Here is a 56,977-nt window from a genome sequence, read left to right as displayed (position 1 = left end):
ATCATGATCTCGGCCTGCCACTGCGCCAGCCTGGCCGTGGTCTGGCCGAGCGCGCGGGCCATGCGGATGACGGTCTGCTCGTCGAGCGCGCCGCTGTCGAGCATCTCGCGTACCCGGCGCAGCGCGGCGACGTCGCCGTCGGTGAAGGCCACGGCGTCGTCGGCCCGCTGCGCGAACCCGAGCGCGCGCCAGATGCGCTCGGCCAGCTCCTGCGGCACGCCTGCCTCGTCCGTGACCTGCTTCTTCGTGAAGCGGGGCGACGCGCCGACGAGCATCCGCTCGATCTCCTCGGCGGTCGGCCTGCCGCGGTTGGGGCTGCCCACGCCTCAGCGGCCGTCGATCTCGCCGTCGGAGGCGTCCTCGACGAGCCTGAACAGGTCGGTGCGGACGTCCTGGATCTTCGGGATGTCACGCAGCACGATCTCGCCCCGGTCACCCGCCGACTCGACGGTCAGCGTGCCGCAGCCGAGCAGGCGCTCGGGGAACGTCTGGTCGGAGCTGACCGTGTTGACCTTGGCGATCGGGATCTCGTCGGTCGACTTGTTGAGCACGCCCATGCTGATCGTGAAGCGGTGGGTGGTGAGCACGTAGCCGGTGTTCACCCAGCGCAGGTACGGCACGAGCGTATAGATCGTCAGCAGGATCAGGCCGATGACGACGGCGGCGATCCTGGCGTAGAAGGCGTACTCCCACTCGCCCGGGATGAGGAACAGCGCCGCGCCGACGGCCCCGACGATGAGGATCAGCGCGAAGAAGGGGCCGATGAGCCGCTTCCAGTGGGGGTGGAAGGATCTGACGCGCTGCTCACCCTGCGTCAGATGATGGTCGGGAAGGGTCATGGCCCAAATCGTGCCATCATCGCCGCCCGGCGGCCATGCGGATTCCGCTGCTCATTCCGCTGTCCGTACATGTACGACATCTCCGGCGCTCAGCGTGTAGCGCTCGTCCTCCGACTCCACCTGCAGGTGCCCGAACCGGTCGATCCCCGTGGCCAGCCCGATCAACGCCTGCTCGTTCGGCAGCTCCACCCTGACCCTGCGCCCGACCGTGGCGCTGACCGCCAGGTACGCCGAGCGCAGCCCCGACGCCTCCGCGTCGCCCTCCGCCGCCGTCCAGTCCCTGTAGTGGCTCTCGATCTCCCTGAGCACGGCCCTGAGCAGCGGATCGCGGTCGATGCAGGCCGCCTTCTCGATGATCAGCGAGGTGGCCGTCTCGACGGGCAGCTCCTCCGGCTTGAGCGACACGTTCATCCCCATGCCGATGACGACGGCGTCATCGGCCCGCTCGGCCAGGATCCCGGCCAGCTTGCGCTCGCCGATGAGCAGGTCGTTGGGCCATTTGAGCCGCACGTCCACCTCCGCCAGGCGGCGCACCGCCGAGGCGGCGGCGACGCCGTACAAGAGAGGCAGCCAGCCCTGCGCGGCGACCGGCAGGGCCGGCCTGAGCAGGATCGAGAACGTCAGGCCCGAGCGCGGCGGCGCGGACCAGCTGCGCCCGAGCCGGCCACGGCCCGCGAGCTGCGCCTCCGCCACCAGCACCGCCCCCTCCCCGGCTCCGCCGGCGGCGGCCTTGGCAAGGTCGGCGTTGGTGGAGCCGATGCTCTCCACGACGGTGACGCCCGTCCACAGCGAGCCCGGGCGGACGAGCGCGCGGTTGAGCGCCGTCTCGGAGAGCGGCGGGCGTTCGAGGTCGGAATAGCGCGAGTCGGGCATCCCCCTATCTTGGCAGGTGGGAGGAAAATGAAGTGATGAGCAAGCGTTTGGATCCGCGTAATTGGGCGTCCTGGCGGCCGTTCGGCATCGGGTTGCGCAAGCCGAACAACTACCTGGAGCTCTGGAAGGCGTTCAAGTCGGTCAAGGGCAACCGGCGCTACGCATGGCGGATACTCAACCAGGGCACCTGCGACGGGTGCGCGCTCGGTACGCAGGGCATGCGTGACTGGACGATGGACGAGATCCATCTGTGCAACATCAGGCTGCGCCTCCTGCCGCTGAACACCATGTCCGCCCTGGACATATCCCTCTTGAGCGATGTCTCGGGGCTCGCGGGCAAGAAGAGCGCCGAGCTTCGCGAGCTGGGGCGGTTGCCGTACCCGATGCTCCGCAAGCAGGGCGAGCCCGGCTTCACCCGGATCAGCTGGGACGAGGCGCTGCGCGTCGCCGCCGACGGCCTGCGCGGCGCGCGCTTCGGCGCGTACCTGACCAGCCGCGGCATCCCGAACGAGAACTACTACGCGGCCCAGAAGGCCGTGCGCGCGCTCGGCACCAACAACATCGACAACGCCGCCAGGATCTGCCACTCACCCTCGACGGTCGCTCTGAAGCAGACCATCGGCGCCGCGGCCACCACCTGCTCGTACGCCGACTGGATCGGCTCGGACCTCATCGTGTTCATCGGCTCGAACCCGTCGAACAACCAGCCGGTCGCGATGAAGTACCTCTACCACGCCAAGAAGGCGGGCACGCGGATCGCGATGGTCAACGCCTACCGCGAGCCCGGCATGGACAAGTACTGGGTGCCGTCGAACGCCGAGTCCGCCGTGTTCGGCACGAAGATCACCGATGAGTTCTTCGGCGTGAACGTGGGCGGCGACATCGGCTTCCTCAACGGCGTGCTCAAGCACCTGATCGAGAACGACTGGGTGGACAAGGAGTTCGCCGGCCAGCGGACGACTGGCTTCGAAGAGCTCCGTGCGAAGGTCGCGAGCCAGTCGTGGGAGGAGCTCGAGGCGCTGTCCGGGGCGTCCAGGGACGACATGCACCGCCTGGCCAGGCTGCTGGGCGAGGCGAAGTCGGCGGTGCTGGTGTGGTCGATGGGCATCACGCAGCACGCGTACGGCGAGGACAATGTCCGCGCGATCGTGAACCTGGCGCTGGCCAGGGGCTTCGTGGGGCGCGACAAGTGCGGGCTGATGCCGATCAGGGGGCACAGCGGCGTGCAGGGCGGGGCGGAGATGGGCGCGTACGCGACCGGGCTGCCCGGCGGGCTGCCGATCACGCCAGAAAATGCCACGAAATTTACGGACATGTGGGGGTTCGAGGTCCCGGACGCTCCCGGTCTGACCGCGACCGACATGATCGACGCCGCCCACCGCGGCGAGCTCGACGCGCTGGTGTCGAGCGGCGGCAACTTCCTGGAGGTCCTGCCCGACCCGGCGTACTGCCGTGAGGCCCTGTCGCGGCTCAGGCTGCGGGTACACATCGACATCGTGCTGTCGTCGCAGATGCTGGTGCCGGGCGAGGGCGACGTACTGCTGCTGCCCGCCCAGACCCGCTACGAGATGGTCGGCGGCGTGACCGAGACCTCCACGGAGCGGCGGATCATCTTCTCCCCCGAGGTCGAGGGGCCGCGGATCGGCGAGGCGTGGCCGGAGTGGAAGATCTTCACGGAGCTGGCCGCCCGCACAAATCCCGAAATTTCGGCAAAAGTTCGTTTCACCGGCACGCCGCAGATCCGCGCCGAGATCGAGCAGGCGGTCCCCTTCTACGAGGGCATCGCGGACCTGAGGAAGTTCGGCGACAACGTCCAGTACGGCGGGCGCCACCTGTTCGCGGGCGGCCGCTTCCAGACCGCCGACGGGCTGGCCAGGTTCTCCGCCGTCGAGCTGCCCGCGCTGGAGCGCCCGGACGGCGCGTTCATGGTGGCCACCCGGCGCGGCAAGCAGTTCAACAGCATGGTCCACGAGCGCCTCGACGGCTTCAACGGCGCACCGCGCGAGGCCGTGCTGATGAGCGAGTACGACGCCGACCGCCTTGGCCTGCCCGACGGCGCCCCCGTCGAGCTGCGCTCCGGCGAGCGCACCTACCGGGGCAAGGTCCTGCGGGCCCCGGTGATGCCGGGCAACCTGCAGATCCACTGGCCGGAGGGCAACGTCCTGCTGGACGAGGCCCGCCGCTCACCCGACGCGCGCATCCCCGACTACAACGCCCTCGTCACAGTGCGGGCGCTGTGATGACGACGCGCCCGGGGCCGACCAGCCGCATCAGGATCATGGAGCTCTCGGGCTCCGCCGCCAGGGAGCGCCGCGACGACCTGGCCACGGAGGAGCCGCTGGAGATCCGCCTCACCGCGTCCGACGGCACGCGCAAGACCGTGGCCATCACCATGCGCACTCCCGGGCACGACTTCGAGCTGGCCGCCGGGTTCCTGCACGGCGAGGGCCTGGCCGGCCCCGGCGAGATCGCGGCCATCGCGTACTGCGTCGACGAGGACCTCCCGCCCGAGGCCCGCTACAACACGGTGACGGTACGCCTGCACGGCCCCATCCCCGACCTGCCCGCCCTCGACCGCCACTTCCTCACCTCGAGCGCCTGCGGCGTCTGCGGCTCGGCCGGCCTCGAGGTGCTGCACGACCGCTGCAAGCCGGTCCCCCGGGGCCTGCTCGAGCTCACCCCCGAGCTCCTGTACGGCCTCCCCGACCGGCTCAGGAAGGCACAGGGCGTGTTCGGCAAGACGGGCGGGCTGCACGCGGCCGGGCTGTTCTCGGCCGCCGGAGAGCTGGTGGCGCTGCGGGAGGACGTGGGGCGGCACAACGCGGTGGACAAGCTGGTCGGCTGGGCGGCGCTGACCGGACGGCTGCCGCTGGCCGAGCACGTGCTCATGGTCAGCGGGCGGGCCAGCTACGAGATCATGCAGAAGGCCCTGGCAGCGGGCATCGCGGTCGTGTGCGCGGTCTCGGCGCCGTCGTCACTGGCGGTCGACCTGGCCAGGGAGTTCGGCATGACGCTGGTGGGCTTCCTGCGCGGCGAGCGCTGCAACGTCTACGCGGGCCCTGAACGAATCGCTATGGAATAAACCATTCCGTTCTGATACTCTTGGAACAGAACAAACCGTTCCGCTTCGTCAAGAGGAGCCTCGCCGTGAGCATCCGCCCCTTCCGCATCGAGATCCCGCAGGCCGACCTCGACGACCTCCAGGCCCGCCTCGCCCTGACCCGCTTCGCGGACGAGATCCCCGGCGCCGACCAGGGCGTCAGCGTCGAGCGGGTGAAGCGCCTGGTCGGCTACTGGCGCGACGGGTTCGACTGGCGGGCGCAGGAGGCCAGGCTGAACGCGTACCCGCAGTTCACCACGGAGATCGACGGGCAGAACGTCCACTTCATCCACGTGCGCAACGACGACCCGGACGCCCTGGCGCTGATCCTCACCCACGGCTGGCCCGGCTCCATCGCCGAATACCTCAACGCCATCGAGCCCCTGTCACGCCGCTTCCACCTGGTCATCCCGTCGGTGCCCGGCTACGGCTTCTCCGGCCCCACGCACGAGCTGGGCTGGAACAACCAGCGCATCGCCAGGGCGTGGGCCGAGCTGATGTCCCGGCTGGGCTACGAGCGCTACGGCGCGGTCGGGAACGACGGCGGTTCGATGATCTCGCCCGAGGTCGGCAGAGTCGACCCGGACCACGTGGCAGGCGTGCACGTCACCCAGCTGTTCTCCTTCCCCTCCGGCGACCCGGCCGAGTTCGCCGAGCTCAGCGAGGAGGACCAGGCGGGGCTGGCCGTGCTCGACTGGTTCTGGAAGGAGAAGGGCGCCTTCAACGTGCTGCACTCCCAGCAGCCGCAGACCCTCGCCCATGCCATCGCCGACTCCCCCGCCGGGCTGCTCGGCTGGCTCGCCCAGCTCTTCGAGGAGGACCTGGACGACGACTTCGTGCTGACCAACGCCTCGATCTACTGGTTCACCGGGACCGCGGGGTCGGCGATCCGGCAGTACTGGGAGAACGCGCGCATGGAGCAGCCCAAGGAGCCGACCACCGTGCCGACGGCGCTGGCGATGGCCGAGGGCGACTTCAAGTCCATTCGCCGCTTCGCCGAGCGCGACCACGCCGGCATCGTCTCCTGGAAGACGCTGCCGGCCCCGGCGCGCGGGCACTACACGGCGCACACCGCGACAGAGGCCCTCACTTCTGACGTCATCGCCTTCTTCGAGAGCCTCGGCTAGGCCCCGCGCTCTGCGACCCACCGCACTTCGGCCGGGGTCCCTTTGGAAGGGAGGAGCGAGGGTGGCGGCGCCCCACCACCCACCGCACTCCGGTGGAGGTCCTTTGGGAAGGGGACGGTGGCGGGGCGGGTCAGCCGGTGTTCTGCAGGCCCGCCGCGACGCCGTTGACCGACAGCAGCAGGAGCGTGGACAGGCGCTCGCGCTCCTGCTCCGACGGGGCGCCGGTGCGCAGCGCGCGCAGGGCCCGCAACTGCAGGTGCGACAGCGCGTCCACGTACGGGTCGCGGAGCTGGACGGCGCGCGAGAGCACCTTGCGGTTCTCCAGCAGCCGCGTGTGGCCCGTGACCCTCAGCACGAGGTCGCGGGTCCTGTCGTACTCCTCCAGCACCTGCCGGCTGAAGTCCTCCCTGCCGCCCAGCGCCAGGTAGCGCTTGGCGATCGAGCGGTCGGTCTTGGCCAGCGACATCTCCGCGTTGTCGAGCATCGCGTTGAACAGCGGCCACTCCGCGTACGCCGCCCGCAGCTCGTCGAGGGAGCCGACCGAGGCCAGGCCGGTGCCGAGGCCGTACCAGCCGGGCAGGTTGACCCGCGTCTGCGCCCACGCGAACACCCACGGGATCGCCCGCAGGTCGTCGAGCGAGCGCGGCGCGCCGAGGCCGCGGCGGGCGGGGCGCGAGCCCAGGCGCAGCGTGCCGATCTCCTCCAGCGGGCTGACCAGCCCGAACCACTCGGGGAAGCCCGGCGCCTCGGTCAGCGCGCGGTACGCCTGCTCCGACGCCGTGGCCACCTGCTCGGCCAGGCCGCGGAAACGCTCGGCGGCGGCCGCCGTACGGTCGCTGACGGTGGGCGAGGAGGCCAGCAGCACGGCGTTGGCCACCTGTTCCATGTGGCGGCGGGCGATCGCGATGTGGCCGTAGCGGGCGAAGATGACCTCGCCCTGCTCGGTGACCTTGAACCGGCCCGCGACCGAGCCGGGCGCCTGGGCCAGCACCGCGCGGTTGGCCGGCCCGCCACCGCGCCCGAGCGCGCCGCCGCGGCCGTGGAACATGCGCAGCTGCACGTCGTGCTTGGCCGCCCAGGCGGTCAGCTCCTCCTGCGCCTCGTAGAGCCGGAGCGTGGCGGCGGCGGGGCCGAGCTCCTTGGCCGAGTCGGAGTAGCCCAGCATGATCTCCATGCGCCGGCCGGTGGTCGCCAGCCGCTCCCGCACCTCGGGGATGTCGAGCATGCCGGTCAGCACGTGCGGCGAATTGGCGAGGTCCTGGCCCGACTCGAACAGCGGCACCACGTCGAGCACGGGAGCCCGCTCGCCGAGCGCGTGCCTGGCCAGCTCGTAGACGGCCGCGAGGTCGTCGGCCGAGCGGGTGAACGAGACCACGTACCGGGAGCAGGCCGTGACGCCGAACCGCTCCTGGATCCAGGCGATCACCCGGATCGTGGCCAGCACCTCCTCGGTGCGCTCCGACAGCTCGCCGCCGGCCCTGATCTCCTCCAGGGCGGCCGCGTGCACCTGGGAGTGCTGGCGCACCTCCAGCTCGGCCAGGTGGAAGCCGAACGTCTCGACCTGCCAGATGAGGTGCTGCAGCTCCCCGTACGCCTGGCGGGGCGCCGAGGCGGCCAGCGACTCCTGCCCCAGGCGGAGATCGGCCAGCAGCTCGGCGGGCGAGCGGTAGGCGAGGTCGAGGTCGCGGCGGCGGGTGGCGGCGATGCGCGCGGCCACGAACAGCAGCCACTGCCGGTGCGGCTCGCGCGGCGAGCGGGTGGCCAGCTCGGAGACCACGTCGGGATAGGCGTCCACGGCCGCCGCCAGCGCCGACTTCAGCCCGGGCGAGGGCGGGGCGAGCAGGACGGAGGCGGTCAGCGTGCGGGCGATGCGCGTGCAGGCGGTCTCGAGTGCCGTCAGCACGTGCTCGGACTGGATCTGGATGGTCTCGCGGGTGACCCTGGACGTGACGTTGGGGTTGCCGTCGCGGTCGCCGCCGATCCAGCTGCCGTACCGGATGAAGGGCCGGGCCTGCGGCGGGCGGGTGCCGGTGCGCTCGTCGAGCGCCGCGTCGAGCGAGCGGTAGACCTGGGGCACCATGCGGAACAACGTCTCGTCGAAGGCGGCCATGGCCGTGCGTACCTCGTCGAGCGGGTCGAGCTTGGTCGAGCGCAGCTGGGCCGTACGCCACAGGAGGTCGATCTCCTCCAGCATGCGGCGCTTGCTCTCGGCGCGCTCGGAGGCGCCGCGTCCCGGAGCGTTGTACTCGGTGAGCTGGCCGCTGATGCGCTGGATGGCGGTGACGACCGCGCGCCTGCGCGCCTCGGTGGGGTGCGCGGTGAGCACCGGGTGCAGCTCCAGGCCCTCCAGCAGCTCGGCTACGCGCTCGTGGCCCAGCTGCTGCACTGCCTGGGCCAGCGACTCGCGCTGGACCCTGCCCTCGGCGTCGCGCTCGCGCAACGTGCGGATGCGGTAGTGCTCCTCGGCGAGGTTGGCCAGGTGGAAGTAACAGGTGAACGCGCGGGCGACGGCCACCGCGCGTTCGATCTCCCATCCCTCGACCATGGCGGTGATCTCATCGGCGGAGACCTCGCCCCTGCGTGCTGCGATGACAGCCTTGCGCAACCGTTCGACGTCGGCCAGCAGGTCTTCGCCCCCCTGCTCGGCGAGCACCTGGCCGAGCAGTTTGCCGAGCAGGCGCACATCGTGGCGTAGCTCGTCCGGCATCTCGGTTACGGCGGCGCTGCGACGCTCGAGCCCCTGGTCAATCATGTTTTGAAGGGTATCGACTCGTCCGGGGAAGCCGTAGACCGGTCTCGCCAATTGGACTAGACCACTACTTAACTGGCTTTTGACACGGCGCCGACCAGCTCGGGCAGCCTGGCGTACCCGATCCTGGCGGCCAGCCGCCGGCCGAGCACCTCGGCCAGCAAACCGTAGAACGGCGCCAGCGCGCACACCCAGAGCCAGCCGAGCACCAGCGGCACCACGAACGGCAGCGACAGCAGCGCGATGCCGAGCGTCGCCCCCAGGGCCGAGGCGAACGCCTGCCCGCCCTGCCCGGGCACGGCGCCGCTGAAGGCGTTCATCCGCTCGGGCACGGTGTACGGCACCACCACGCTGGTCACCGAGCCGACGCCGAGCCCCAGCCCGAGCGCGCCCCACCCGGTCAGCACCGCGGGGACGATCGTGGCGGGATGGCCGGTGAACAGGCCGGCGGCGACGGCTATCACGGCGAGCAGCGGCATGGCGATCAGCGCGCCGGCCAGATGGCGCCCGGCCAGATCGGTGGCCAGGCCGCGCTCGGAGCCGAACGCCACGGCGTTCATCCACAACGAGCGGCCGTCGATGCCGAACGCGTTGCCCGACTGCAACGCGATCATCAGGGCGCCGACGGCGGTGAGCACGATCGGCAGCGACTCCCCGCCTCCCGTGCTCCTGGTCAGCGAGAACGCCAGCACAGCGGTGACCACGACGGCGCTGAACCAGCCGACGCGGGACCTGGGCTCGCGCCTGATGTACTTCAGCTCCTTCGTCACCACCGCCGCCAGCGGCCCGTCCGGCAGGAACCTGTCCACCAGCCCGCTCTCCCTGCGTACGGAGGCAGCCTGGGTGGAGGCGTCGGGCATGACCAGGGCCCTGCTCAGCGCCTTGATCCACAACCAGCCGAGCACCACCACGAGCACGGCGACGAACGCCAGCTCGGCCAGCCCGACCAGGCCGCCGTCCGCCATCGCGTGCGCGGCCATGCCCGGCGGGGTCCACCTGAGCACGCCCGCCAGCCTGTCCAGCATCGCCGCCGGGTCGCCGAGGCCCTGGTTCATCACGAGGTTGGGCAGCTGCGCGAGCACCACCACGAGCAGCGCGGACACGGCCAGCACGTCACGGCCGCGCCGGGTGCGCAGCGCGCCGGAGAGCGAGGTCGTGATCAGCCGCGACGTCACCACGCAGAGGGCGAACTGCAGCAGCACGGCCGGCACCCCGAGGAGCACACCGCCGGCGCCCGTCGCCAGGCCGACCAGCGCGCCCGCCGTGACGACCAGCATGGCCGCCGGCCAGACGCCGGTCACGGACGCGGTGAACATGCCGATCGCCAGCTCGCGCGTGCGCAGCGGGAGCAGCGACAGCTTCGCCGGGTCGAGCGTGTCGTCGAGTCCGAACGCGAGCAGCGGCACGACCATCCAGCCGAGGAGGAACATCGCGAACGCGACGATCACCAGCTGCGCGGCGACGTCGTGGGGCGCCAGGCGGAGCAGGCTCATCAGGAGGAAGCCGAGCACGGCCAGGCCGGTGGCGGTGATCAGGGTGAAGACGAAGCCGAGCTTGCGCTGGATGTCGCCGCGCAGGTTTCCGGCCAGCAGCCGGAGCTTGAGCTGCGCGAAGAGGGCGACGGTCGTCACTGGGGGTCCCCGGGCTTGGCGCCGAGCCAGGTCAGACCGGCTTCGCCGTTGCCGCGCGGGCCGCCGACCAGCTCCAGGAACGCCTGGTTGAGGCTGCGCCCGCCGCGCACGTCCGCCAGCGGCCCCTGAGCCACGATGTGGCCCGCGCTCATCACCGACACCCAGTCGCACAGCCGCTCGACCAGGTCCATCACGTGGCTGGAGAAGATCACCGTCGAGCCCGACGCGGTGAAGCGCCGCAGCACGTCGGTGAGCGTGTTGGCGCTGACCGGGTCGACGCCCTCGAACGGCTCGTCGAGGAAGAGCACCGACGGATTGTGCAGCAGCGCGGCGGCCAGGCCGATCTTCTTGCGCATGCCGGTGGAGTAGTCGACGACCAGCTTGTCGGCGGCGCCGGCCAGGTCCATCACGGCCAGCAGCTCGTCGGCGCGCTGCTCGACGTCGGCCCTGGGGATGCCGCGCAGCCGGCCGTTGTAGCGGAGCAGCTCGCGGCCCGACAGCCGCTCGAACAGCCGCAGCCCCTCCGGCAGCACGCCGATGCGCGCCTTGACCTCCACGGGGTCGCGCCAGACGTGGAACCCGGCCACCTCGGCCGAGCCGCCGTCGGGACGGAGCAGCCCGGTGATCATGCTCAGCGTGGTGGTCTTGCCCGCGCCGTTGGGTCCGACGAGCCCGGCGAAACTCCCCGCCGGCACCGCGAGGTCGACGCCCGCCACCGCGACCTGCGGCCCGTACCGCTTGAACAGAGCGTGGGTGCGAACCGCATCCGTCATGGAACCAACTCTAGGAGGAGGACTAACCTTGCGCGCATGAGCACAGCCGCGGAATCAATACCGGAAGAGCCGGATATTCATACGACTGCTGGGAAGATCGCCGACCTGGAGCGGCGGCTCGACGAGGCCGCTCACGCAGGCTCCGCGGCGGCGGTGGACAAGCAGCACGCCAAGGGCAAGATGACCGCCAAGGAGCGGGTGCTCGCGCTGCTGGACGAGGGCTCGTTCGTGGAGTTCGACGAGTTCGCCAGGCACCGGTCCACGATGTTCGGGCTGGAGAGCCGACGGCCGTACGGCGACGGCGTCATCACCGGTCACGGCACGATCGACGGCCGGCAGGTGTGCGTGTTCTCGCAGGACGTGACCGTGTTCGGCGGCTCGCTCGGCGAGGTGTACGGCGAGAAGATCGTCAAGGTGATCGACCTCGCGATCAAGACCGGGTGCCCGATCATCGGCATCAACGAAGGCGGCGGCGCGCGCATCCAGGAGGGCGTGGTCGCACTCGGCCTCTACGCGGAGATCTTCAAGCGCAATGTGCACGCGTCAGGAGTGATCCCGCAGATCTCGCTCATCATGGGCGCCGCGGCCGGCGGGCACGTCTACTCCCCCGCTCTCACCGACTTCGTGGTGATGGTGGACCAGACGTCCCAGATGTTCATCACGGGGCCCGACGTGATCAAGACGGTGACGGGCGAGGAGGTCACCTTCGAGGAGCTCGGCGGGGCGCACACGCACAACACCAAGTCGGGCGTGGCCCACTACCAGGCCGCCGACGAGAACGACGCGCTGGAGTACGTCAAGGCGCTGCTGTCGTACCTGCCGTCCAACAACCTGGACGAGGCCCCGGTCTTCGAGGCCGCCGCCGACCTGGAGCCCGAGCCCGAGCTCGACGAGCTGATCCCCGACTCGGCCAACCAGCCGTACGACATGCACCGGGTGATCGAGCACGTGCTGGACGACGGGGAGTTCCTGGAGGTCCATGCGCTGTTCGCGCCGAACATCGTGGTCGGGTACGGCCGCGTGGACGGCCAGCCGGTCGGGGTCGTGGCCAACCAGCCCATGCATTTCGCCGGATGTCTGGATATCAACGCATCCGAGAAGGCCGCGAGATTTATACGAACATGTGATGCCTTTAATATTCCGATACTGACTTTTGTGGATGTGCCGGGATTCCTTCCCGGGACCGACCAAGAATGGAACGGAATCATCCGCCGGGGCGCCAAGCTCCTCTACGCCTACGCCGAGGCCACCGTGCCGCTCATCACGGTGATCACGCGCAAGGCGTACGGCGGCGCGTACGACGTCATGGGCTCCAAGCACCTCGGCGCGGACATCAACCTGGCCTGGCCGACCGCCCAGATCGCGGTCATGGGAGCGCAAGGCGCGGTCAACATCCTCTACCGGCGCGAGCTGGCCGCGTCCGAGGACCCCGAGGCCGAGCGCGCGCGGCTCGTCACCGAGTACGAGGACACCCTTGCCAACCCCTATATCGCGGCGGAGCGCGGTTACGTGGACGCGGTGATACGGCCGTCCGAAACCCGGGCCCAGGTCGTCAGGGCGCTGCGGGCGCTGCGGAACAAGCGGGCGACGCTCCCGCCGAAGAAGCATGGGAACATCCCGCTATGACGGCAGATCTGCGAATTGTCCGGGGCGACGCCACGCCCGAGGAGATCGCGGCGTTGGTGGCCGTACTCGCGGCGCGGCAGAGCTCTCAGGCCGAACCGGAGAAGTCTCCAGAACCGCGACGGCAAACATGGCGAAACCCTGCCAGAGGGATGCGTAAGCCTGTCGTCCCAGGGAAGTCGGCTTGGCGGATGAGCGCACTACCCTAGATAGATCCTGGGAATCGGGTGTCAAGCTCCCCGGGAGTTGGGACTATCTAGAGAAAGTAGGCGTATATAGTCGGCCGATCAACTAACACCGCGGCCTGGAGGACGACATGGCCATCCCAGACCTCATGCCGCATCCTGTGGCAGCCAAGTACGCCGTCCTAGTGGATGTCGGTTATCTGTACGCGGCGGCTGGTGAAGTGCTGCTCGGTGCGAAGGAGCGCAAGGAATATCGGGTGGCCGCCGATGAGCTCATCCAGAGTCTACAGAAACATGCAGAGGAACGTATTTCCGGCGAACTTCTGCGGATCTATTGGTATGACGCAGCCCGTGACCGCGTGCCCACCGTCGACCAGCGTGTCATCGCCCAGCTGCCCTGGGTCAAGGTACGCCTTGGCAACCTGAACGCCCGTGGCCAGCAGAAAGGCGTGGACGCGCAGATCAGGAGCGATCTGGAGGCACTGGCACGACATCATGCGGTCACCGACACGATCCTGTTGGCGGGCGATGAGGACATGGTTCCGGCGGTCGAGGCGGCGCAGGCGTACGGCGTGCGCATCCACCTGTGGGGCGTCGAGCCGCCTTACGGCACCAACCAGGCAGAGCGCCTGGTGTGGGAGTCCGACACCGTAGAAGTGATCTCCGCTGATTTCCTGAGGCCCTTTTTCAGCCGTGCTCCCCAGCCCGTTCCGGTCACCCCACCCGCCGCCGCTCCCTCGCCCGCGCAGGTCTTCGCCGGGCGCGCGCCCGTCAAGCCGCACGTCGCCAAGCCCGGTCAGGTGGCCAAGCTCGGGCCGAGCCGCCCGCGCGTGGAGGACGTGGGCGAGCACGTGGCTCAGAAGTGGATTCTCACGCGTGGCCGCGACAACATCCGCGACCTGCTGCCCGGGCCGATCCTGCCGACCGTGATCGACACCGAGCTGCTGATCGAGGCGGAGAAGGAGCTCGGCCACTCGCTGCGACCGTACCCGGAGGCTCGGGTGTGGCTGCGTGACGGCTTCTGGGCGCGGGTCTACCGGGAGTTCGACCTGGGGGTGGGCGTCTCGTCCAAGTAGGGGTTCTCGAGGAGCGCCTCGGCTGTCGCCGTACGGGCATACAAGACGTATCGCCCCGTACGGTGGGCCGAGCACAGTCCGGCCCTGCGTAGCGCCGTCAGGTGCTGGTTCGCGCCCGGCTCCGACAGTCCGGTGCGCCTGGCCAGGTCGCGCGTGGAGGCGGGCTGATCGAACTCGGCCAGCAGGCGGGCCCGCGTCCTGCCGAGCACGGCGGCCAGGTGCTCTGGCGGGTCCAGGTCGCGACGCTCCCAGAGGGTGGCGATGCCGCGCGGCGGGTAGCGGACCGTGGGCTGGTACGGAGGCGCCGTCACCGAGAAGACCCTGGGCCAGGCGAACACGCACGGCACCAGCAGCAGGCCGAGACCGCGGAGCGAACGAGCGCCCGACGCGTATCGATGCCGAAGGCGCAGCGTCCCCTCCTGCCAGGCGACGGCGTCATCGAGGTCCGCCAGCATGCGCTGGGCGCCGCCCTCGGCGAGCAGCCTGGCGCGGTGGAGGATCTCCCCCTCCAGCAGGGACCTGAGCTTCGGCCAGTACGGCGACATCGCGGCCAGCCAGTAGTCCTCGACCTCCTCCGCCAGGCGCTCCAGCCCCTTCTCCGGGTCGTCATAGAGCTCTTGCACGCGCTTCGTGCGTGGTCCGGGGATCGCGTCCAGGTCTGCGCGGACCCGAGCGGCCGCGCCCCGCATCGTGGCGAGTTCGAGCGCGAGGTCCGGCATGGACGTCGACGGCGGGGTGCAGGTGAAGCCGGCAATCGAGATCGTGGGGACCGGGACCAGGTCGGATAGGAGGCGCCAGTCGACGTCCTGGAGGCGGCGGCGCACCTGGTCCGCCCAAGGGCGCAACAGGGGGTGCGCGGGCGGGTCCTTCACCACGCGCACGCTGGCCACGACCTCGCCGAGCGGGGAGATCGCGAAGCGGATGTTGGCGACGTCACGGGCCGTGAACGTCAGATCCAGTGTCATTGGATTCGCTTCTCACTTAATCTCTGGCGCTCTCAGCTGACATTTCAGCATCGTGGCGACTATGTCAGCAACCTTGGTGGAAGAGCCGCTCCTACGACTTCGCGGCTTCCGTAACCTCTTCGTCGCCGCGGCGGTCAGCCAACTCGGGAGCCAGATCAGCTACGTCGCGCTACCCCTGCTCGCCGTCACCGCGCTGGGCGCGGGGCCTGGCGAGGTGGGGCTGCTGTCGGCCCTCGGCACGCTCACGGTGCTGCTGCTGGGACTGCCTGCCGGGGCGTGGGTGGACCGCGTCAGGCGGCGGCCGGTGATGATCGGCACGGACCTGTTGCGGGCGGGGGTGTTGCTGTCGGTGCCGGTGGCGTGGTGGGGCGGTTGGCTGTCCATGGGCCAGCTGTACGCGGTGGCGGTGCTGGTCGGGGCCGGGTCGCTGCTGTTCGACGTGGCGTCGCTGAGCCTGGTTCCCGGGCTGGTGGGGCGCGAGCGGCTGACGTCGGCGAACTCGCTGCTCGTGGGGACGGGGGCGGCGATGGACATCGCGGGGCGCAGCGGGGCAGGGGTGCTGGTGCAGGTGGCGGGGGCGCCGGTGGCGGTCCTGGCGGACGCGCTGAGCTACCTGTGGTCGGCCGCCTGGCTGCGAACCGTGAACGAGCGACCGGCCACGGAACAGCTGCCATTCCGGGACCGGGAGCCGCTGGGGCGGCAGATCGGCGCGGGGGTGCGATTCCTCTTCGGGAACCAGATCCTCGTCTCCGCCCTCGTGCAGGGGACGATGGCCAACCTGGCGTTCCCCCTCTGCTCCGTGCTCCTCCCGGTCCTCATCGTCGAGCGGCTCGGCTACCCGGAGTGGGTGCTCGGCGCCTATCTCGCCGTCGGCGGGCTCGGCGCGCTGGCGGGATCGTCGGCCGCCCATCTGATCGGCCGGCGCTTCGGCAGCGGCAGGGCGGCCTGGCTCGTCAGCCTCGCCACCGCGCCGGCCTCGCTCGTCATCCCGTTCCTGGACCGGGGGCCGTGGTTGTGGGCCGCGGCCGCGGCGTGGTTCGTGCTGACCTTCCGTACCGGCGTCAACAACGTGCTGCTCGTCAGCCTGCGGCAGCGCGTCACGCCCGACGGCATGCTGGGCCGGATGACGGCCACGATGCGGCTGCTCCTGATGGGCGCGCTCGGCCTGGGCGGGCTGCTCGCGGGGGCGCTCGGCGAGGTCTGGGGCATACGCTCCGCACTGTGGCTCGGCGCGCTGATCATGGCCTTGAGCTGGATCCCGTTCCTGTTCTCCCCACTCCGCCGCCACCCCTGAGCGGTGACGTCCGATTCCCGCCAGTCATGGTGCCCGACCTGCTGACCTGCTAGTTGACGTTGACGTCCGATTTCCGCCAGTCAGGGCGACCGGGGAGCGAATACTGTCGGAGGCATGTCACCACTAGAGCTCGACTTCGACTCCTGCTACCGGGCCGTCTCAGCCAGGGACGCCCGGTTCGACGGGCGCTTCTACACGGCGGTGACGACCACGCGCATCTACTGCCGTCCGATCTGCCCGGCCCGTACGCCATCGTCCCGCAACGTGCGCTTCTACCGGCACGCGGCGTCGGCCGAGGCAGCCGGGTTCCGGCCGTGCAAGCGCTGCCGTCCCGAGCTCTCGCCCGGCGATCCCGGGTGGGATGTGCGCGGCGACCTCGTCGGCCGGGCGCTGCGGCTGATCGACGACGGCGCGGCCGACGACGACGGCGTCGCGGGGCTGGCCAAGCGGCTGCACATCACGGAGCGGCACCTGCACCGGCTGTTCGTGGCGGAGCTCGGCGTCGGGCCGCTGGCGGTCGCGCGGACCAAGCGGCTGCTGCTGGCCAAGCAGCTGCTGACGGAGACGGGGCTGCCGGTCACGGAGGTGGCGTTCGCCTCAGGGTTCGGGAGCGTGCGGCAGTTCAACGCGACGATGCGGGAGACGTACGGCTTCACCCCCAGCGAGCTGCGGGCCACGGCGGGGCCGCGGGTGTCCGACGCGACGCTCCGGCTCCGGCTGCACCGGCGGGAGCCGTACGACGTGGACGGGGTCTTCGCGTTCCTCGCCGCTCGCGCCATTCCCGGGCTGGAGGAGGCGACGCGTACGTCGTATGCGCGAGCGGTGCCGGGTGGGACGATCACGCTCACACCCCGGCGCGACCACATAGCCCTGGACGTGGCGGTGGACGACACGCGGCAGCTCGCCCGCATCGTGGCCCGCTGCCGCCGCCTGCTCGACCTCGACGCCGAGCCCGGCGCCATCGCGGAGATCCTCGGCGAGACCTCGATCGGACCCCTGGTCGCGGCCCGTCCCGGGCTGCGGGTGCCGGGGGCGTTCGACGGCTTCGAGCTGGCCGTACGCGCGGTCGTGGGCCAGCAGATCTCGGTGGCCGGCGCCCGCACCCTCCTCGGCCGCATCGTCGCCCGGGCCGCCGGCCCGCTCTTCCCCACCCCCGCCGAGCTGCTGGACACCGACCTCACGGGCCTGGGCCTGACCAACCGCAGGATCGCCACCCTCAAGCACCTGGCCGCCCACCTGGCGGACGGCCACATCGACCTGGACGGCGGCCAGGACCCCACCGAGGCGGTGGCGGCCCTGCTCGAAGTCCCCGGCATCGGCCCGTGGACGGCCAGCTACATCGCCCTGCGGGCACTCCGCGACCCGGACGCGTGGCCCACGGGCGACCTCGTGCTCAAGAAACGCATGGCCTGCTTGGGCATTCCCGACGACCACATCGAGCGGTGGCGGCCCTGGCGGGCCTACGCCGCCCTGCACCTTTGGAGCGCATCATGATCGCTGCCCAGCTCGTCCCGACCCCCGTGGGGCCGCTGTCCCTGCTGTCCCGCGAGGGCGTGCTGGTGGCGGCCGGCTTCACCGCCGACCCCACGGAGATGTTCGCCCGCCTCACCCCCGCCCTGCAGGCGGAGGGCCTGGAGGTCGTGGACGACCTCGGGGCCGCGGCCTCGGCGGTCCGGGCGTACCTGGCCGGCGACCTGGACGCCCTGGACGCCATCCCGGTCTCCCAGCCCGGCACGCCCACCCGCAAGCGCCTCCACCAGACACTGCGCGAGGTCAAGCCCGGAACCACCGTCTCGTACGCGGAACTCGCCGAACGAGCCGGTCTTCCTCGGACTGCGGCTCGGGCCGCCGGGTCGGCCTGCGCGCAGAACCTGATCGCGCCCTTTGTGCCGTGCCATCGGGTGCTGCCCAGTGGTGGGGGCTATGGCGGGTACTACTACGGCGTACCGGTCAAGGAATGGCTGATTGCCCACGAAAGCGGAGGAATTACTAACGTAGAGTAACCTCAAGACAACATTCGGTAATGTGTTCGCCATGCCGACGCGGGAACACGAGTACCTCATAGAACTCGTACGCCAGCGCCCGTCTCTCGTCGCCACCTTGCTGACTGAGACGGGCGTCTCCGTACCTCCCTTCCAAGAGGCCCAGCTGGGCAACGCCGACTTCAACGTCTTCAGGCCGACTGAATTCCGGGCCGATTCGGTCGTCTTGCTGACGAAGGACGGCGCGCCGGTGTCAGCGGTCGTGCTGGAGGTCCAACGCGAATACGACAAGCGGAAACGCTGGTCCTGGCCCGTCTATCTCGCGACTCTCCGCGCCCGCCAGGAGTGCCCGGCGTTACTCCTGGTCTTCTGTGACAACCCGGAGACAGCCCGCAAGCACATGGAGCCCATCGACATGGGGCATCCGGGTTGGGTGCTGCACCCGATCGTCATCGGCGCAGGCGAGGTGCCCGTGATCACCGATCTGGGCTGGGCCGTTGAAGAGCCCGCACTCGCCGCGCTTTCGGCCATCGTGCACAGCCGGTCCGAGTCCGGCTTCAAGGTAGTTCAGACACTCCTCTACGCAGTCATGCGTAAGCCCAGCGAGATGAGAGACTACGCTGAGATTGCGTTGCCATGTCTGCCCGAGTCGATGAAGGTCAAGGTAAAGGAGTTCGTGATGACCATGGCACCTGAGTCCAGAAGCGAACTGCTTCTCGAGTGGGTCGCCGAAGGCGAAGCCCAGGGCAAGGCCAAGGGCGAGGCCAAGTCGATCCTCCTCTTCCTGGAGGCGCGCGGCATCCCCGTCCCCGACCAGGCACGCATACGCATCACCGAGTGCACCGACCTTGACACCCTCGAGGCCTGGATCCGCAAGGCCGCCACCGCTCAGAGCGCCGATGACCTGTTCTGATTGTGCGAAAGCCACGAAGCTGGCGCGCCGGGGGGTGGCCTGGGGCATGGCCGCACCCCGTACCAGGCCGGCTCATGGTCAGGCGGGCACGAGGCGGCGGGCCTGGATGCCCGCTGCTGCCGCCACCGCCAGCCCCACCAGGCCCAGCAGGGCGGCCGACCAGGCGGGGGCCGTGTAGCCGAGGCCGGCGTCGATGGTGAGGCCCGCCGCGAAGGAGCCGATGGCGTTGCCCAGGTTGAAGGCGCCGATGTTGGCCGCCGAAGCAAGCGTGGGCGCGCCGGCGGCGGCGTCCAGGACGCGGGTCTGCAGGGGCGAGACCGTGGCGAAGGCGGCCACGCCGAACAACGTGATGGTGATGACGAACGCCACCTGACTGCCCGACACCAGGGCGACCGCCACGGCCAGGAGGGTGAGCAGGGCGACCGAGCCGTAGATGCTGGGCATGACCGCGCGGTCGGCCAGCTTGCCGCCGATCAGGTTGCCCACCACCAGGCCGACCCCGAACAGGGCCATGACCACGGGCACGGCTCCGGGTGAGAAACCGCCCACGCCGGTCATGATGGGCGCGATGAACGTGATGACGGCGAAGACCGGGGCGAAGCCGAAGACGGTCATCGCCAGGGCCAGCCAGACGCCGGGCTTGCGGAACGTCGACAGCTCGCGCAGGACGCCGCCGGACGGGCGCGGCTGGCGGGGGACGAGCGCCAGGACGCCGGCCAGCCCGGCCACGCCGATGGCCACCACGACCCAGAACGTGGCCCGCCAGCCGAACGCCTGACCGATCCAGGTCCCCAGGGGCACGCCCAGGACGTTCGCGAGCGTGAGACCGGTGAACATCAGGGCGATGGCGCTGGCCCGCTTCTGCGGCGCCACCAGGTCGGCGGCCACCACCGAGCCGACCCCGAAGTACGCGCCGTGCGCGAAGGCGGACAGGAAGCGCCCGGCCATCAGCACCGCGTACGAGGGGGCCAGAGCCGACAGCAGGTTCCCCACGATGAACAGCACCATCAGCGACAGCAGCATGGTCTTGCGCGGCAACCGCCCGCCGAGCATGGTCAGCGGCGGCCCGCCGACCGCCACGCCCAGGGCGTATCCGGACACGAGCAGCCCGGCAGCCGGGATCGTCACGCCGAAGTCGGCCGCGACCTCGGGCAGCAGCCCGTTGATGATGAACTCCGTGGTTCCGATGCCGAAGGCGCTGATCGCGAGGGCGAACAGGGCGAGAGGCATAGACTACTCCTCAGACGACGTTAGTAAGCGTGGACATTATTTGCACACGCCGACTAACTGACCATACAAGGATGTCGAGGAGGCTGTCACATGCCCCTAGCCGATGACGCCGTCGAGGCGCGCGCCCAGGGCTGGCGCACCCTCGCGGCGCTGCACGCGAAAATCGACGACAAGCTGGAGAAATCACTCCAGAAGGAGCACGAGCTCAGTGTGAGCGAATACACAGTGCTGGACGTGCTGGCCAGGCAGGACGGCTGGCACATGCGCATGCAGCAGCTCTCCAGAGCCGTCGTGCTCAGCCAGAGCGCCACGACGCGGCTGGTCACCCGGCTGGAGAACCGCGGCCTGCTCAGGCGCTATCTGTGCGAGGACGACAGGCGCGGGATCTACTCGGAGGTCACACAGGCCGGGTTCGAGCTGCTCGGCCGGGCACGTCCCACGCATGACGCCGTGCTGAAGGAAGTGCTGGACGAGGCGGCCGAGCTGCCCGAGCTGGCCCCGCTGGTCGCGGTGATCAGGGCTTGACGTTGCTCTGGATCTCGCCGACCGGCACGTCCCGGGTGGCGCCGACCTCCACAGGGGCGAACTGGAACGGCACCACGTTGTCGGTGACCTGGACCGGCCAGACGGTGGTGACGGTGAGCGTGTACTTCTCGCGCGGCTGGTCGATCGACGAGCGCAGGTAACGCACGCCGCACGAGAACGTGCCGCCCTTGGTGTACTGCTTCCCGGACGTCCCGCAGCCGTCCTCACGCACCTCGGCCCGGTCCTTGGTCGTGCCCGGGTCGATCTTGATGTCCTGGAGAGTGGCCACCACCGTCGCGCTCATGACGCCGGGGATCGTCGCGGTCACCGACCGGCGCGGCTCCCCGATGCCCTCCAGCCACACCCAGGTGGGGAGGTTGACGTAGCTCTTGGCGTCGGGACTCAGCTTGACCGTCGGCTCGGGCACGGTCAGCGCGGCCCTGGCGATCTCGGCCAGCTCCTGGATGGTGATGCCGGCCGGCGGCGTGGTGCCTGGCGGCACGAAGACGAACGGGTCGAGACTGGAGAAGCAGGCCTCGCCCTTCGGGTCGGAGGCGTTGTACGCCGGCCCCCACCAGCGCCCTTCCTTGCCGATCTGGTCCTCGAACTGCTTGAGGAACTGCTTGAACTTCTCATCGGTCGGATTCTTGGTGAACTTGAAGAAGTAGTCCCGCAGCCCCTGCTGCGTCTTGAGCATCTCGCTCGCGTCCTGGCCCGGCTCGTACCAGCATGGGCGTTTGAGCACGTAGCCGTCGCCCTTACCGCCCCTGGCGCCGTCACCCGAGATGACGATCTTGGAGTTGAACAGGTCGACGCCGACCGTGGAGCCGTCCTTGAAGGCCCTGCCACTCGGCTGGTCGTCCAAGGAGCCTGCCAGCATCGTCAGGGCCGCGACGGCCATCGGGACGAGGCGGTTCATCCGGTGCATCCCTTCATGTCGTAGCGGAGTCCCCTGATCCGCCACACGCCATCGTCGCCGCGGTGGGCGAGCGCGGCCTGGAGGTACGGCGTACGCACCCAGTCGGGCTGGGGCACAACCGCCTTGCCGGTGCGTGTGGAGATCAGGCGCGCCTTCGACTCGTCAACACAGGCGTTGATCTGCGCGCCTTTGCCGCCGACGACCGCGGCGACGCGCAGGTTGTAGAGCCGGGCAGCGCCTTTCACCGTCTTCTCCTGTTGGGTGTATCTGTGCACCCAGTCGTACGCGTCGCGGGCCGCCATGAGTTCGAACTCCACATCCTGTAGGTATCGATCGCTTCCGGAGACGAGCACCTTCCTGGAGGCCAGGTAGTAGCCGGTGATGACCTTGAGTAGGGGGTCGCGGTCGGCGGGCCAGTCGATGTCCACCCGGAGCCGGCCGCCGATCGTGATCGTTTCCGGCCCGGACGCGGTGGGCTCGGGCCTGGTCTCGCTCTTCGGGGGTGCGCTGGACGCGGACCCCTGGGGCGCGTACGGGCGTTCGGCCTGCCCGCAGCCCGCCAGGACGATCACCAAGAGCACCAGGACTCGTCTCATGCCGATGACTCCCTCACCACATGGATGCGCCACGTGGGCAGCAGTTCCTCGATCAAGGCCTCGGTCTCCGGGGCCATGCCGCCGCCGTACGGGTGCGAGGCGGCCCTGCGGGTCAGCCCCTCGACGACGGCACGCAGCCGTACGGTGTCCTCGGTCGCGTGCGTGGCGCGCAGCAGGTCGCGCCAGAGGCCCTCGTCGTCGGCCGCCAGCAGCAGCGCCGCGCGTACGGCCGCCACCGCGGCGTCCGGCTGGCCGTGTGCGAGCCTGAGCTCGCAGAGCTGGTGTGCCGCGTCGGCCACCTCGGCGGCCACGTCGTACTCCAGGTCCTCGGCCGCCAGCCAGGCGTACCTGCCCGGCTGGCGGCCGGTCAGCAGCGGACCCCTGACCAGGCCGAGTGCCTTCTCCAGCAGGACGGCCCTGGCCGTCGGGTCGCCGTGCGAGCGGCGTACGAGCTCGCGGAACAGCACCCAGTCCGTACGCACCTCGGGCCCCAGCCTGAGCCGACCGGCCTCGTCGGCGAGCAGGTGCTCGGGCCCCAGCCATTCGGCGACCCTGGCGATCGTGGCATCCCTGACCATGGCCTGCACGCCGCGCGGCCACAGCACGCCGCCGAGCACCGAGGGATGCACGCCGCCGGGGTGGGTGGCCAGGTAGACCAGCAGCTCGGTGGCCAGCGCCATCCGGCCTTCCTCCAGCGGCCGCAGGCCGGTGACCTCGATGGGACCGAGGATCCTGATCTCGACGACGGGCGGGTGCAGCCCTTCCAGCGGCTCGGCCTCGGGGACGGGCTCGCCGTCGAGCCGGCCGGCCGTGCGGAAGAGGTCGACCAGGGCCTGGTAGTGGCGGCGCGGCAGGAGCTGGGCCTGCACGTCGAAGCCGAGCTCGGCGATCCTGGCCCGGCCGTCGTCGCCGATCTCCAGCGTCCAGGTGGCGTGCGGCACGTCGCCCGCCAGGACGTACCCGGCGGTGTCCCTCCGGGCCAGCAGCGCGAGGCGCCTGGCCTCCTCGTGCGTGGGCGCCACCGCGGAGAGCAGGTAGTGGGCGTCGCGCGGGCTGCCGGTGATGCGCCCGGTCAGCACCTCCCTGCGCGGTGCCGCGCTCGCCTCCAGCTCGGGCAGCACCTCCGCCAGGCTGCCGACGGCCCTGATCCGGTCGGGAGCGATGGCGGTCAGCTCCTCGCCGAAGCCGACGAGAGTGATGCGCATGCGGTCGGACCAGCGGTTCGTGGCCAGCTCGACGGCGAGCGCGGCCAGCGCGGCCGTGGTCTGCGGGCCGCGCACGTTGATCAGGCCCTGCGCGGCCTCCAGGTCGATCAGCACGCGCCCGCTCGCGTCCGTGCCGATGGAGACCAGCCCCGGGTACGGCGCACCCCCAGGCTGATCCTCCAGCAGACGGCCTTCGTGGGCGGGCAGCCGCCAGACCTGGCCGCCGTCCTGGGCCGTCCACGGCGCGGGGGCGTTCTCGTCCGGGGGATGGATCCACAGGTCGAGCGTGCGTGCCGACAGGTGCGCCCCGTACACGGTGGGCGGGGTGCGGTTCTGGGCGGCCAGCTCCGCGCCGAGCAGCCGCAGGCCGATGTCGAGGATGCGGGCCCCCGGCGCGTCGCCGCCCAGCCTGAGCGCGACCTCGGCCTGGGCGGCGTCGTCGCGCGGGCGTACGATCCTGCGGCCGAACACCCTGCGCCACAGCTGCTCGCGCCGCCGCCTGGCCAGCACCAGCAGCAGGCCGGCGGCGGCCAGCGAGGCCGAGGCGAGATAGTCGGTGAGGTCGGCCTGGCTCTCCTGGATGACGGTCGGCTGCTGCTGCTGTTCGGCCCGCTGCTCCGGCTGGCGGTGCTTGGCCTCGGCCTTCTTCTCGGCCTCCTTCTCGACGCGGTCGGACTGCGCGCCGCGCTCGACGTGCCGGTCCACCTGTGCCCTGCCGGGATGCTCGCGCAGCGTCTCCTCGCGGGGCTGGCCGGCGGGGACGATGTGGACATTCCTTGCATCGTCCGGCATGTCGAGCACCCAGCCGGGCCTGATCAGGTCGGCCATGCGCAGGCGGCTGCCGTCCGGCTGCTCCTTCGCCTGATTGAGCCGGTAGATCTCGGGATATCGGCGGCCGTCGCCCAGGCACTTCTCGGCGATCTCCCACAGGCTCTCGTGGTGCCGGCCGTGCGGGGGCTGCACCACGTACACCTTCTTGGTCTTGTGCGTCTCGAGCGTCTTCTCGACGATCGGCGCCGAGTACGCGACCGCCGTCACGGGCGGGGCGGCCGGGGTCGGCGCCAGCTTGACCAGCGGCGCGACCATCGCCCCCGCCGTGAACAGCAGCAGCACTGCGCCGACGAGCTTGTTGGCCAGCGCCTGCGTCCCGCCGGAGAGCGGCACGCGGGCGGGCATGCCGACCCTGCGGACGCCGGCGTACACCTCGACCAGCACGCACACGAACAGCTGGAACCAGGCCAGCCACACCAGCAGGATCAGCACGGCCACGATCGTGCTCGGGCCGACCCGGCTGGTGAGCAGGTCGAGGTCGAGCAGTTCGGGCGCGATCGGCGGGCCCACGAACGTGAGCAGCGCGTACGGCACGCCGCCCACGAGCGCGACCAGCACGATCAGCGACGCGATCCCGGCGAGCACGTCACCCGCGCTGCGCCTGGCCTTGACGCGCACGGGCGTGTGACGTCCGTGTGGACGCGCGGGCTCTCGCGTCGCCATCGTCTCTCCCTTCCGCCGTCCAGCGTCGTGCCTCGCACGTTCGCCGATCCATTGAGTGGTGCGATTCGGTCTATCTCGCTTCGGGCGCGGCGACCGCCTGGCCGGTCATCTCGAAGTCCGGGAACCCGATCGCGCTCAGGAAGAACGCCTCCCCCCGCACCGACACGGTGACCGTCACCTGCGCCTGGCCGACGGTGCACTGGCCGCGGGTCACGTCGTCGCCGCCCTGCGCCGTGACGATCTCGTCGGCCCTGGCGCACACTTGGTCCTCGCCGAGCAGCCGGGTCTGCCCGGTGGCCCGGAGGTGGTCGACGTCGATCTGGTCGGCGCCGGCCCGCGCGGACTGCTCGGCCACGTCGGCGGCGCGCAACCGGGCGTTGATCGCCGAGCCGCCGTCCACGAGCAGCCCGGCCAGCAGGAACACGGCGACGGAGAAGAGCACGGTGAAGACCGACATCGACCCCCGCTCACTCATCGACCCTCCTGAACTGCTCGATCGGCACCACCGCCGTGCCGGTCATCCGCTTGGCGCCGACCCCCAGGAAACCGAGGTCCAGCTCGCAGCTCACCTCGGCCTGGACCTGGCCGCCCTGCTCCCACGTGGAGCCGTCCAGCGAGACGGACGGGGACCCGCAGGGGCCGGTCAGCGCGCTCTCGGCGATGGCCTCGGCGGCGGCCTCGGCGTCGCCGAACGAGCGCTGCACCGACGCGGCGCGGGCCGCGTCCCTGGCCGCCCCGTTGACCCGGCCCTGCGTCTCCACCAGCACCCCGGCTCCGGCCAGGAACATGAGGAACAGCAGGAAGACCGGGGCCAGCATCACGGTCTCCACGGCCATGGAGCCGCGCTCTCCGCCGCTCATGAGCAGTCCTCGCCGCCGTTGTCGGGGCGGAAGCACTCGACGGGCCCGCCCGCGGTGGCGGTGATCGTGAACGTCAGCTCGGGCAGCAGCGGGATCACCTGTACGGCGCTGCCGGTCACGGTGACGAAGCGCTCGTCGGGCTCCTTCTCGGACGTCGTGGCCGTGGCGCCCTGGAGCAGCTTCGGGCCGACGGCCCGGATGATGTCGGTGGCCTTCGCGGTGGCCTGGCCCGGCCAGTCACCGGAGTCGAACGGCGCCGCCCTGGCCACGCGCGCGCCCTCCTGGGCGGCCGCCTCCGCGACCTGGCGGGCGTGGAACCAGAGCGCAACCTGCACGATGAGCAGCGCGACCGCCAGGACGACCGGCATGAGCACGGCCAGCTCGATCACCGTCGCGCCCCGCTCACCTCTCTTACGGGGTGCCACCGGTGTCACCGCCACCGCCGAAACTGCCTTGGATCTCGCTCTGCTTCTGCTCCACCAGCGTCTTGATCAACGTGGCCAGGCCAAGCGCGACACCGGCGATGATGGCGGTGATGATCACCCACTCGACGGCGGAGGCGCCGCGGGTGGGGGCGGTTCGGGCGCGGTGGATGCGCACGCTCAGGTACGCGGTGAGATACACGATCCAGGGATGGTTCATCAGGACCCCAACATCTTCATAGCGGCGGGAAAACTGAGGAAAATCACGAAACCGGCGCAGAGCAGGAGCTGAGCGACGAGCATCGACTGCGACCGCTCGCCGGCCTTGCCCTCGATCTCCGCCAGCTCGCGGCGGCGCAGCGTGGCCGCCCTGGCAGTCAGCGACGCGCGTACTTTGGCGCCGTCGTCGGCCACCAGGCCCAGCGCGGCGGACAGGTCGCGCAGCTCGTCGACGTTGATCTCCTCGCCGAGCTGGCCGAGCGCCTGCCACGGAGTGATGCCGACGATCCTGGCGCCGCTCAGCGCGTCGCGGATGCGGCCCATCGCCCAGTTGGGCTGCTCGCCGCTGACCGAGACGGCCATCATGAGGGCCTCGGGGACGCCGCGTCCGCCGGCCAGGTTCATGGAGACGAGGTCGAGGAACGCCCCGACCACGTGGCGGAAGTCGCGCCGCCTGGCCGCCGCGTCCTTGCGTACCTGCAGGTCGGGCAGGAAGAAGAAGAGGACCGCGACGAGCACGGCGGCCCAGAACGGGATGGCGAGCGAGGTGCCCCACTCCATGAGCACCAGCCAGCCGAGCAGCAGCGGAAAGGCCAGCAGGCCACTCGCCGCCAGCAGCACCTTGCCGGCCAGGAACGCCTCGAACGAGCGGCCGAGCAGCGCCAGGTCCGCCTTGGTCGACTTGACCTCCCAGCCGCGGGCCCCGTACAGGCGGGCCAGCCGCTCGCCCAGATCGCGGCGGAACGCGCTGACCTCCTCGTCGGGCAGCACGAGCTGGATGCGGGGGCCGCCCGCGTCCTCGCGCACGGCGTCGAGCGCCAGCAGCCGCGCCACCAGCCCGGGACGGGCCGGGAAGAGCGCCCTCAGCAGTACGAACAGGCCGAGCCCGAGTACGGCTCCGCCCAGCGCGCCCTCAACCATTGCCGCCGCCTCCTCCCATGAGCAGCCGCGTCGGCTTGTCGAACCTGGCCAGCCGCCTCATCCAGGCGAACCCGGCCCCGAACAGCCCGGCGACGACCACCAGGACGGCCTGGCCGAGCACGCCCTCGTACTCGGCCACGTACGAGGGGTTGAACAGGATGAGGAGCCCGGCGAAGACCAGCGCGGTGATCACCACGATCTGGACGCTGCGCCTGGTCGCGCGGCGCTCGGCTTCGACGCGGCGGCGCATGTCGAGCTCCTCGCGGGCCGAGACGGCCAGCGCGCCCAGCACGTCGCGCAGGCCGGGGCCGCGCAGCCGGGAGTTGAGTATGAGTGCGGCCACCACGAGGTCGGCCGAGGGGTCGTCGAGCTCGTCGGCGAACAACGCCAGGGCCTCGGGCAGCGCCATCCTGGTGTGCAGCCGGTCGATCATGGCCCGCAGGTGGGGCCTGAGCGTGGGGGCGGCGGCCCTGATGGACGACGGGATGGCCTGTTCGAGCCCGGCCGCGCCGGCGATCGTGTCACGCAGGGACTCGGTCCAGGCGGCGAGCCCTTCGAGCCGGCGCATGGCGGCGCGTTCCTCGCCTGCCCCGCCCGACAGGCCGCGCCAGGCGAACACGAGCAGCACCGTGCCCGCCGCCATGACCGGCCAGCCGGTGATGATCAGGACCAGTCCCGCGGCCACGGCCGCCACCGCAGTGCGTGTGGTCAGCATCTTGATCAGGTGGCGCTTGGGCTGGGACGGGCGGGGGCGCATGCCGTACAGGGAGATGAAGAACAGGAACAGGCCGCCGCCGCCGAGCGCTCCGGCCAGCATCGCCAACGGGTCGAGCACCATGGCTCACCACCCCCCTGGCAGGTAGCCGTGGGCGGCGAGCTCCTCCAGGCAGGAGACCGGGGCGTGCGGGACGGCGGTGCCGTCGGGGCCCGGCACGAACACCTCGCTCGACAGGACGCGGCCGTCGACGCCGTTGACCTCGCGGATGCTGGAGACGTAGCGGCGCAGGGTGCCGCCGACGTTGTAGTCGTTGCGCTTCTCGATGAAGACGACGAAGTCGATGGCGCCCGCGATGAGCATGTGGGTGGCGTCGATGGGCAGGCGCTCGCTGGCCTGCAGGGCGTAGGTGGAGATGCGGTTGAAGACCTCCATGCTGGAGTTGGCGTGGATGGTCGACAAGGAGCCGTCGTTGCCCTGGGTCATCGCGTTGAGCATGGTGACGATCTCGTCGCCGAGGACCTCGCCGACGATGACGCGGCTGGGGTTCATGCGGAGGGAGCGTCTGACCAGCTCGGCCATGGAGATCTCGCCCTGGCCCTCGGAGTTGGGCAGGCGCTGCTCGAAGGCGACCACGTTGGGGTGGAGCTCGGGGAACTGGTCGAGGCCCAGCTCCAGGGCGCGTTCGACGGTGATGAGGCGCTCGCTGGGCGGGATCTCGTTGGCCAGGGCTCTGAGCAGGGTGGTCTTGCCGGCGTTGGTGGATCCGGCGATCATGATGTTCTTGCGGGCGGCGACGGCGGCCGTCAGGAACCTCGCTATGTCCCGACTTATCGTGCCGTTGCCTGCCAAGTCGGACAGGAAGACCTTGCCGAGGCGGGCGCGGCGGATCGAGACCGCCGGCCTGACGGTGACGTCCATGACGGCGCTCAGCCTGGAGCCGTCGGGCAGGCGCAGGTCGAGCTGCGGGTTGGCGGTGTCGAACGGCCTGCTCGACAGGCCCGAGTACGCCGCCAGGATCTGGATGAGCTCGATCAGCTCGTCGTCGGAGTCGGCGACCGGGTCCTGCATGGCCTCCTGGCCGTCGGCGTAGCTGACGAACACCTTGTCGCAGCCGTTGATGTCGATGTTCTCGACCTCGGGGTCGTCGAGCAGCGGCTGCAGCCTCCCCACGCCGAACAGCGCGGCGTGGATGCCGGCGGCGAGCGCCTCTTCCTCCTCGACCGTGGGCGGCGTGCGGCCGAGGCCGATCTCGTTGCGGGCGTGCTCCTCGAGCACCTGGGAGATCAGCGCCCTGGCGAACTGGCGCTCGTCCTCCCCCGTCATCGGGGGCAGGCCGTTGGCCTGGTCGAGCCTGCGCTGGTGGGCCAGGCGGTCGCCGACCTCCTGGCGGAAGCGCTTGACGAGCGAGTGGTCGATCATCGATGGCTCACCAGTCTCCCCGCGAGGTCTCTTGCCGTACGGATGAGCAGGGAACGGTCGAGGCGGCCGCCCCACTGGCCGCGCAGCAGCTCGGCGCCCTTGGGATCGTGCGCGAGGCCGTACACGTGCTGGACGGCCGGGCCGACGATCCTGCGCACGTCGTCGATGGAGGCGCGGTAGTTACGCGGGTCGGCGATCACGGCGACGCCGTGCGCCTTGGTGACCTGGAGGCGTTCGCGCAGGTGGGCGACGTGGTCGAGGGTGGCCCTGGTGAGCAGCACGACCTGCTCGGCCTCGGCGATCAGGTCGCCGAGCTGCGGGTGCGCGCCGAGGCGGCCGCAGTCGGCGATCACGTCGGCGTTCGGGATGGCGGCGAGCGACCTGCCCAGAGGCCCCCACATCCAGGTGAGCCCGGCGGCCTGCTCGCCGTGTGTCAGCCCGATCAGCACGTCGAGCCCTCCGACGACCTTCTGGGTGTGCTGGTGGATCTGGGCGGGCTCGAGCCCGCGCCGCGCCGTGGCGCCGAGCGTGAGCAGCCCCTTCGCCGGGTTGAGCACGCCGCCGTCCACGGCAGGGAGCCGGTAGGCGAGGTCGCCGCCCGCCGGGTCGCATTCGGCCAGCAGCACGGGACGCGGCCACACCGCCGCCAGGGCCGTCGCCGCAGTCGTCACACCCGGCGCGCCTTTGTCGGCGGCCAGTACGATCAGCGCCACGTCAGCGTGCCCCCGGTAGCTCGGCGACCGCGATCTCCCCGCTGGAGGCGAAAGCCACCAATTCCGGCGATGCCGACGCGTCCACGACCACAGTGATCTGGCCGGAGTTTCCCATTCTGGACTTGTCGCCGACCGAGAAGACGAGCGCGCTTTCCGCGAGTACGCGTGTTTGTCCCTGGCTTGACCGGCTCGGCACGAATACCACCTGGACGCGGTCACCCGGTTCCACTTCCGCAGGCATTTGCCCCGGCTTGAGCGACAATCCGACGGTCGCCTTTCCCTGGCTCAGCTCGGTGCTCGCCCTGACGCCCATCTTGTTGGTCAGCAGGGTCCCGGGAAGGATGGTGACGGCCGCGAAGCTGTTGCTCACCAGGCCGCGCTGCGACCAGCTCACATAGTCGACGCCGCCGTCCGCCGCGATCTTGACCTCTTCGAGCGCCTGCTCGGGGAACTTCTGGCCTGCGCCGATCTGCTGGGTGACGCGGATGGCGGAGACGCGGTCGCCGCTGCGCAGCACGAGCAGGGTCGTGGCCAGCGCGCCGCCGAGTATGAGGAGAACGGCGAGGGCGGCCAGGGCCGGTTTGCGTTCTCGAGGGGGCACGGGGAGCTTGCGCGAGGCCGGGCCGGACAACCCCGCCGCCGCGTTGACGGCAGGCTTTTCACTGGTCCTCATGGGTGGGGGGCTCCCAATTGAATCGTGGAATTCCCCGCCATTATGTGGGGCCGGGCGTGCGCTCGTGGGCGGAATGCGAGGACCCATGCTTGTTTCGCAGGTGACCGGCGGCAACCCGAAATAATCGATGCTTGTTGTTTCTATCGAGTTGACGGATGGCAATATTTCCGGCTAGTCGTCCCTGTAACAACGATTGTCACAATATTCACATTGTTTGACGCCCAGCCATGCCATTGCCGTCAACCGGCGGGCCGGATCCCGTTTCGAGCGCTAACTTTGGGCGCCCGAGGTCCGAGCGAGGAGACGACACCATGCGGATCATGCTCACCGTGCTCGGCGAGCAGGGGGACCGTGACGTCGTGATCGACGGTGACGACGGCACCACCGTGGCGGCGGTGAGCGAGGCGCTCAGCGATCATGGGCCGCTGGCGCAGGTCGTACGTCTGCCCGGGGCGCGAGCGCCCTACGGGATGTCGGCCGCCGGTGACACGGGCGCCCGGGTGCCGCGCCCCCGCAGGTCGGAGCGGGCCGGTGTACCGGCGAAACACCGGGCCGTACCGGCGGGTCCCCGGGCAGGCGGACGGGCGAATCCCCCCGGGACGGCGCCGGTGGTGTGGCGTGACGGCCGCCCGCTCGACCCCCGCGCCCCCGCCGTCGCCGTGCTGCGCGACGGCGACAAGATCACCCTGGATCCACGGCTGGCCCGCGCCACCGTCGTCGAGGAGCCGGGCGGGGTGGCCGAGGTGCGCGTGGTGGGCGGTCCGGCTGCCGGGGCCGTACACAGGCTGGGCCTGGGCGTCCACGTCATCGGCTCCGACCCGATGTGCGCCATGTCCACCGCCGACCCGGCGCTGGCCCCGGAGGCGGTGACCGTGCGCGTCACGCCGGAGGCGATCACCATCGAGCGCGCCTGGCGCGGGCCGGACGAGGCGCCGAAACTCAAGCTCAAGGGCAGATGGGCCGAGGAGGTCGCCGAGCTCACGGCCAGGGTCGCGGAGCGGGAGGCGGCCGAGCTGGCCGCCGACTACGGCGAGGTGCCCGAGCTCGACGGCCGCCCGCTCACCGAGCGCACGGAATGGCCCGATCAGGCCGTGCTGACCTGCGGCTCGTCGGTGTTCGTGCTGACGTCGATCGAGCCCAGGGACGCGCACCTGGCACCCAGGAGCGAGGGCGGCGTCTCCTACAACCGCCCGCCCAGGCTCCGGCGCCCCGAGCCGGAGCGCAAGTTCGTCAAGCCGAAGGAGCCGTCCAGGAACGAGGGCCTGCGCCTCCAGCTGCTCGCCGCCTTCCTGCCCGCCGTGCTCGGCCTGACGCTGGCGATCGCCCTGAAGCAGTGGTACTACCTGCTCGTCGCCCTCATGACCCCGGTCATCATGATCGGCCAATGGTGGAGCGACCGCCGCCACGGCAAGAAGCAGCACAAGAAGGCGATCAAGGAGTACAACGCGCAGCTCCAGGCGTACGACGAGGCCGTCGAGCAGGCGCGAGCGGCGGACGAGGCGGCGCGCAGGTCGGACGCGCCCGACCCCGCGCAGGTGCTGCTCACGGCCACGGGGCCGCGCAGACGGCTGTGGGAGCGCAGGATCCACGACTCCGACGCGCTCAGGCTCAGAGTCGGGCTCGCCGACCTGCCCGCCGACCTGGAGCTGTCGGAGGAGCAGGGCGGGCCCATCGACCCGCCGATGTGCCACTCGGTGCCCGTGGCGCTGCCGATGCGCCGGCTGGGCGTGGCGGGCGTCACGGGCCCGCGTACGGAGGCGACCAGCCTCGCGAGCTGGCTGATCTCCCAGGCGGCGACCCTGCACAGCCCGCGCGACCTGGCCATCGTGGTCGTGTCCGCGCACGCCGACGGCGAGCGCCGCTGGGGCTGGATGCGCTGGCTGCCGCACTGCATGCCGCGCGCCGGCGAAGAGTGCGTGGTGCTGGCCGGCACCGATCCCGAGTCGGCCGCCCGCCGCGTCGCCGAGCTCGCCGCGCTCATCGACGAACGCCAGAACACCTCGATCCCCGAGCTGGGCAAGATCCCCACCGGCTGGGACGACCTGGGCGGCCCGGAGAAGCCCACGTTCTCCTCCTACGACGTACGCCCGTACGACGTCCTGGTGATCCTCGACGGCGCCCAGGTCCTTCGCGGCCTGCCGAACATGCCCCAGGTGCTGCGCCAGGGCCCGCGTTCCGGGGTGTTCACGCTCGCCATCGACGACGACCAGCGCCTGCTGCCCGAGGAGTGCCAGACCGTGGCCGCGTGCGGCGGCGACGGTCTCGTACGCCTGCGCGGCGGCGGCCTCGACGTCATCGGCCCCATCCTGGGCGACCTCGTCTCCCCCACCTGGTGCGACCGCCTCGCCCGGGCCCTGTCCCCGATCCGCGACGTGAGCAGGGACGACGCGTCGGCCAACCTCCCGGACGCCGTCCGCCTGCTCGACCTGATGGGCCTGTCCAACCCGACCGGCCGGGAGCTGGCCGCCCGGTGGCGCGACCACGGCTCCACGCAGGCGCTGATCGGGGTCGGCCCGGACGGCCCGTTCTCGGTGGACCTCAAGCTCGACGGCCCCCACGGACTGATCGCGGGCACCACGGGCGCGGGCAAGTCGGAGTTGCTGCAGACGCTGATCTGCGCGCTGGCGGTGAACAACCGGCCGGACCAGCTCACGTTCGTGCTGATCGACTACAAGGGCGGCGCCGCCTTCAAGGAGTGCGTACGCCTGCCGCACACGGTCGGCATGGTCAGCGACCTCGACGGCCACCTGACGCAGCGCGCCCTCGACTCGCTGGCCGCGGAGATCCGCAGGAGAGAGCGCCTGCTGCTGGCAGCCGGGGCCAAGGACATCGACGACTACACGGGTCCGGCGATGCCGCGCCTGGTGTTGATCATCGACGAGTTCGCCGCACTCGTGGCCGAGCTGCCCGACTTCGTCACGGGTCTCGTCGACATCGCCCGCAGAGGCCGCTCGCTGGGCATCCACCTCATCCTGGCCACCCAGCGGCCCGCCGGCGTGGTCACCGCCGACATCCAGGCCAACACGTCGTTGCGCATCGCGCTGCGCGTGACAGAACCCGCCGAGTCCGCCGACGTCATCGACCTGCCCGACGCCGCCCACATCTCCAAGTCGACGCCCGGCCGCTGCTACGTGCGTTCCGGGGTGGGGGCGGCCACCGCCGTGCAGACGGCCCGGGTCGGCGGCCGCAGCCCCGCGTCACCGGCCCGTTCGGGCGGCCCGTTCGCGGCGCCGAGCGCCGATGTCCGGGTGCTCGATGTGACCTGGCGCTCCCTGGGCAAGCCCCTGCCCCGGCCCCCCGAGCCGGAAGAGGACTCGACGGCGACAGACCTCACCCTGGTCGCCGACGCCCTCATCGAAGCCACCCGCCTGGCCGGCGTCCCCGTACAACCCAGCCCCTGGCTGGACCCCCTCCCCGCCCAGTTCGTCCTGGACCTTCCGGAAGAACGTCCACATTCAGGGGAGTTCGCCGAGGTGGCGCCGTTGCCGTTCGGCCTGACCGACCGTCCGTGGGCGCAGGACCGGCACCCCCTGGCGCTCGACCTCGCCCACGGCGGCCACCTGCTCATCGCGGGCGCCGCCCGCTCCGGCAGATCGACGGCGCTGCGTACGATCGCGGGCTCCATCGCGGCCCATGCGTCGCCGGGGGACGTACACGTCCATGCGGTCGACTGCGGCTCGGGCGCGCTCCTGCCCCTGATGGCGATGTCGCACTGCGGCGCCGTCGTGACCCGTGACCAGCTCGACCGGGTGGAGCGCCTGCTCATCCGCCTCCGTGCCGAGGTGGGCCGCCGCCAGCAGCTCCTGGCCGAAGCCGGGCACGCGTCCCTGGCCGAATACCGCCAAGCCGGGCACCGCCTGCCCTGGCTGGTGTTCATGCTGGACCGCTGGGAGGGCTTCGTCGCCGCCTTCGAGGGCTACGACTACGGCCGGCTGATCGAGGCGCTGCTCCAGCTCCTGCGCGAAGGCCCGGCGGTGGGGCTGAGGGCCGTGGTCACCAGCGACCGTTCCGGCCTGCTCGGCCAGGTCTCGACGGTCTTCGACGACCGCCTGCTGCTCCGCCTGTCGGACCCCGCCGACTTCGGCTTGGCGGGCTTCCCCCTGAAGGGGCTGCCCTCGTCGATGCCGCCCGGCCGAGCCCTGTCGATGGGCGAGCACGGCATCGTCGAGCACCACATTGCCCTGCTCTCCCCCGATCCTTCAGGCCCGGCGCAGGTGGCGGCCCTCCAGTCCCTGTCCCGCACCGCCGCCAGTGGCGGCCGGCATTGGGAAGGGGAGCCGCCGTTGCGGGTGGACGCGCTACCGCTGCGGATCACGGCATCCCAGGCGCTCGCCCTGGACCCGACGTTCACGCCCCCGTCCCCCTTGTGGGCGCTGGTCGGCGCCGGAGGCGACGCTCTCGCGCCGCTCGGGCTCGATCTGCCGGCCCACGGGCCCGGGGCGGTGATCGCCGGTCCGTCCCGCTCCGGCCGCTCCTCGGTCCTGCTGACGGCCGCTCACTCGCTGATCGCCCAAGGCACGCCCGTCATCGCCGTCACGCCCCGGCGCAGCCCGTTGCGGGAGCTGGACGGGGCACTGGCCGTGCTGGACGGCAACGCCACGAACCTGGCCGAACTGGTCGCGGATCTGCGGCACTACGTCGTGCTGGTGGACGATGCCGAGCTGGTCAACGCGGACGCCCCGCTGGGGACGGCGTTGGAGGAGGTGCTCCGGTCGGGCAGGGACGGCGATCACGGGCTGCTGATCGCCGGTGCGACGGGGGATCTGGCCGTCGCGTATCGCGGGTTCGTGGCCGAGACGCGTAAGTCCCGTACCGGGGTGCTGCTGGCGGTCCAGAGTCAGGCCGACGGCGACATCTTCTCGATCCGCCTGCCGCGCGGGACGGTGGGAGGTCCGCCTGGGCGCGGCTTCCTGGTGAGGACGGGCAACATCACCCCCATCCAGGCGGCTCTGCCCGGCAACGGCTGACGTGCGGCCACTCCTCAGGACTCGTCGGCGGGGAGGGTGAAGAGGCGGACGTACACGGGGCGGGAGTCCGGCGGGGCGTCCTCCGCTGTGCGGCTGTACTTGAGCAGCAGGGCGACGTACTCGTCGTGGAACCGGCTCAGCTCCTCCTTCGTCAGGTGTGCCAGCCCTCTGGAGCCCCTGGCCCAGTCCGGGTCGGCGCGGTAGGCGGCGGGGAAGCGCTCCATGAGGGCGCGGTCCTCCTCGAAGCCGATCCGGTGGAACTCGGCCAGGACCGCGCGGTCCTCCGGGGCCAGCTGGTCGGGGGTCGGGGCGCGCAGGTCCCTGGGGAACCTGGCGCGGCGCCACCAGCGTTCGCGGCCTGACGAGCGCTCGGGGATCTCCTCGATGAAGCCGTACTTCTCCAGCTGCCGGAGGTGGTAGCTGGTCGTGCCGGTCTTGGCGCCGAGCAACTCGCCGAGGGTGGTCGAGGTGGCGGGGCCGTGGATGTTGAGGTGGGTCAGCATGCGGCGGCGCATGGGATGGGCCAGGGCCTTCAGCCTGCCCGGGTCATTGAGGATGAACGGCTCGTCAGCTTCCGGCGTCGGGTCCTCGTCCTTCATGAGGAGGAGGGTAGTACTCCAGAACGATATCTGCAGACTTTCCTTTGCCGAGAACTCTCTGCAGAGTATGTTCGGCGTTATGCGGATGATTGTTGCGGTCCTCGCCGCCCTCCTCTTAGCGCTCGCCCCCACCGCCGCCGGCGCCGGCACTGAGACGTCGCTTGACGTGCCCGACGATCTGGTGGCGAGCGAGGTGAGTTTCCGGGGAAGCGGCGGGCTGGTGCTGCACGGAAGTGTGATCAGTCCGGTACGGGCCCGGAGCGGGCGGGCCGGGGTCGTGCTGGTGCACGGGGCGGGAACTGGGACGAAGCGGGAGAAGCTGCTGGTCGAGGCCGTGGCGTTCGCCCGGCAAGGGATGTCGGTGCTGGTCTACGACAAGCGCTCCGAGGGGTACTCGCTGTTCAAGAGGTCCTACTCGCAGCTGGCCGACGATGCGCTGGGAGCCGTGGGGACGCTGCGGAAGCAGCCCGGGGTCGATCCGGCGAAGGTCGGCATCTGGGGGCTCAGCGAGGGCGGATGGGTGGCGCCGATCGCGGCGTCGCGGTCCGCGGACATCTCCTTCGTGATCCTCGTGGGCGCCAACGCGCTGCATCCCCTGCGGCAGCAGGCCTGGGCGGTGGCCGCCGGGCTGCGGAAGGCGGGAGTCGAAGGGGCGCTCGTCGACCAGGCCGAGCCCAGGCTCTACCGGGTGATCGCGGATGGGGGGATGTTTCCTGAGCCCTACTACGACCCGGAGCCGGTCATCGCGCGCGTACGACAGCCTGTGCTGGGGATCTGGGGCGTGCACGATCTGCTGACGCCTCCCCGGGAGACGCCCCCCATCTTCGCGAAGGCTCTCGAAGAAGGCGGGAACCGGCGGTACACGTTCCGCTTCTTCGCCGACGCCGACCACGCCGCTCACCGGACGCCCGACGGCGGGGTCACCCGGTTGCCCGAGCTCGCCCCCGGCTACGCGGAGCTCGTCGGCGGCTGGGTGGAAGAGGCGACCTCGGGGCGGGCACCCGTGGCGCGGGTGTCGGGTCCTGCGCCGGTTCAGGCGGACGACTCCGTGCCGGCGCCGCCCACCGAGTGGTGGGAGTCGGCGGTCGTGCAGCTCGGGGCGCTGGTGTTGGTCCTGGTCGCGTTCGGCGGGTATCCCGTGGTGGCCCTGGCGCGCCGGGTGCGGGGGCGCCGCGGCGCGCCGCCGCTCAAGGTGGCGCGACTGGTCAGCGCGGGCGGTCTCGTGACGGTGGCCGGCGGGTTCTGCTATCTGTTCTATGCGATCATGACCGGGGGCAAGCTGGCCGCGCCGGGCCCTCTGGTGGCGGGCAGGCCGCTGGTCTGGGTGGCGTTGCAGGTGATCTCGGTCGTGACGCTCGTGGCCGCGGGCATGACGGCGGCAGGACTGCGGCGGGTGGCCGAGGGCGGCGAGCGGGCGCGGCTCGGGGTTCTCTTCGCGGGAGCCGCGGTGTTCCTGCCGTGGGCGCTGTACTGGGGACTGCTGATGCCGTAGAGGCAGGCGCTCTATGCTGATCCTGACGATACGGGAGAGGTGAGATGCAGACCGGGAAGGACCTCTACCAGGCCCACAAGCTTATGCAGCAGCGCATGGGGATGGCGCTGCTGCAGGCTGAGCCGGACGTGCCCGAGTCACCCATGCGGCGGCTCAACACCGCCATGCTGATCGGGCTCGTGCTGGCCGTCGTCGTGGCCGCCGGATTCGGGATCTGGGGGCTGATCAAGCCGGGAAACGCGACCAAGCTCACCGATCCCGGCCAACTGCTGGTGGAGGAGGAGACCGGCGCCACCTACGTTTACAGCGAGCAGGAGGGCAAGCTGCTCCCGGTGGCCAACTACGTTTCGGGGAGACTGCTGCTCGACGGCTCGGCCGACGTCAAATCCCGTAACGTCACCGCAGCGTCGTTGGCGAAGTTCACCAGGGGCAAGATGGTCGGCATCCCCGGCGCCCCCTCTTCGCTGCCCGACAAGAAGAGGCTGATCCGCGGCCCCTGGTCGGTATGCGTGGCGGCCGACGGCAGCGGTAGGCCGTACGTCTCCCTGGTGGGCGGGCAGAACGTCGGCGGCACACCGCTCTCGGGGAGCAGGGCGATGGTGGTCGGCACCGCGCAGGAGACCTTTGTGGTGTGGAACAACCAGAAGTTCGAGGTTCCGCAGCCGCTGGTCAGAGTCGTGAGCAATGGCAGCCGGCCGCGCCAGATGCCCGCGTCCTGGCTGAACGCCATCCCCACTGGTCCGCCGTTCACCACGCCTACGATCCAGGACCGCGGCAAGGTGACGACCGCGCCGGGCGGCCGCAGGGGCCGGATCGGACAGATCTACACTGTGCCCGCCGTAGCGGGCGCGGAGGCGCGCTGGTACGTCCTGCTCGCCGATGGCCTCGCCCCGGTCCTGCACACCCAGGCCGAGCTGCTGCGCCAGGACCCGGCCAGCAAGACGGCATATGGCAGGGCTCCGGTGACACCGTTCCAGATCGACGCGGCCACCGCCAACTCCACGCCCGTGTCCAAGACCGAGCTGCGCGTGGGCGGCCTGCCCACGACGATGCCACAAATGATCTCGCCCAGCGCCTCGTCGCCACTGTGCGCGGTCTACGCCAACGCCGACAAGGGCTCGACGCGAGCTTCGATCACCGTGGGCAACAGTCTGCCCCTGCCCGCGCCCAGGACCTCGGGCAACACCCAGGAGAACGTCAGCCAGGTGCTGCTGCCGCCGGGTGGCGCCGCGCTGGTCGGCTTGCTTCCTGGCGAGGGACAGCTCGGCTCGATCACGAACTATTACCTGATCACCGACCAGGGGCTCAGATTCGGCCTACCGACCGGCGACGTGCTGGGCAAGCTGGGCTACACCGCAAAGGATGCCTCCCCACTGCCCAGCCACCTCATCCATCTGGTGCCGCCGGGGCCCGACCTGGATCCGGCAGCGGCAAGAAACCCCGTGCAGGTCACCGCGCCGGAACCAATCAGGTCGCCGAGTCCCCAACAGTGATCAGACAGTGGAGACATCGCCGAGTTGTTCGTGGCGGGTTATCTACAACGCCAACCTCGACATCATCGGCGAGCCGTCGCCCTACAGGGTGTTGTTGCTTCTCACAAACACGCCGCACCGAACGCCATCAAATCCCTGACCCCGCAGATTCTTCCGCGCCCGTCCCCATATCCGAACTCTGTCGGTCATACCATCAGCCGAAGCCGAGAATGCTCCCGAGGCCCGGCTTCGGCACGTTCTGCATGGCCTCTTTGGCCTGCGCTTCCTGGTCCTCACCGAAGCCGCCCATATCCTTGTTGAACACGAACTTCGGGAACTCCTTCGCCGCTTGCTCGTATTGCTTGTCGGAAAAGTTCTTGGCGAGCGACTGGAACAACATATGAATAGGGATCATAATCGACAGCGCGACGAGGACAAACATGAGCTTCTTCTTCGTGACGCCCGTCAGCGTGTTTTTCAGCTGAGTCAGAACGGCGGTCGCCGCTGCGCCGACGGCAGCCTTGGTGGGGGGCGTGAGGGCAATCCTCTGGGCAGCCGCGAGCCCCCACAGAACCGTCGGTGCAGCCGCGCCAAGCAGAATCGCCGCGAAAAAGAGAATTGCCGTGGCGCCGTACAGGTTTCCCGCCTCCGTGCTGCTGGCCTTCAGCTTGTCGATCCCCTCACGGATCTTGGCGTACTCCTTCTTGAAGAAATCGGCGGCCTCGCCACCCCAAGTCCCCTCCTCGATCTTCTGCACAATCTCGTCGAGAGATCGGGTCAGGTTGTCGAGATTATAGTTCTCCCCGCCGGTGGCGGCGCTCTGCAACTGGGACTTCACCTTGTAGATGTCACCGGTTTGCGCCATCAAGGCGAGCAGTATCAACGGAATATAGCGAGCCATGTTTTTCTGGACTGGCTCCATCATCGCCACGGCGGCAGTAGAGGCCGCCACCGCGCCATGACTGATCGCCGCTCCGGATTCAATCACAGCCGCACCAAATCCTTACACTAAATTTCATGCGTGAGTGTTCCCCCATCAAGGGACGGAACATCATCAAGTCCGTAGTCGCCCTCATCGCCGACCAGCTGCGGGCCACCCTGTTTGTTGCGATCCTGTCCTTGCTGGCCCATCGGCGGCATCATCCCCATTGGCATGCCGCCCATCCCCGGCATGCCATTCGTGCCGCGCAGTGCCGAGGCCGAGGCCGCGTTGCCGGCCGCTCCCCCCATCCCAGCACCCGTCCCGACGGAGGGGTCCAACCCCGTCGGGATCTGGGTCGCCCCGGCTGGGCCGGTGGGGTTGAAGTTCGGCGTCGAGAAGTTCGCGGGGTTGGCGTTCGCCAGACGGGAGGCGTTCGGATCGATGTTCGGCATGTCGGTGTTCATGTCCGGCGTTCGCATATTCGACGTCGGTATATCTGGCGTGTTCATGTCCGGCGTCTTCATGTCCGGCGTGTTCATGTCCGGCGTGTTCATGTCCGGCGTGTTCATGTCCGGCGTCGGCATATCCGGCGTGTTCATGCCCGGCGAGTTCACGCCCGGTGTCGGCATGTCTGGGGTGTTCGGGGTGAGCCCGTCGAGATTGCTGCTCGGGTTGATGCCGTTGCCGATACCCCCGACCCCGTTGGCAGGGTCGATGCCCGTGTTGCCCAGGCCGTTCATGCCGTTGGCACCGAGCTTCGACGGGTCGAAGTTCGCGCTGTTCACGCCGGAACCGAAGTCCGGGACGCCCCCGCCATCGAAGTTGATCCCTTTGCCGTTCCCGTTCCCGTTCCCGTTCCCGTTGCCGTTCCCGTTGCCGCCGTTGGCCTCCGCAGCAGCCGTGTAGGCCGTGTCGCCGTCCTTCAGCGCCTTCTTCATCGAGTCGATCGCGCCGCCGAGGGCCTTCCACGCGTCGGCCGCCTGGGCGATGACATGATCGGAGACCGACCCCAGCTCCAGATGGAAGGCGGGGCCGAACCCCGGATACCCGATGTGGATGCCTCTGGTCGTCTTCTCGACATCCGTGGCGTGGTCCATTGGGGCGTTGAACAGGCCCATCAGGTCGCTGAAGTACGCCTCGTCGTGCTTGTAGCCCGCACCGGGCCCGAACGAGCCCATTCCTGGGACGTTGGTCATTCCGGCCTGGTTGGCCGCGTAGGCATTCGTGACACCGGGTGGGTAAACCCCGTTCGCACCGAAGTTCGAACTTGTCGTGTACGCGCCGTTGGCGTCGGCCTGGTCTGACGCGCCGCCGCCGGAGTTCGCCACGGCAACCTCCTCTGTCACGACCCCACTGGCCCCAGAAATCACATCACATCACACTTTACGGGCTCACAAGCCACGCCGTACAGCTCTATCAACGCAAACGCGAACGAAACGCCCAGCTGCCCGGATCGAGGCCGCGCGCCCCTCGTAAGATCACCGCAAGCTGCGGCTATGCGCTCGTCACCCGCAGTTCGCCCAGCTCACACTGGTGCTGCCGTGCGAGGTGGAACCCGAGTACTTCACGCACCTGCCCGCCGCCTTCAGCTTGACCGGACCCGCGTAGTACTCGTAGTTACCACTGTCGCTCGCGCTGCCCGGGCTACCGTCCTGGACGTAGAGCGTTGCGCTGACCGGCGTACCCTTGCCCACGTCCTTCGTCTTCATGGTCACCACGCAGTTCTGCTGCGTGGTGTTGTTCCAGAGTTGGTAGGTGACACCACCGGCGAACGCGCTCGACCGCTGTACGGAGAATCCCGCGCCGCAAACCTGGGTCGGCGAGTAAGGGTTCTTCTGCTCCTGGGTCGGAGCGGGCTTGGGCGTCGTCGGTCTCGGACTCGGCTCCTCACTCGGCTGCTCGTCCCGCTGATCCTGCGTCTGCGTGGGCGTGGGCGTGGGCGTGGGGGTGGGCGTGGGCTGTTCCTCCGTACGCGACGGGCTCGCCGTCACAGTGACCGTCCTGGTCGGCTGCGGGTCGGGCGAGGGCTCGGTGGACGGAGGCGGCGTTGGCCGCGTCGTCACCACCGGCGGACTCTGGACCGGCGGAGTCTGGACTGGAGGCGGCGTGGGACGCCCGGTCAATTCGGGATTCGTCGGCACCGCCGTCTGCCACTCGTTGGGCAGGTTCATCGGGAGCGGCGAGTCAGCGGGCGCGGCCGTGGTGGCCCATGGCGCGGTCACCTGCGGCTCGGGCTGACGCTGGGAGGGCACGCCCCCGGTGGGCGACGGTACGGGTACCGGCTGGCCGACCGCCGGGGCCGACGAGGGGGTGTCCGCGGCGCCTTTCTTGCCCAACTCGTCGGCTGCCGCCGCCTCCTGGAAGCCCTGGCTGTTGACGTACGCTCCCGCACCCCAGAGCCCAACCGCGCAAAGCAGCACTGTCGCGACTACCGCGGCCACCAGGAGCACGGGGAATTTCTTGCGCGGCTGCGGGCTCCCCATCGGCTGGAGCAGCGTGGTTCTTGGTGGCGCGCCGCCACTGCCGTGCGATGGCTGTGCACCCAGAGTTTCCTGGCCGGCCGGCTGGTCCGGCAGCGCGGGTGCCTGCCACATCTGCGCTGTCTGTGGCGGTTCGCCTGCTTCCGTGGGCAACGGCAACGGCATCGTCACGCCTTCGAGCGCCGGGCCGCTCCACGACCCCGCCTGGCCGGCGGGCACACCGTGGGCACCCGGGCCGCCGGGCGTACCCGGACCACCGGGCGCGCCGAAAGGTCCGCCGTAACCCGGCCCCCCGGCAGGTCCACCTGGCATCGGCCCCGCCGGGGGTACCGGCCCCGGCCCTCCGGCAGGTCCACCGGGCATCGGCGCCGCCGGGGGTACCGGCCCCGAGCCCGCCATTCCGCCCGGAGGCACGGGCGGTCCGGAAAGCAGCTGCTCCACGGGGATGCGCTGAACGTCCGGACCACCGGGTACACCGGAACCGGCCGCCATGCCGACGGCCGCTGATCCAGCGCCGCCAGGGACACCTATAGCCGCCGCTACCCCCGCCGCACCCGGAGTCGGGACGGCGGGGGCGCCGGCGACCAGAGTGTCAGCGGACTTGTCGCCGAGCAGCATCAACATCGCGCTGTGCGCCGTGGGACGCTGTGTGACGTCCTTGGCCAGGCAGGACACCACCACGCGGCGGAGCGGCTGGGAGATGTCGCCGAGGTCGGGCTTTTCTGTCAGGACGGCGTCGCTGTCGGCGAACGGAGCTTTGCCCGTGGCCGCGAAGACCATGGCGGCCGCCCAGGAGAAGAGGTCGGTCGACGGACCTGACGGTTCGCCGCGGATCAGCTCTGGGGCTTGGTAAGGGGTGCGCTCGATGGGTTCGCCCACGCCCAGGTCTAGAAGGCGCGGACCATCGGGCTTGAGAACGATGTTGTGCGGGGTGATTGCGCGGTGCACGATCCCAGCGAGCCGTACGACCGTCAGGGCTGTGAGCGTACCGACCGCGACCCGTTCGATGGCGTCACCGGTGAGCGGGCCGTCCGCTTCGACAACTTCGTGGAGGGTTGGCCCTTCCACATACTCGCGCACAAGGTAGGGACGGTTGTCGAGCCAGCCGGCGCCGATGGTGCGAGCGGCGTACGAACTCGCCACGCGTTTGCCGGCGGTGAGCCGGTCGAGCACGGCGTCGTTCTTCTGTTGGACGGCGGGCAGCAGCTTGATGACGACTCGTTCATCGCCACGCTTACCCAGGTAGACAGGGCCGCGTAAGCCCTCGCCGACCAACCCTGCAATCTCAAACTCTCCGACCCTCTTCGGGTCGTTTGGCCGCAAGGGGGCCGTCTCCCCCATGGTCTTCCTTCCGGGGCAGGGCTCTGCTAGCTACCACAAGTCAGACAACAGCCATATTCAACCATAACTTTCACATCAGCCTCAGGAGTTCCGGCCTGCCCTCCAGCCACGTTTACGGCCGAGCGGCACGACCACCCCGCCGACCGCGACAAGTCCGGCACCGGCGAGGGCGGCTGCGGCGACCGCAGAGGAAACCGAGATCGCCTTCTTGTCGGGTTGTGGCACCCTGCTGATCGCATTGGGGTCCAGCGGCAGTTCGGGCTGGGCGACCACGGGCGCGTTCTCCGCAGGCAGGATCGCATTCACCGCGAGCTTGGGATTGACCATTCCCGCACCGGTGCCCTTGCCGGACCGCCCGTCCGCCGTGGTCTCGATTCGCCACCGCACCTGCTCCTGCGTCAGCTTGGGATAGCGGGCGCGGATCAGCGCGGCCACACCGGCGACGTACGGCGCGGCGAAGCTCGTGCCTTGCTGGCCGTTGACGTACGCCTTGCCCGTCCAGGTGCTGGTGATGTCGGTGCCGGGCGCCAGCACGCCGACGGGGGTGGCGTTGTTGGAGGTGTCGGCACGCTTGCCGTCCGGGCCTGCGGCGCCCACGGCGAGGACTCCCGGGTACGACGCCGGGTAGATCGGCTGGGCGTTGCGCTCTTTGCTGGGATCGATGTTGCCGGCGGCCGCCACGACGACCACGTCCTTGGCGAGCGCGTAGTCGATCGCGTTCTTCAGGTAAGAGTGGTTGCCCGTCTGCATGGAAATGTTGATCACGTCAACGCCCAGGTCGGCGGCCTGGACGATGCATTCGGCCAAGACATTGGGGTCACCGGTCGGCTCGTTCGTCTGCTTGAACACCACGAGCCGCACCCCGGGTGCCACCCCGGCGAAGGGCACTCGCGGGTCAGGCCGTGCCGCGATGATTCCAGCCACCGCGGTGCCGTGCCCCACGCAGTCGCGCGTACCCGTATTGGTCTTGTCGTAGAAGCGATACGGCCTGAGCTGCGGATGCGTCGGGTCGATGCCACTGTCGATCACGGCGACCGTCACACGCTCGCCCCGAGTGATCGGCCACACGCTCTTGTAGTCGAGTCTGAGCTGTGCCCACGGCTCGCTGACCGTGTAGACCCCGCGCTCCGGGCTGCACTTCACCGGTTCTGCCAGCGCCGTGGCCGGGGCCAGCGGCACCGCGAACAGCGCCACCACGCCCGCCAGCAGCAACCGCCCGACCATCTTCCCCCCAATCAGCATCGGAGGGGACCGATGCTACTGCTTTCGGGCAACAGCGATAACGCAAACGAACTGGTGGAAAACGGCCCAGGACGGTGGCGGCGCCCATCCCCGTGGGCTTACTACCTGGGGCCGACCGCTGCGCAGGCCTATCCGCCGGTCTCCTGGCCGCCCTGATCACCCAGGTATGCCGACTGGATCAGGCGCTGGCCGGACCTGCGGTCGACGAAGATGCCTCGCCCCGGCGGCAGCTGCTGGGGACGCACGTTGCCGAAGACATAGCCCTCGTCCTTGTTACCCGACATGAGCAGCGCTGGGCTGGCCATGTCCTTCAGCCTGGTGATCGCCTGATCGAACATCGCACGGCCGATGCCGCCCATCTGGCGGGCGAGGATCAGGTGCAGGCCTATGTCGCGGGCCTGGGGCAACAGTTCGACCAGGCCCGCCAGCGGGTTGCTCGATGTGGCCACCAGATCGTAGTCGTCCACGACGATGTACAGGTCGGAGCCCTTCCACCAGCTCCGCTCACGGAGCTGGTCGGGCGTCACGTCGGCGGGCGGCAGCCGCTTGAGCAACGCGCTGCGCGCGTCGTTGATGAGCTCGGTGGCCGCCGCCGCCGACGCCGCATACCCGATCCGGTGTTCGGTGACCGCCGAGTCCAGCAGCGACCGGCGGTAGTCGATCACGATCATCATCGCCTCGCGCGGCGTGTTGCGCGCCACGATGCCTTCCGCGATGAGCCGCAGCAGGTTCGACTTGCCGCTTTCCGTGTCACCCGCCACGAAGAAGTGCGGGTCGGCCTCGAAGTCGAGCAACATGGGCGAAAGGGTGACCTCGTCGATGCCGATGGGCACGAGTTTGCCGGTACGCTCCGGCCCGGGAAGTTCCGCCGCGGGCAGCACCGCAGGCAGCAGCCGTACCCGTGGCGCTGGAGCATGTTGCCAGGCGTCCTTGACCGCGCCCACCATCGCGCGGATGCCCGCGGCCAGGTCGTCGGTCTCAGAGATTCCGTCGATCCTCGGCAGCGCGGACAGGAAGTGGAACCCGTCCTTGGTCAGGCCACGCCCGGGCACCCCTTCTGGCACGGCGAGCGACTTCTTCCTGTTGACCTCGGACTCGTAGGCGTCGCCAAGCTTGAGCTCGACCCTGGTGCCGAGGAGGTCACGGATAGCCGGCCTGAACTCCGACCACTTGTTGCTCGCCCCCACGACATGGATGCCGTAACCGAGGCCACGCGCGGCCAGATCGGTGATCACCGGCTCCAGCGCCTCGTAATCCTGGCGCAGGGTCAGCCAGCCATCCACCACGAGGAACACGTCACCGAAGCCGTCACCGGTGATCTCGCCGGCGGCGACCATTCTGCGGTAGGTGCCGATGCCGTCGATGCCCTTCTCCGCGAACATGCGCTCGCGCTGGGTCATCAGCGTGCTGATCTCGGCGACGGTCCTGCGTACCCGGTCGCCGTTCAGGCGGCTGGCGACGCCGCCGACGTGGGGCAGCCCTTCCAGCGCAGCTAGCGCGCCACCACCGAAGTCGAGGCAGTAGAACTGCACCTCTCGCGGGGTGTGCGTGAGCGCCATGCTGCTGATCAGCGTACGAAGGATCGTGCTCTTGCCGCTCTGGGTGCCACCAGCCAGACCGACGTGTCCCGCGGCGCCGGACAGGTCCAGCCAATATGGGTCGCGTCGTTGTTCGAAGGGGCGGTCAATGATGCCGATCACGGCATGCAGTCGGCCACGCCCGCCCCAGCCCGTGGTGGTCAGGCCGAACTCCGGCGTGACGGACAGCTGTGGCAGGAGCTGGTTGAGCGTGGGCGCATCGTCGAGCGGCGGCAGCCAGATCGGGTGCGCAGGCGGTCCATGACCTTGCAGCCGGCCGACCACGATGTCGAGCAGGCTCTTCTGCGTGCTGTTCTCGGAGTTGGCCACATCCCCCGCAGCGAGCTCCTTCTTCGGCTCCTCGATCACAGGGACCGGAGCGAAGGCTGGGCCGTACTCCACCACCTGGCGAACCGGCCGATCGTCGTCGTCGGACATCACGTGCTGCGGGTCTGCCTGGTAGGGACCGGAGACGTAGGCGGCCTTGAATCGGGTCATGCCGGTGGTGTCGAACTTGAGGTACCCGTTGCCCGGCGCCGACGGCAGCTCGTAGGCGTCGGCCACGCCGAGCACGACCCGGCTCTCCATTGCGGAGAACGTACGCAGGCCGATGCGGTAGGACAAGTGGGTGTCCAGGCCGCGCAGCCTGCCCTCCTCCAGCCGCTGAGAGGCGAGCAGCAGGTGCACGCCCAGGGAACGGCCAAGTCGGCCGATCATGACGAACAACTCGATGAATTCGGGCTTGGCGGTGAGCAGCTCGCTGAACTCGTCAAGCACCACGAAGAGCGTGGGCATCGGTGTCAGGTCGGCACCCTGCTCGCGGGCCTTTTCGTAGTCGCGCAACGAGGCGTAGTTGCCCGCCGCGCGCAGGAGTTCCTGCCGCCTGACCATCTCGCCGTGCAGCGCGTCGTGCATACGGTCAACCAGCGGCAGCTCGTCCTCCAGGTTCGTGATGACCGCGGAGACGTGCGAGAGACCCTCCAGGCCAAGGAAGGTCGCACCACCTTTGAAGTCGACCAGGACGAAGTTCAGGATCTCCGACGAGTGGGTGATCGCAAGGCCGAGCACCAGCGTGCGCAGCAGCTCGGACTTTCCTGAGCCGGTTGCACCGATGACGAGACCGTGCGGTCCCATACCGCCCTGCGCGGACTCCTTGATGTCCAGTTCGACCATCCGGCCGTCGCTGCCCAGTCCGATCGGCACGCGCAAGCGGTTGCGTCCGGCACGCGGCTTCCAGGTTGTGGCCGGGACCAACCTGTTCGGGTTTCCAACGCCGAGCAGCTCGGTCAGCGTGGTGTTCACCGACAGCGCGTCCTGCACGTCGCCGCCGGTCGCGGCCGACGCGCGCAGCGGGGCGAGCTGCCTGGCCAGCCCCTCAGCCCGAGCGAAGTCCAGCTTGTCCGGCGCGCCGAGCCTGGTCACCGACTCCTTCCGGGCGTGATCCAGTTTGATCATGTAAAAGGCGTCAGGCTGGACGTCGAGCATGAGTGTCGCGCGTTCCTCCACCGGCCCGGTGGAGTCGGACAGGTCGATCACTGTCACACCCTGGATGGCGTCGGTGCCGAGCTGGGAGTCGATGGACACGTGACCACCGTCGACGATCAGCAGGTGGTACGGCAACGCGTCGGCGGCCGCGCCCGGTTTGAACCTGGCCCGTTCCTTCAGCTCACCACCCACCAGCCGGTCAAGCTCGGCGAGGTTCTCAGCCATCAGCCTGACCTGGCCGGCCGCGTCGGTTTCCTCTGGATGGAGCGCGTGCGGAAGCCACTTGAGCCACTCCCAGTGCGGCATCCACTCCTTGCTCGCACAAACCATGATCCGCATGTCGTCCGGTGAGTGGAACACCGCGATCTGCGCGACCATCGCGCGAACCAGCTCACGCATGGCCACGGCGTCGCCGCGCAGGCGGATGCGCGCGAAGGAGCCGAGCGCGACGGAGACGGGCAGCTCGGAGACCGTGGCGTGGGCGCGGATGAACCGCCGCAACGCACCCGCCGACAGCGCGTCGAGCTCCTCGACGGGTTTGGAGTCTGGAGGAATGAGCTGGATCGCCAGCTTCTGCACGCCGGTGCCGAGCCGTACGGTGGCGAAGTCGTCGTCCCTTGATCTGCGTTCCCAGAGCCGCGGTCCCATGGCGATCCACCACAGCGTGTCCGGTGACGGCCCGCCCCACTCGAGCGCCTCGCGCTGCTGTCTGGCCGCACGACGGACTCGCTTACGAACCTGGGCGAGGTAGCGGAAGTAGTCGCGTCTGGCACCGTTCAGCTGGAACTTGCGCTCAGCCCCCTGGCGGCCGAACTGGCCGATCGACATGCCGAGCATGGAGACCGCGAACAACCCGCTCGACACGTACATCAGCGGGTTGGTGTTGCCGTACGAGGTGAACATGAGCGCCATCGCGGCACCACCGGCCACCATGGGCAGCCACATGAGCGCCTGCATCGCACCCTGCGGCTGGACCTCGGGGATCTCGGGCGGCGACTCCAGCAAGATCTCTCCGCGTGGCGGCTTCGGCGGAGGTCGTCGTTCTGGGCGCCGTACGACGACGATGCTCACGTATTGTGCCCTCCAGCCTCATAGCGCACATTGACCCCATTGATACTTGATAGGCCAATACTAGAAGGGGTCTTGTCCACATCGGCGGTGGCAGCTCACCAGCGATACGGTTGACCCTGACACAAACCACCAGGGAGGGCGACTGTGACGTCACTCGCTCCAGGGCAGCGAACCCCGCCCCCGGCTCTGGGCGGGCCGCATCCGGGGCCAGTCGCGCAAGGTTCGCCGCACGGTGGCCAGGCCCCGCTGCCGCCACTGTGCCGGGTCACGATCGTGGCACCACGCAAGCGCGTCGACCTCGCCCTGCCGGCGGACGTGCCGCTCCCCCATGTCCTGCCCGGCGTCCTACGTGCCGTCGGTGAGGAGGCCGGCGACCACGCCTCGGCACCCGGCTGGATACTGCAGCGGCTCGGCCAGCCGCCGTTCGACATAGGCCAGAGTCTCGGCGCGCTCGGCGTGCTGGACGGCGAGATCCTTTATCTGCGCCCTCGCCAGTTCGCGATGCCCCCAGCGACCTACGACGACGTCGCCGATGTCATCGCGCTCGGGGTCGAGGAGAACGACGGCACCTGGAAGCACAAGCACACCCGGCTGATGGGCCTCGGCGCTGCTGCCGGGCTGTTCGTGGTGGGCGCGCTCGCGCTGGTGCTCGCCGAACCACCGTGGACGATCTACGCCGTGGTCGCCGGGGTGTTCGCGCTTCTGCTGGTGAGCGGCGGCGCCATCTTGTCCCGCGCGGTGGGCGACGGGCGCGCCGGTGCGCTGATCGGATACGCCGCGCTGCCGTACGGCTTCATCGCCGGGCTGCTGACGCCGGCCGGTCCCGTCGGCCTTTTCGACCTGGGTGCGCCCCACCTGCTCGCCGCCTTCGCAGTCACCACGCTGGTGGCCACCATCGGTGGGGTGGCCATCGCAGACGGCGTCCCGGGTTTCCTCGGTACGGCCATCGCCTCGGTCGGCGGTGCGGCGTCTGCCGCGGTCATGATGCTCTTCCCCCTGCCGCCCGCCGGCGTGGTGGCGATGACGACCACTTTCATGCTCGCTCTCAGCCCGCTGGTGCCCACGCTGGCGTTCCGGCTCGGCCGCCTCCCCATGCCCACCATGCCGACCACCGCAGAGGAACTGCGCAACGACAACATCGGCGTCGACGGCGATGCCGTAAAGGAGCGCACCAAGCACGCGCTGGACTATGCCTCCGGCATGGTCGCCGGTCTCGCCCTGATGGGGCTCGTCTGCCAGGCGTACCTGATCTCCGCGGGCACTTGGATGGCGGCAGCGATGTCGGTCACGCTCTCCATCGCCCTGATCCTGCGGGCCAGGGTCTTCCAAGGGGTTGCTCAGCGGCTCTGGCTGATCATCGCGGGGCTCGGCGGTGTCGCGGCGTTCGCGGTCTCCCTGGCTCTCGGCCAGGGGCCGATCGCCACGGTCAGCGTCAAAATCGCGCTGCTGTGGGTCGCCGCGATCGCGATCGGCCTGGCGCTACGCGCCCCCGACGCCAAGTTCTCCCCGTTCTGGGGCCGGGCGGGCGACATCTTCGAAATCGTGATCACGGTTGCGCTGTTCCCTCTGGCCCTCGGCATGCTGGATGTCTACACCTGGGTACGCGGCCTGGCCGGCTGACCCGGTTCGGAGTAGGACGGCCTGCGCGCCCCCGGATCTGTCGCCCCTGACTTGGAGGCGCTCATGCGCACTCACTGGACGCGGCGTTCATTACACCCGCGTGACACGCGTCGGGGTCGAAGGCAATGGGTCTACGGAGCCGGTCTCGCCCGCCTGCTGCAGGCAGAGCACATCGACGTGATCGAGATCGAGATCGACCAGCCTGACCGCAAGTCCCGCCGCTTCCAGGGCAAGTCCGACCCGATCGACGCCATCGCCGCCGCCAAGACGGCGCCGGCCGGGGACCGGACCGATCGACGCCATCGCCGCCAAGACGGCGCCGGCCGGGATCGGACCGTCATGCCCAAACGGCGTGACGGCGGCATCGAGGCGCTGCGCAATCTGCGAGTGGCGCGCCGCTCGGCAATCGACCAGCGCGCCGATGTCCAGCGCCAGATCAAACCCTCGTCGTCACCTCGCCTGATGAACTGCGCGAGCGCCTGCGCGGCCTGCCGGTCAAGAAACTGATCGCCACCTACGCGGAGCCGCGGCCCCGACCCCGACGACGCCGCCAGGCCCGCCACCGCTGCCCAGATGGCCCTGCGGTCACCGGCCCGCCGCCACCAGCGCTTGGCCGCCGAGATCGCCGACCTTGCCAGTTGCTGGTCACCGCCACCCTTCAAGTCTCACTGTGGTGGTGTGCCGCCTGCGCTGGGACCACCGCACCCGCGCCTGCATGCAACCGATCATGAACCCGCAGCTTGACATCCATAGGAGCATCGCCTGGAACGCGAGCGCGCCCAGGTCGGCGAAGCCTCCGAGATCTGTCAGGAGTCCCCCCTTGCCCCGGAAGTCCCTATAGGGTCGTCGTCTGCACATCCGGCGCAACGAAGTCGAAACGCTCCGCACCAGCGGGCAGCTTTCCCGGGGCGGGCGGTTCCTTGAAGGTCGGGAAGTCCTTGACATCCAGTTTCGCCTGGGAGAAGTCGATCTTCGCGTCTCCGGTCGGAAAGATGAAGCCGAACTGAAGGGCCTTCTTGAGGAGGGCTGCCATGACGTCGCGGCCTGTGGTGAGTAGATAGAGCACCGACCCAGCGAGAACGACAGAGGCACTGGTCGCAGCGAGGCCCAAAATTCGCTCCAAGAGCATGGCCGTGATTGATACTTGCGGCGACGGGAGCAGTTTCAAGGCAGCGAGCCGGACGAAGCTCGCGAGCGTTGCCACGGCCGCAGTCCATTGCGATACCCAGTAGGCGCGAAATGCGGCGGCGATCTCGTCGAGCACGTTGCCCAAGTTCACCAGGTCTCCGCGTAGCACGGCGGTCTCCTGGCTGAAGATCCCCGCTACGCGCAGGCACTCACGTTTGTCCGCTGCCTTCCACTCCTCGGTGACAGTGCGGAGGTTACCCAAGTGAAACTTCGCACCGTCGTCAAGCCTTTGACCCATGCTGGTCCACATGACACCGACGCGCGCTATCTCCCCTTCGTCTGCGCCCGTGACATCCGCGATCAGACTGAGCGCGACCAGCCACTGGGAGAGCTTGCCCAGGCTGCGCAGTAGACCCATCACCTGGGGGCCGTGACTTCCCATGGGAACTGCGCCTATGTGCCCGGCGCCGCCGCCGAAGTTGATCGGCGTCGCCCCCGGGTAGGGCAGCGGCTTGGAGTTGACTGCCCGCAGATACCGGTCGCTCATCCTCGATAGCGGACCATGTTGGCGTTTTCAGCGGCTACCCAGTTGCGCTGGCAGTTGGTCAGGCCCTGGATCCAGCTTTCCAATGCATCCATCGCCTGGCCCAGGTGACCAGAGGCCTCACTCTGCACGCGACGGTAATCCCCGGCACAGATCTTGTTGCCCATCTTGCCGAAGCCGCTCCCACCGATGTCGGTGTCAGGGACCATGTTCAGAATGCGCTGAACCAGTTCATTCTTCAGCTCCCTTTCCACCAAGTCGCGGGTGTTCGCTATGCACTGTGATACGACATGGATTTCACGATAGGTTGCCACAGGGTTGGATTCTCGCAGAGTTTGGACCCATTTGAGCCGGTATGGGGCGCTCTTAATGATCACTTCAGTTCCTGGTCATCCCCCGCACCCCGTTCATTAACCCGCGAGCGGTGGCGTGCTGCCATGGACTTCAAGGACTTCGGCCCCGACGATCTCGACCGCGTCATATTGGAGGCAGAGCGCTCGATCCGGACGCTGACGGATGCGATCGACGAGCTTGGCGCGATCACTGGGGAGGGAGAGAGCCGCAGGGGCACGGTCAAAGCTCGGGTGGACGCCAACGGGCGGCTCGACGACCTGAAGCTCGCCGCGAGGGCTTCCCGCATGGAGCTCGACGAGCTGACCGAGGAGATCGTGGAGGCCGTACGCGCCGCCCAGGACGACCAGCAGCGCAAGGCCACAGCCCTCATCCCTCAATCCCTGTCGATGGGGATTTCCATGGAGGAGATCCAGAGCCAGTTCCAGGATCTCCAGGACTCCTTCTCGCGGGACATGCACGAGCGCCTGACCAACCTGGATGCCATCCGCCGGCGGGCCCAGTCAGACGACTAGCCTCGAAGGCTCGCGCCGCGGCCGTGCGTCGGCATGCTCCTTGGTGCGCCGAGGTGCGGTGGTGCGCCGCGATCGTGCCCCATGCCGAAGCGGACCGCCACAGCAGGCGCTGGATGCGCCGGACCGCCTGTGCATCCAGCGTCACGGCCTCAGGTTGAACGACCTCCAGCGGAAGTCGGCCGTGCTGCTCGGTGTCCGCGCTCCGCGCGCGAGGCTCGCCAACAGTCAGCGCCGCCTCTCCTTGCTCATTGGGTGCAGATTGCCGCAAGTGACGCAGAAGCACTAGATTGTCACAGAAACCCCACGACCGTACGGCTGGCGGCCCTCATCCTCACGAACAGGAGCGCTACTGTGACCTCGGAGTTCGGTGACTTCGCCAACATCGACATCGACAAACTCCTCGCAGGCGCCGACCAGCAGTTCGCCAAGATGGAAGAGCTCCAGAAGGTCATGGCCGACATGGTCGGCACGGCGACCGACGAGAGGGAGTTCGTCAAGGTCGACTATGCCAGCGAGGGCATCCGCGAACTCACCATCCACCCCAAGGCGATGCGGCTCAGCTCGGGCGAGTTGTCGGAAATCATCAAGCAGGTCGTCGCCGACGCGGCCGAGGACCTGCAGCGCCGGGTCAACGAGGCCACGGCGGAGGTGTTCGGCGAGGAGGACAACCCGATGAAGCTCATCAACGATCCTGACGCCGCCATGCAGCAGATCAAGAGCGCCGAGGCGGCCTACAACCGCACCTTCGACGACGTGATGGGCGAGCTCGACAGGATCCGCCGCCGCCTCGACCTCTGAACCGAAAGGTTCAACGCGTCGCAATGCCAGAGGCGGCGGCCAATGGCCGCCGCCTCTGGCATTGCGACTGTGGTGGGCAAGTGCAGCCTGTCAAGGCTGCTCGGTTTCCGGACGCGCCGTAACGCCCGGACTCTACGCTTCCTCGGAACCGTTTCCCGCCCCCGAGCTCGGCGAATCTCCAGGGCTCTTCTGGGTCCCCGAGCCCTGCCCGTAGCCCTGCGTCCCGTCGTCGACCTTCTCCAGGCCAGGCAGCACGATCTGCTTGAAATCGGGCGTATCTTGTTTGGTATCCGGTGTTCCCGCGTCCTTCAGTCCATCACCGAACGGACCGCCGAACCCGGACCACTGATCCAGCATCGGGCCAAGCATCAACAGCAGCGTAACCACAACGCCAAGGGCCTTCCCGTTTTTCTTGATGACGGCGCCCAGCAGATTGCGCGCTGTTTTGAGCACCCCGTCGGCCGCGGCGTTCGCCGCCGCGGTAAGGGCGGCCGCACCGCCTGCTGCCAAGGGATTCGCCACGGCAGCCGCCTGAAAGATGGCCCTCCAGCGCAAAACGAACGCGACACTGAGAAGCAGTGGACCAAGCATGGCAACAATACACGCGCCGAGGAAAGCGAGCTGGGCAAGCTGTTTCAGGGAATAGCCCACCCCTTCCTGCAACGCACCGGCCTTCACAAGTTCGTCGGCGAGGCTCCCGGTCGCCTTGTCCGACTCGGGCCTTCCCATCTCCTGCCAGTCGCCTTTGTCGACCTCTTTGGGGATGGCACGAGCCTGCGTTGCGGCTTTCTTGGCATCTTCTCCCAGCTGAACATGAACCTGACCAGTGTTGTCGATGTCGCTCGGGCTCGAGAACGGCACACCCATCATCGCGGCGAGAGCCGTGAACGACCTCCCCCACCACCCGGGCGCGATGCCCGCCGCAGCCCAGGTCTGGGCAATTCCCGTGGTATACAAGGTTGTGCCGAAGTCATACGGACCCATGATCAGGCTTCCTTCGCAGTACTCGCCTCGTTGGCTTGATCCACAATTCTGGCGCCATTGACGAGCTTGCCGCTAAACGATTCCAGCTTCACATCCGCAGCAGCGAAATGTTTCGCCATCTTGCCCCTCACCGAGTGATACGCGGCGTCGAATCCGAATTTCCCGAGTATCCCGAAGCCGGGGAAACCGACATCAATGCTTTCCGCTCGTTCACGTGCATTGGTCAGCATGCCGCCAGGACCGCTCAGCTTGTCGAACTTTCCGGCCGCTTCGCGCATCACGTCGGAGGTCGCATTCCGCCAGGTGCCAGAGACACCACCATCTTTGAGTATCTTGTCGCGGGTCCGCTTGCTGTCGCCGCCTCCGTCGCCATCCTTGCCGCCGTCGCCCTGCCGGCCCTTTCCATCAGACTTGTCGCTGGAGTCGCCTGAGCCGGGAGTGCCGCCGCCAGAGCCAGGGCTCCCCGAACCGCCGGAGCCCGGGCCCCCTGAGCCTCCGGCGCTGCCAGGGCCCGACCCTCCGTCGGCAGGGGGTGTCGTGGCATCGCCCGAGCCCCCGGGCTGCAGAGCGTCGTCGCGTGGGTCGTCCGGCTTGCCATCGCCGTTGGCGTCGTCGGCCTTACCGTCGCCGTCCTTGTCCGTTACCGGATCACGCCAGTCGGGGATGCCATCTTGGTCGGCGTCCGGGTCCGGTTTCCCGTCTCCGTCGCGATCGGCGTCCTGAACGTCTGGAGTGCCGTCGCCGTCCTGGTCCTCGTTCTTGCCGTCGCCGTCCTTGTCGGGGTCACGCCAGTCCGGCGTGCCGTCCTTGTCGGTGTCGACGTCCTTGGCGCCGTCACCGTCCGCGTCCGGGTCCTGGCCGTCAGGCGTGCCGTCCTTGTCCTGATCGAGGGGCTGATCGTCGCCCGCGCCCTGGTCGGGCTTGCCATCGCCGTCGGCGTCCTTGTCCTGCCCGTCGGGGATGCCGTCCCCGTCCTGATCCGCCGTCGTGCCGCCGCCTGAGCCTCCTCCCGGCGTCTCTCCTGGAGTCTCTTCGCCGGGACTCTGGTCGCCCGGTGTCTGGTCGCCCGGTGTCTGGTCACCGGGCGTGGGCTCCTGGGTGCCGGGCTGGTCGCCTGAGCCGCCGGTGTCACCAGTGTCATTCGATTGGCCCGGGTCCTGCGCGGGTGGTTCCTGGCCGGGGAGTCCGCCTTTGTCCTGCTCGCCGTCCGGGATACCGTCGCCGTTCTGGTCCTCTTGCCCGTCGGGAGTGTTGTTCTGGTTGAGGTCCTCCCGCCCGTCCGGCTGGTTGTTCGCGTTGATGTCCTCTTCGCCGTCGGGCTTGCCGTTCGCCGGGTCATCACGAC

At 69.5% G+C, this 56,977-nt stretch carries 48 protein-coding genes (2 of these 48 only partly in view); 18 read left to right on the top strand and 30 right to left on the bottom strand.

Annotated features, from left to right (window positions below; genetic code table 11):
- The 3 genes in view from ACIBVN_RS30925 to ACIBVN_RS30915 are tightly spaced (at most 51 nt apart) and all read right to left on the bottom strand, a layout consistent with a single transcriptional unit that may run on beyond the window.
- On the bottom strand, positions 1-275 hold the 5' end (the start) of the coding sequence (locus ACIBVN_RS30925; protein ID WP_397142379.1) for an adenylate/guanylate cyclase domain-containing protein. Its footprint begins 646 nt before the window's first position; the window shows 275 of its 921 coding nt (coding positions 1-275); the start codon lies at positions 273-275; the stop codon falls past the left edge of the window.
- Positions 276-326: 51 nt separating this feature from the next.
- Entirely contained in the window at positions 327-839 is a 513-nt protein-coding gene (locus ACIBVN_RS30920; protein ID WP_349446985.1) for a PH domain-containing protein, read from the bottom strand.
- 51 nt (positions 840-890) lie between these two features.
- Positions 891-1,712 carry a biotin--[acetyl-CoA-carboxylase] ligase gene (locus ACIBVN_RS30915; protein ID WP_397142350.1) on the bottom strand — a complete coding sequence of 274 codons (822 nt, stop codon included), beginning with the start codon at positions 1,710-1,712 and terminating at the stop codon, positions 891-893.
- A 35-nt stretch (positions 1,713-1,747) separates the two neighbouring features.
- Between ACIBVN_RS30915 and ACIBVN_RS30910 the strand changes: the two genes are divergently transcribed.
- From ACIBVN_RS30910 to ACIBVN_RS30900, 3 genes are all read left to right on the top strand, one after another.
- A complete protein-coding gene (locus ACIBVN_RS30910) occupies positions 1,748-3,952 on the top strand; it encodes an FdhF/YdeP family oxidoreductase (protein ID WP_397142348.1) in 2,205 nt (734 codons plus the stop codon).
- Positions 3,952-4,794, top strand: coding sequence for a formate dehydrogenase accessory sulfurtransferase FdhD (gene fdhD, locus ACIBVN_RS30905; RefSeq protein WP_397142346.1), 843 nt, complete (start codon positions 3,952-3,954; stop codon positions 4,792-4,794). Before ACIBVN_RS30910 ends, fdhD begins: the two co-directional genes overlap by 1 nt.
- 65 nt (positions 4,795-4,859) lie before the next feature.
- Positions 4,860-5,939: an epoxide hydrolase family protein gene (locus tag ACIBVN_RS30900; RefSeq protein WP_397142344.1), complete on the top strand. Its 1,080-nt coding sequence runs from the start codon at positions 4,860-4,862 to the stop codon at positions 5,937-5,939.
- Positions 5,940-6,069: 130 nt separating this feature from the next.
- Here ACIBVN_RS30900 and ACIBVN_RS30895 read toward each other — a convergent pair whose 3' ends face one another.
- From ACIBVN_RS30895 to ACIBVN_RS30885, 3 genes are all read right to left on the bottom strand, one after another.
- On the bottom strand, positions 6,070-8,691 hold the full coding sequence (locus tag ACIBVN_RS30895) for a phosphoenolpyruvate carboxylase (protein WP_397142342.1): 2,622 nt from the start codon (positions 8,689-8,691) through the stop codon (positions 6,070-6,072).
- Positions 8,692-8,759: 68 nt separating this feature from the next.
- Positions 8,760-10,319, bottom strand: coding sequence for a hypothetical protein (locus ACIBVN_RS30890; RefSeq protein WP_397142340.1), 1,560 nt, complete (start codon positions 10,317-10,319; stop codon positions 8,760-8,762).
- Positions 10,316-11,092: an ABC transporter ATP-binding protein gene (locus ACIBVN_RS30885; RefSeq protein WP_397142338.1), complete on the bottom strand. Its 777-nt coding sequence runs from the start codon at positions 11,090-11,092 to the stop codon at positions 10,316-10,318. Before ACIBVN_RS30885 ends, ACIBVN_RS30890 begins: the two co-directional genes overlap by 4 nt.
- A 36-nt stretch (positions 11,093-11,128) precedes the next feature.
- Here ACIBVN_RS30885 and ACIBVN_RS30880 point away from each other — a divergent pair, with 36 nt between their 5' ends.
- From ACIBVN_RS30880 to ACIBVN_RS30870, 3 genes are all read left to right on the top strand, one after another.
- Entirely contained in the window at positions 11,129-12,718 is a 1,590-nt protein-coding gene (locus tag ACIBVN_RS30880; protein WP_397142336.1) for an acyl-CoA carboxylase subunit beta, read from the top strand.
- Complete coding sequence (locus tag ACIBVN_RS30875) at positions 12,715-12,924, top strand: acyl-CoA carboxylase subunit epsilon (RefSeq protein ID WP_397142334.1); 210 nt, start codon at positions 12,715-12,717, stop codon at positions 12,922-12,924. The genes ACIBVN_RS30880 and ACIBVN_RS30875 overlap by 4 nt, the downstream gene beginning before the upstream one ends.
- A gap of 107 nt (positions 12,925-13,031) precedes the next feature.
- On the top strand, positions 13,032-13,976 hold the full coding sequence (locus ACIBVN_RS30870; protein ID WP_349446975.1) for an NYN domain-containing protein: 945 nt from the start codon (positions 13,032-13,034) through the stop codon (positions 13,974-13,976).
- On the opposite strand, the gene ACIBVN_RS30865 is transcribed toward ACIBVN_RS30870, so the two are convergent.
- Positions 13,934-14,941 carry a DUF5937 family protein gene (locus ACIBVN_RS30865; RefSeq protein ID WP_397142332.1) on the bottom strand — a complete coding sequence of 336 codons (1,008 nt, stop codon included), beginning with the start codon at positions 14,939-14,941 and terminating at the stop codon, positions 13,934-13,936. The two genes, ACIBVN_RS30870 and ACIBVN_RS30865, sit on opposite strands and share 43 nt — an antisense overlap.
- Positions 14,942-15,002: 61 nt before the next feature.
- On the opposite strand from ACIBVN_RS30865, the gene ACIBVN_RS30860 reads away from it, so the two are divergent.
- The 4 genes from ACIBVN_RS30860 (at position 15,003) to ACIBVN_RS30845 (ending at position 19,130) form a co-directional block, all read left to right on the top strand.
- Positions 15,003-16,235 (top strand): MFS transporter, encoded by a 1,233-nt coding sequence (locus ACIBVN_RS30860; protein ID WP_397142330.1) that lies wholly within the window; start codon positions 15,003-15,005, stop codon positions 16,233-16,235.
- Positions 16,236-16,349: 114 nt separating this feature from the next.
- Positions 16,350-17,729 carry a DNA-3-methyladenine glycosylase 2 family protein gene (locus ACIBVN_RS30855; RefSeq protein ID WP_397142328.1) on the top strand — a complete coding sequence of 460 codons (1,380 nt, stop codon included), beginning with the start codon at positions 16,350-16,352 and terminating at the stop codon, positions 17,727-17,729.
- Positions 17,726-18,238 carry a methylated-DNA--[protein]-cysteine S-methyltransferase gene (locus tag ACIBVN_RS30850; RefSeq protein ID WP_397142326.1) on the top strand — a complete coding sequence of 171 codons (513 nt, stop codon included), beginning with the start codon at positions 17,726-17,728 and terminating at the stop codon, positions 18,236-18,238. Before ACIBVN_RS30855 ends, ACIBVN_RS30850 begins: the two co-directional genes overlap by 4 nt.
- A gap of 31 nt (positions 18,239-18,269) precedes the next feature.
- Positions 18,270-19,130, top strand: a complete 861-nt coding sequence (locus ACIBVN_RS30845) for a hypothetical protein (RefSeq protein ID WP_397142324.1) — start codon at positions 18,270-18,272, stop codon at positions 19,128-19,130.
- A 78-nt stretch (positions 19,131-19,208) separates the two neighbouring features.
- Here ACIBVN_RS30845 and ACIBVN_RS30840 read toward each other — a convergent pair whose 3' ends face one another.
- The gene (locus tag ACIBVN_RS30840; RefSeq protein ID WP_397142322.1) at positions 19,209-20,360 is read right to left on the bottom strand and encodes an MFS transporter; all 1,152 of its coding nucleotides are present in this window, start codon (positions 20,358-20,360) and stop codon (positions 19,209-19,211) included.
- A gap of 90 nt (positions 20,361-20,450) precedes the next feature.
- On the opposite strand from ACIBVN_RS30840, the gene ACIBVN_RS30835 reads away from it, so the two are divergent.
- The gene (locus tag ACIBVN_RS30835) at positions 20,451-20,885 is read left to right on the top strand and encodes a MarR family winged helix-turn-helix transcriptional regulator (RefSeq protein WP_397142320.1); all 435 of its coding nucleotides are present in this window, start codon (positions 20,451-20,453) and stop codon (positions 20,883-20,885) included.
- Here ACIBVN_RS30835 and ACIBVN_RS30830 read toward each other — a convergent pair.
- From ACIBVN_RS30830 to ACIBVN_RS30775, 12 genes are all read right to left on the bottom strand, one after another.
- Complete coding sequence (locus ACIBVN_RS30830) at positions 20,875-21,804, bottom strand: hypothetical protein (RefSeq protein WP_397142318.1); 930 nt, start codon at positions 21,802-21,804, stop codon at positions 20,875-20,877. The genes ACIBVN_RS30835 and ACIBVN_RS30830 overlap by 11 nt on opposite strands.
- A complete protein-coding gene (locus ACIBVN_RS30825; RefSeq protein ID WP_397142316.1) occupies positions 21,801-22,400 on the bottom strand; it encodes a hypothetical protein in 600 nt (199 codons plus the stop codon). Before ACIBVN_RS30825 ends, ACIBVN_RS30830 begins: the two co-directional genes overlap by 4 nt.
- Entirely contained in the window at positions 22,397-25,099 is a 2,703-nt protein-coding gene (locus ACIBVN_RS30820; RefSeq protein ID WP_397142314.1) for a BTAD domain-containing putative transcriptional regulator, read from the bottom strand. Before ACIBVN_RS30820 ends, ACIBVN_RS30825 begins: the two co-directional genes overlap by 4 nt.
- A 70-nt stretch (positions 25,100-25,169) precedes the next feature.
- A complete protein-coding gene (locus ACIBVN_RS30815; protein ID WP_397142312.1) occupies positions 25,170-25,574 on the bottom strand; it encodes a flp pilus-assembly TadE/G-like family protein in 405 nt (134 codons plus the stop codon).
- Positions 25,567-25,959 (bottom strand): TadE/TadG family type IV pilus assembly protein, encoded by a 393-nt coding sequence (locus tag ACIBVN_RS30810; RefSeq protein ID WP_397142310.1) that lies wholly within the window; start codon positions 25,957-25,959, stop codon positions 25,567-25,569. Before ACIBVN_RS30810 ends, ACIBVN_RS30815 begins: the two co-directional genes overlap by 8 nt.
- Entirely contained in the window at positions 25,956-26,384 is a 429-nt protein-coding gene (locus ACIBVN_RS30805; protein ID WP_397142308.1) for a TadE family protein, read from the bottom strand. Before ACIBVN_RS30805 ends, ACIBVN_RS30810 begins: the two co-directional genes overlap by 4 nt.
- Positions 26,371-26,601, bottom strand: coding sequence for a hypothetical protein (locus tag ACIBVN_RS30800; protein ID WP_349446962.1), 231 nt, complete (start codon positions 26,599-26,601; stop codon positions 26,371-26,373). Before ACIBVN_RS30800 ends, ACIBVN_RS30805 begins: the two co-directional genes overlap by 14 nt.
- The gene (locus ACIBVN_RS30795) at positions 26,601-27,521 is read right to left on the bottom strand and encodes a type II secretion system F family protein (protein WP_397142306.1); all 921 of its coding nucleotides are present in this window, start codon (positions 27,519-27,521) and stop codon (positions 26,601-26,603) included. The genes ACIBVN_RS30800 and ACIBVN_RS30795 overlap by 1 nt, the downstream gene beginning before the upstream one ends.
- Positions 27,514-28,359 carry a type II secretion system F family protein gene (locus ACIBVN_RS30790; protein ID WP_397142304.1) on the bottom strand — a complete coding sequence of 282 codons (846 nt, stop codon included), beginning with the start codon at positions 28,357-28,359 and terminating at the stop codon, positions 27,514-27,516. Before ACIBVN_RS30790 ends, ACIBVN_RS30795 begins: the two co-directional genes overlap by 8 nt.
- Positions 28,360-28,362: 3 nt before the next feature.
- A complete protein-coding gene (locus ACIBVN_RS30785; RefSeq protein ID WP_397142302.1) occupies positions 28,363-29,658 on the bottom strand; it encodes a CpaF family protein in 1,296 nt (431 codons plus the stop codon).
- The gene (locus ACIBVN_RS30780; protein WP_397142300.1) at positions 29,655-30,371 is read right to left on the bottom strand and encodes a hypothetical protein; all 717 of its coding nucleotides are present in this window, start codon (positions 30,369-30,371) and stop codon (positions 29,655-29,657) included. Before ACIBVN_RS30780 ends, ACIBVN_RS30785 begins: the two co-directional genes overlap by 4 nt.
- Position 30,372: 1 nt before the next feature.
- Positions 30,373-31,044 carry a hypothetical protein gene (locus tag ACIBVN_RS30775; protein WP_397142298.1) on the bottom strand — a complete coding sequence of 224 codons (672 nt, stop codon included), beginning with the start codon at positions 31,042-31,044 and terminating at the stop codon, positions 30,373-30,375.
- A gap of 311 nt (positions 31,045-31,355) precedes the next feature.
- Between ACIBVN_RS30775 and ACIBVN_RS30770 the strand changes: the two genes are divergently transcribed.
- Positions 31,356-36,011: an FtsK/SpoIIIE domain-containing protein gene (locus tag ACIBVN_RS30770; protein WP_397142296.1), complete on the top strand. Its 4,656-nt coding sequence runs from the start codon at positions 31,356-31,358 to the stop codon at positions 36,009-36,011.
- Between the two features lie 14 nt (positions 36,012-36,025).
- Here the strand turns inward: ACIBVN_RS30770 and ACIBVN_RS30765 are convergent, their stop codons facing one another.
- Positions 36,026-36,610, bottom strand: a complete 585-nt coding sequence (locus ACIBVN_RS30765; RefSeq protein WP_397142294.1) for an ArsR/SmtB family transcription factor — start codon at positions 36,608-36,610, stop codon at positions 36,026-36,028.
- A gap of 79 nt (positions 36,611-36,689) precedes the next feature.
- On the opposite strand from ACIBVN_RS30765, the gene ACIBVN_RS30760 reads away from it, so the two are divergent.
- Positions 36,690-38,102 (top strand): alpha/beta hydrolase family protein, encoded by a 1,413-nt coding sequence (locus ACIBVN_RS30760; RefSeq protein ID WP_397142292.1) that lies wholly within the window; start codon positions 36,690-36,692, stop codon positions 38,100-38,102.
- 44 nt (positions 38,103-38,146) lie between these two features.
- Entirely contained in the window at positions 38,147-39,595 is a 1,449-nt protein-coding gene (eccB, locus tag ACIBVN_RS30755; protein WP_397142289.1) for a type VII secretion protein EccB, read from the top strand.
- 193 nt (positions 39,596-39,788) lie between these two features.
- Here eccB and ACIBVN_RS30750 read toward each other — a convergent pair whose 3' ends face one another.
- The 5 genes from ACIBVN_RS30750 to eccCa all read right to left on the bottom strand — a co-directional run bounded on the left by ACIBVN_RS30750 (position 39,789) and on the right by eccCa (position 49,692).
- Positions 39,789-40,562: a hypothetical protein gene (locus ACIBVN_RS30750; RefSeq protein ID WP_397142287.1), complete on the bottom strand. Its 774-nt coding sequence runs from the start codon at positions 40,560-40,562 to the stop codon at positions 39,789-39,791.
- A gap of 20 nt (positions 40,563-40,582) precedes the next feature.
- On the bottom strand, positions 40,583-41,824 hold the full coding sequence (locus ACIBVN_RS30745) for a hypothetical protein (RefSeq protein ID WP_397142285.1): 1,242 nt from the start codon (positions 41,822-41,824) through the stop codon (positions 40,583-40,585).
- A 177-nt stretch (positions 41,825-42,001) separates the two neighbouring features.
- On the bottom strand, positions 42,002-44,251 hold the full coding sequence (locus ACIBVN_RS30740) for a serine/threonine protein kinase (protein ID WP_397142283.1): 2,250 nt from the start codon (positions 44,249-44,251) through the stop codon (positions 42,002-42,004).
- Positions 44,252-44,398: 147 nt separating this feature from the next.
- Positions 44,399-45,559, bottom strand: a complete 1,161-nt coding sequence (locus tag ACIBVN_RS30735) for a S8 family serine peptidase (protein WP_397142281.1) — start codon at positions 45,557-45,559, stop codon at positions 44,399-44,401.
- A 128-nt stretch (positions 45,560-45,687) separates the two neighbouring features.
- On the bottom strand, positions 45,688-49,692 hold the full coding sequence (eccCa, locus tag ACIBVN_RS30730; RefSeq protein ID WP_397142279.1) for a type VII secretion protein EccCa: 4,005 nt from the start codon (positions 49,690-49,692) through the stop codon (positions 45,688-45,690).
- Positions 49,693-49,836: 144 nt separating this feature from the next.
- On the opposite strand from eccCa, the gene eccD reads away from it, so the two are divergent.
- Both eccD and ACIBVN_RS30720 read left to right on the top strand, forming a co-directional pair.
- Complete coding sequence (gene eccD, locus ACIBVN_RS30725) at positions 49,837-51,312, top strand: type VII secretion integral membrane protein EccD (protein ID WP_397142277.1); 1,476 nt, start codon at positions 49,837-49,839, stop codon at positions 51,310-51,312.
- A gap of 177 nt (positions 51,313-51,489) precedes the next feature.
- Entirely contained in the window at positions 51,490-51,819 is a 330-nt protein-coding gene (locus tag ACIBVN_RS30720; protein WP_397142275.1) for a hypothetical protein, read from the top strand.
- Positions 51,820-52,147: 328 nt separating this feature from the next.
- On the opposite strand, the gene ACIBVN_RS30715 is transcribed toward ACIBVN_RS30720, so the two are convergent.
- Together ACIBVN_RS30715 and ACIBVN_RS30710 are read right to left on the bottom strand one after the other, a co-directional pair.
- Positions 52,148-52,987, bottom strand: coding sequence for a hypothetical protein (locus ACIBVN_RS30715; protein ID WP_397142274.1), 840 nt, complete (start codon positions 52,985-52,987; stop codon positions 52,148-52,150).
- Positions 52,984-53,298: a hypothetical protein gene (locus tag ACIBVN_RS30710; RefSeq protein ID WP_397142272.1), complete on the bottom strand. Its 315-nt coding sequence runs from the start codon at positions 53,296-53,298 to the stop codon at positions 52,984-52,986. Before ACIBVN_RS30710 ends, ACIBVN_RS30715 begins: the two co-directional genes overlap by 4 nt.
- A 123-nt stretch (positions 53,299-53,421) precedes the next feature.
- Here ACIBVN_RS30710 and ACIBVN_RS30705 point away from each other — a divergent pair, with 123 nt between their 5' ends.
- Entirely contained in the window at positions 53,422-53,850 is a 429-nt protein-coding gene (locus ACIBVN_RS30705; protein WP_397142270.1) for a YbaB/EbfC family nucleoid-associated protein, read from the top strand.
- Between the two features lie 351 nt (positions 53,851-54,201).
- Positions 54,202-54,648, top strand: a complete 447-nt coding sequence (locus ACIBVN_RS30700; protein ID WP_397142268.1) for a YbaB/EbfC family nucleoid-associated protein — start codon at positions 54,202-54,204, stop codon at positions 54,646-54,648.
- A gap of 132 nt (positions 54,649-54,780) precedes the next feature.
- Here ACIBVN_RS30700 and ACIBVN_RS30695 read toward each other — a convergent pair whose 3' ends face one another.
- Together ACIBVN_RS30695 and ACIBVN_RS30690 are read right to left on the bottom strand one after the other, a co-directional pair.
- A complete protein-coding gene (locus ACIBVN_RS30695) occupies positions 54,781-55,632 on the bottom strand; it encodes a hypothetical protein (protein WP_397142266.1) in 852 nt (283 codons plus the stop codon).
- Between the two features lie 2 nt (positions 55,633-55,634).
- A protein-coding gene (locus tag ACIBVN_RS30690) for a hypothetical protein (protein ID WP_397142264.1) crosses the window boundary here: on the bottom strand, positions 55,635-56,977 show its 3' portion. The gene runs 508 nt beyond the window's last position; 1,343 of the gene's 1,851 nt are visible here — the last part of the coding sequence; its start codon lies beyond the right edge, outside the window — the gene reads right to left on this strand; it ends in the stop codon at positions 55,635-55,637.

It is taken from the genome of Nonomuraea sp. NPDC049400 (assembly GCF_044466425.1).
Taxonomy (GTDB): Bacteria; Actinomycetota; Actinomycetes; order Streptosporangiales; family Streptosporangiaceae; genus Nonomuraea.
The sequence above is the reverse complement of the archived record's forward strand: the minus strand, read 5'-3'. Positions and strand labels throughout refer to the sequence as shown.

Coding starts and splice junctions, on each gene's coding strand:
- ACIBVN_RS30875 (WP_397142334.1), top strand. CDS start 12,715: ATGACGGCAGATCTGCGAATTGTCCGGGGCGACGCCACGCCCGAGGAG.
- ACIBVN_RS30795 (WP_397142306.1), bottom strand. CDS start 27,521: ATGGTTGAGGGCGCGCTGGGCGGAGCCGTACTCGGGCTCGGCCTGTTC.
- ACIBVN_RS30760 (WP_397142292.1), top strand. CDS start 36,690: ATGCGGATGATTGTTGCGGTCCTCGCCGCCCTCCTCTTAGCGCTCGCC.
- ACIBVN_RS30845 (WP_397142324.1), top strand. CDS start 18,270: ATGCCGACGCGGGAACACGAGTACCTCATAGAACTCGTACGCCAGCGC.
- ACIBVN_RS30765 (WP_397142294.1), bottom strand. CDS start 36,610: ATGAAGGACGAGGACCCGACGCCGGAAGCTGACGAGCCGTTCATCCTC.
- ACIBVN_RS30825 (WP_397142316.1), bottom strand. CDS start 22,400: ATGAGACGAGTCCTGGTGCTCTTGGTGATCGTCCTGGCGGGCTGCGGG.
- ACIBVN_RS30895 (WP_397142342.1), bottom strand. CDS start 8,691: ATGATTGACCAGGGGCTCGAGCGTCGCAGCGCCGCCGTAACCGAGATG.
- ACIBVN_RS30850 (WP_397142326.1), top strand. CDS start 17,726: ATGATCGCTGCCCAGCTCGTCCCGACCCCCGTGGGGCCGCTGTCCCTG.
- ACIBVN_RS30815 (WP_397142312.1), bottom strand. CDS start 25,574: ATGAGTGAGCGGGGGTCGATGTCGGTCTTCACCGTGCTCTTCTCCGTC.
- ACIBVN_RS30705 (WP_397142270.1), top strand. CDS start 53,422: ATGGACTTCAAGGACTTCGGCCCCGACGATCTCGACCGCGTCATATTG.
- ACIBVN_RS30820 (WP_397142314.1), bottom strand. CDS start 25,099: ATGGCGACGCGAGAGCCCGCGCGTCCACACGGACGTCACACGCCCGTG.
- ACIBVN_RS30800 (WP_349446962.1), bottom strand. CDS start 26,601: ATGAACCATCCCTGGATCGTGTATCTCACCGCGTACCTGAGCGTGCGC.
- ACIBVN_RS30715 (WP_397142274.1), bottom strand. CDS start 52,987: ATGAGCGACCGGTATCTGCGGGCAGTCAACTCCAAGCCGCTGCCCTAC.
- ACIBVN_RS30775 (WP_397142298.1), bottom strand. CDS start 31,044: ATGAGGACCAGTGAAAAGCCTGCCGTCAACGCGGCGGCGGGGTTGTCC.
- ACIBVN_RS30810 (WP_397142310.1), bottom strand. CDS start 25,959: ATGAGCGGCGGAGAGCGCGGCTCCATGGCCGTGGAGACCGTGATGCTG.
- ACIBVN_RS30865 (WP_397142332.1), bottom strand. CDS start 14,941: ATGACACTGGATCTGACGTTCACGGCCCGTGACGTCGCCAACATCCGC.
- ACIBVN_RS30920 (WP_349446985.1), bottom strand. CDS start 839: ATGACCCTTCCCGACCATCATCTGACGCAGGGTGAGCAGCGCGTCAGA.
- ACIBVN_RS30735 (WP_397142281.1), bottom strand. CDS start 45,559: ATGCTGATTGGGGGGAAGATGGTCGGGCGGTTGCTGCTGGCGGGCGTG.
- ACIBVN_RS30695 (WP_397142266.1), bottom strand. CDS start 55,632: ATGGGTCCGTATGACTTCGGCACAACCTTGTATACCACGGGAATTGCC.
- ACIBVN_RS30915 (WP_397142350.1), bottom strand. CDS start 1,712: ATGCCCGACTCGCGCTATTCCGACCTCGAACGCCCGCCGCTCTCCGAG.
- ACIBVN_RS30830 (WP_397142318.1), bottom strand. CDS start 21,804: ATGAACCGCCTCGTCCCGATGGCCGTCGCGGCCCTGACGATGCTGGCA.
- ACIBVN_RS30910 (WP_397142348.1), top strand. CDS start 1,748: ATGAGCAAGCGTTTGGATCCGCGTAATTGGGCGTCCTGGCGGCCGTTC.
- ACIBVN_RS30790 (WP_397142304.1), bottom strand. CDS start 28,359: ATGGTGCTCGACCCGTTGGCGATGCTGGCCGGAGCGCTCGGCGGCGGC.
- eccB (WP_397142289.1), top strand. CDS start 38,147: ATGCAGACCGGGAAGGACCTCTACCAGGCCCACAAGCTTATGCAGCAG.
- ACIBVN_RS30860 (WP_397142330.1), top strand. CDS start 15,003: ATGTCAGCAACCTTGGTGGAAGAGCCGCTCCTACGACTTCGCGGCTTC.
- ACIBVN_RS30870 (WP_349446975.1), top strand. CDS start 13,032: ATGGCCATCCCAGACCTCATGCCGCATCCTGTGGCAGCCAAGTACGCC.
- fdhD (WP_397142346.1), top strand. CDS start 3,952: ATGACGACGCGCCCGGGGCCGACCAGCCGCATCAGGATCATGGAGCTC.
- ACIBVN_RS30785 (WP_397142302.1), bottom strand. CDS start 29,658: ATGATCGACCACTCGCTCGTCAAGCGCTTCCGCCAGGAGGTCGGCGAC.
- ACIBVN_RS30840 (WP_397142322.1), bottom strand. CDS start 20,360: ATGCCTCTCGCCCTGTTCGCCCTCGCGATCAGCGCCTTCGGCATCGGA.
- ACIBVN_RS30835 (WP_397142320.1), top strand. CDS start 20,451: ATGCCCCTAGCCGATGACGCCGTCGAGGCGCGCGCCCAGGGCTGGCGC.
- ACIBVN_RS30880 (WP_397142336.1), top strand. CDS start 11,129: ATGAGCACAGCCGCGGAATCAATACCGGAAGAGCCGGATATTCATACG.
- ACIBVN_RS30885 (WP_397142338.1), bottom strand. CDS start 11,092: ATGACGGATGCGGTTCGCACCCACGCTCTGTTCAAGCGGTACGGGCCG.
- ACIBVN_RS30855 (WP_397142328.1), top strand. CDS start 16,350: ATGTCACCACTAGAGCTCGACTTCGACTCCTGCTACCGGGCCGTCTCA.
- ACIBVN_RS30770 (WP_397142296.1), top strand. CDS start 31,356: ATGCGGATCATGCTCACCGTGCTCGGCGAGCAGGGGGACCGTGACGTC.